This window comes from Streptomyces sp. NPDC042259 (assembly GCF_055582085.1).
Window position 1 is genome coordinate 338,452 of record NZ_JBVJDW010000001.1, and the last position, 55,787, is coordinate 394,238.

Annotated in this window: 52 protein-coding genes and 1 riboswitch (2 of these 53 only partly in view); of the genes, 29 read left to right on the plus strand and 23 right to left on the minus strand. The window is 71.2% G+C overall.

Going from position 1 to position 55,787, the window contains the following annotated elements; all coding sequences use genetic code 11:
- Together ACZ6MA_RS01550 and ACZ6MA_RS01555 are read right to left on the minus strand one after the other, a co-directional pair.
- A protein-coding gene (locus ACZ6MA_RS01550) for an NYN domain-containing protein (RefSeq protein ID WP_469430172.1) crosses the window boundary here: on the minus strand, positions 1–998 show its 5' portion. The gene continues 370 nt to the left of window position 1, outside the view; only the first 998 of its 1,368 coding nucleotides appear in the window; its start codon is at positions 996–998; its stop codon lies beyond the left edge, outside the window.
- Between the two features lie 19 nt (positions 999–1,017).
- The gene (locus ACZ6MA_RS01555) at positions 1,018–1,257 is read right to left on the minus strand and encodes a hypothetical protein (RefSeq protein ID WP_469430173.1); all 240 of its coding nucleotides are present in this window, start codon (positions 1,255–1,257) and stop codon (positions 1,018–1,020) included.
- A 180-nt stretch (positions 1,258–1,437) separates the two neighbouring features.
- On the opposite strand from ACZ6MA_RS01555, the gene ACZ6MA_RS01560 reads away from it, so the two are divergent.
- Both ACZ6MA_RS01560 and ACZ6MA_RS01565 read left to right on the plus strand, forming a co-directional pair.
- Entirely contained in the window at positions 1,438–2,235 is a 798-nt protein-coding gene (locus ACZ6MA_RS01560) for a rhomboid family intramembrane serine protease (protein ID WP_469430175.1), read from the plus strand.
- On the plus strand, positions 2,232–2,513 hold the full coding sequence (locus ACZ6MA_RS01565) for an Lrp/AsnC family transcriptional regulator (protein ID WP_130877377.1): 282 nt from the start codon (positions 2,232–2,234) through the stop codon (positions 2,511–2,513). The genes ACZ6MA_RS01560 and ACZ6MA_RS01565 overlap by 4 nt, the downstream gene beginning before the upstream one ends.
- Positions 2,514–2,624: 111 nt before the next feature.
- Here the strand turns inward: ACZ6MA_RS01565 and ACZ6MA_RS01570 are convergent, their stop codons facing one another.
- The 6 genes from ACZ6MA_RS01570 to ctaE all read right to left on the minus strand — a co-directional run bounded on the left by ACZ6MA_RS01570 (position 2,625) and on the right by ctaE (position 9,891).
- Positions 2,625–4,016 carry an aminotransferase class V-fold PLP-dependent enzyme gene (locus ACZ6MA_RS01570; protein WP_469430177.1) on the minus strand — a complete coding sequence of 464 codons (1,392 nt, stop codon included), beginning with the start codon at positions 4,014–4,016 and terminating at the stop codon, positions 2,625–2,627.
- 185 nt (positions 4,017–4,201) lie between these two features.
- A riboswitch (SAM riboswitch) is annotated at positions 4,202–4,318 on the minus strand.
- Between the two features lie 189 nt (positions 4,319–4,507).
- Positions 4,508–5,572 carry an anthranilate phosphoribosyltransferase gene (trpD, locus tag ACZ6MA_RS01575; RefSeq protein ID WP_469430179.1) on the minus strand — a complete coding sequence of 355 codons (1,065 nt, stop codon included), beginning with the start codon at positions 5,570–5,572 and terminating at the stop codon, positions 4,508–4,510.
- Between the two features lie 151 nt (positions 5,573–5,723).
- Entirely contained in the window at positions 5,724–7,349 is a 1,626-nt protein-coding gene (gene qcrB / locus ACZ6MA_RS01580) for a cytochrome bc1 complex cytochrome b subunit (protein WP_469430180.1), read from the minus strand.
- Positions 7,346–8,401, minus strand: a complete 1,056-nt coding sequence (gene qcrA, locus ACZ6MA_RS01585; RefSeq protein WP_469430181.1) for a cytochrome bc1 complex Rieske iron-sulfur subunit — start codon at positions 8,399–8,401, stop codon at positions 7,346–7,348. The genes qcrB and qcrA overlap by 4 nt, the downstream gene beginning before the upstream one ends.
- Positions 8,398–9,207 (minus strand): cytochrome bc1 complex diheme cytochrome c subunit, encoded by an 810-nt coding sequence (gene qcrC, locus ACZ6MA_RS01590; RefSeq protein ID WP_469430182.1) that lies wholly within the window; start codon positions 9,205–9,207, stop codon positions 8,398–8,400. The genes qcrA and qcrC overlap by 4 nt, the downstream gene beginning before the upstream one ends.
- 63 nt (positions 9,208–9,270) lie before the next feature.
- Positions 9,271–9,891 carry an aa3-type cytochrome oxidase subunit III gene (gene ctaE / locus ACZ6MA_RS01595; RefSeq protein WP_469430184.1) on the minus strand — a complete coding sequence of 207 codons (621 nt, stop codon included), beginning with the start codon at positions 9,889–9,891 and terminating at the stop codon, positions 9,271–9,273.
- Positions 9,892–10,210: 319 nt separating this feature from the next.
- Between ctaE and ACZ6MA_RS01600 the strand changes: the two genes are divergently transcribed.
- A complete protein-coding gene (locus tag ACZ6MA_RS01600) occupies positions 10,211–10,612 on the plus strand; it encodes a response regulator transcription factor (protein WP_469430186.1) in 402 nt (133 codons plus the stop codon).
- 100 nt (positions 10,613–10,712) lie between these two features.
- Here the strand turns inward: ACZ6MA_RS01600 and ACZ6MA_RS01605 are convergent, their stop codons facing one another.
- The 4 genes from ACZ6MA_RS01605 to ctaC all read right to left on the minus strand — a co-directional run bounded on the left by ACZ6MA_RS01605 (position 10,713) and on the right by ctaC (position 15,204).
- On the minus strand, positions 10,713–11,960 hold the full coding sequence (locus tag ACZ6MA_RS01605; protein WP_469430188.1) for a L,D-transpeptidase: 1,248 nt from the start codon (positions 11,958–11,960) through the stop codon (positions 10,713–10,715).
- Between the two features lie 150 nt (positions 11,961–12,110).
- Positions 12,111–12,509, minus strand: a complete 399-nt coding sequence (locus ACZ6MA_RS01610; protein WP_469430190.1) for a cytochrome c oxidase subunit 4 — start codon at positions 12,507–12,509, stop codon at positions 12,111–12,113.
- Positions 12,506–14,236 carry an aa3-type cytochrome oxidase subunit I gene (ctaD, locus tag ACZ6MA_RS01615; protein ID WP_469430192.1) on the minus strand — a complete coding sequence of 577 codons (1,731 nt, stop codon included), beginning with the start codon at positions 14,234–14,236 and terminating at the stop codon, positions 12,506–12,508. The genes ACZ6MA_RS01610 and ctaD overlap by 4 nt, the downstream gene beginning before the upstream one ends.
- Positions 14,233–15,204 carry an aa3-type cytochrome oxidase subunit II gene (gene ctaC, locus ACZ6MA_RS01620; protein WP_469430194.1) on the minus strand — a complete coding sequence of 324 codons (972 nt, stop codon included), beginning with the start codon at positions 15,202–15,204 and terminating at the stop codon, positions 14,233–14,235. Before ctaC ends, ctaD begins: the two co-directional genes overlap by 4 nt.
- Positions 15,205–15,703: 499 nt before the next feature.
- On the opposite strand from ctaC, the gene ACZ6MA_RS01625 reads away from it, so the two are divergent.
- Positions 15,704–17,107 carry an aminotransferase class V-fold PLP-dependent enzyme gene (locus tag ACZ6MA_RS01625; protein ID WP_469430196.1) on the plus strand — a complete coding sequence of 468 codons (1,404 nt, stop codon included), beginning with the start codon at positions 15,704–15,706 and terminating at the stop codon, positions 17,105–17,107.
- Between the two features lie 152 nt (positions 17,108–17,259).
- Here ACZ6MA_RS01625 and ACZ6MA_RS01630 read toward each other — a convergent pair whose 3' ends face one another.
- A complete protein-coding gene (locus ACZ6MA_RS01630; RefSeq protein WP_469430197.1) occupies positions 17,260–18,234 on the minus strand; it encodes a carbohydrate kinase family protein in 975 nt (324 codons plus the stop codon).
- 171 nt (positions 18,235–18,405) lie between these two features.
- Here ACZ6MA_RS01630 and ACZ6MA_RS01635 point away from each other — a divergent pair, with 171 nt between their 5' ends.
- Both ACZ6MA_RS01635 and ACZ6MA_RS01640 read left to right on the plus strand, forming a co-directional pair.
- Entirely contained in the window at positions 18,406–18,621 is a 216-nt protein-coding gene (locus tag ACZ6MA_RS01635; RefSeq protein WP_469430199.1) for a hypothetical protein, read from the plus strand.
- Positions 18,622–18,744: 123 nt separating this feature from the next.
- Positions 18,745–20,331: a hypothetical protein gene (locus ACZ6MA_RS01640; protein WP_469430201.1), complete on the plus strand. Its 1,587-nt coding sequence runs from the start codon at positions 18,745–18,747 to the stop codon at positions 20,329–20,331.
- A 164-nt stretch (positions 20,332–20,495) separates the two neighbouring features.
- Here ACZ6MA_RS01640 and ACZ6MA_RS01645 read toward each other — a convergent pair whose 3' ends face one another.
- On the minus strand, positions 20,496–20,852 hold the full coding sequence (locus ACZ6MA_RS01645) for a HesB/IscA family protein (RefSeq protein ID WP_469430203.1): 357 nt from the start codon (positions 20,850–20,852) through the stop codon (positions 20,496–20,498).
- A 245-nt stretch (positions 20,853–21,097) separates the two neighbouring features.
- Here ACZ6MA_RS01645 and nadA point away from each other — a divergent pair, with 245 nt between their 5' ends.
- Positions 21,098–22,285 carry a quinolinate synthase NadA gene (nadA, locus tag ACZ6MA_RS01650; RefSeq protein ID WP_469430204.1) on the plus strand — a complete coding sequence of 396 codons (1,188 nt, stop codon included), beginning with the start codon at positions 21,098–21,100 and terminating at the stop codon, positions 22,283–22,285.
- A 60-nt stretch (positions 22,286–22,345) separates the two neighbouring features.
- Here nadA and ACZ6MA_RS01655 read toward each other — a convergent pair whose 3' ends face one another.
- On the minus strand, positions 22,346–23,050 hold the full coding sequence (locus ACZ6MA_RS01655; protein WP_469430205.1) for a response regulator: 705 nt from the start codon (positions 23,048–23,050) through the stop codon (positions 22,346–22,348).
- A 99-nt stretch (positions 23,051–23,149) separates the two neighbouring features.
- Entirely contained in the window at positions 23,150–24,355 is a 1,206-nt protein-coding gene (locus tag ACZ6MA_RS01660; protein WP_469430206.1) for a bifunctional adenosylcobinamide kinase/adenosylcobinamide-phosphate guanylyltransferase, read from the minus strand.
- 130 nt (positions 24,356–24,485) lie between these two features.
- Here ACZ6MA_RS01660 and ACZ6MA_RS01665 point away from each other — a divergent pair, with 130 nt between their 5' ends.
- A complete protein-coding gene (locus tag ACZ6MA_RS01665; RefSeq protein WP_469430208.1) occupies positions 24,486–24,695 on the plus strand; it encodes a hypothetical protein in 210 nt (69 codons plus the stop codon).
- 367 nt (positions 24,696–25,062) lie between these two features.
- On the opposite strand, the gene ACZ6MA_RS01670 is transcribed toward ACZ6MA_RS01665, so the two are convergent.
- Together ACZ6MA_RS01670 and ACZ6MA_RS01675 are read right to left on the minus strand one after the other, a co-directional pair.
- Positions 25,063–25,815 carry a class I SAM-dependent methyltransferase gene (locus tag ACZ6MA_RS01670; protein ID WP_469431160.1) on the minus strand — a complete coding sequence of 251 codons (753 nt, stop codon included), beginning with the start codon at positions 25,813–25,815 and terminating at the stop codon, positions 25,063–25,065.
- Positions 25,816–25,856: 41 nt separating this feature from the next.
- Positions 25,857–26,453, minus strand: a complete 597-nt coding sequence (locus ACZ6MA_RS01675; protein WP_469430209.1) for a DUF3043 domain-containing protein — start codon at positions 26,451–26,453, stop codon at positions 25,857–25,859.
- A gap of 277 nt (positions 26,454–26,730) precedes the next feature.
- On the opposite strand from ACZ6MA_RS01675, the gene ACZ6MA_RS01680 reads away from it, so the two are divergent.
- From ACZ6MA_RS01680 to ACZ6MA_RS01705, 6 genes are all read left to right on the plus strand, one after another.
- Positions 26,731–27,510 (plus strand): PspA/IM30 family protein, encoded by a 780-nt coding sequence (locus ACZ6MA_RS01680; protein ID WP_469430210.1) that lies wholly within the window; start codon positions 26,731–26,733, stop codon positions 27,508–27,510.
- A gap of 39 nt (positions 27,511–27,549) precedes the next feature.
- Positions 27,550–27,828 (plus strand): PspA-associated protein PspAA, encoded by a 279-nt coding sequence (gene pspAA / locus ACZ6MA_RS01685; protein WP_469430211.1) that lies wholly within the window; start codon positions 27,550–27,552, stop codon positions 27,826–27,828.
- Between the two features lie 140 nt (positions 27,829–27,968).
- Positions 27,969–29,249, plus strand: coding sequence for a sensor histidine kinase (locus tag ACZ6MA_RS01690; RefSeq protein ID WP_469430213.1), 1,281 nt, complete (start codon positions 27,969–27,971; stop codon positions 29,247–29,249).
- A 218-nt stretch (positions 29,250–29,467) separates the two neighbouring features.
- Positions 29,468–30,514 carry a nicotinate-nucleotide--dimethylbenzimidazole phosphoribosyltransferase gene (locus tag ACZ6MA_RS01695; RefSeq protein WP_469430215.1) on the plus strand — a complete coding sequence of 349 codons (1,047 nt, stop codon included), beginning with the start codon at positions 29,468–29,470 and terminating at the stop codon, positions 30,512–30,514.
- 61 nt (positions 30,515–30,575) lie between these two features.
- Complete coding sequence (locus ACZ6MA_RS01700) at positions 30,576–32,342, plus strand: phosphatidylglycerol lysyltransferase domain-containing protein (RefSeq protein WP_469430216.1); 1,767 nt, start codon at positions 30,576–30,578, stop codon at positions 32,340–32,342.
- Entirely contained in the window at positions 32,339–33,022 is a 684-nt protein-coding gene (locus ACZ6MA_RS01705; RefSeq protein ID WP_469430218.1) for a hypothetical protein, read from the plus strand. The genes ACZ6MA_RS01700 and ACZ6MA_RS01705 overlap by 4 nt, the downstream gene beginning before the upstream one ends.
- A gap of 236 nt (positions 33,023–33,258) precedes the next feature.
- On the opposite strand, the gene ACZ6MA_RS01710 is transcribed toward ACZ6MA_RS01705, so the two are convergent.
- Entirely contained in the window at positions 33,259–33,999 is a 741-nt protein-coding gene (locus ACZ6MA_RS01710; protein WP_469430220.1) for a hypothetical protein, read from the minus strand.
- A gap of 69 nt (positions 34,000–34,068) precedes the next feature.
- On the opposite strand from ACZ6MA_RS01710, the gene ACZ6MA_RS01715 reads away from it, so the two are divergent.
- The 6 genes from ACZ6MA_RS01715 to ACZ6MA_RS01740 all read left to right on the plus strand — a co-directional run bounded on the left by ACZ6MA_RS01715 (position 34,069) and on the right by ACZ6MA_RS01740 (position 42,282).
- A complete protein-coding gene (locus ACZ6MA_RS01715) occupies positions 34,069–34,923 on the plus strand; it encodes an adenosylcobinamide-GDP ribazoletransferase (protein ID WP_469430222.1) in 855 nt (284 codons plus the stop codon).
- A gap of 298 nt (positions 34,924–35,221) precedes the next feature.
- Positions 35,222–36,766 carry a leucyl aminopeptidase gene (locus ACZ6MA_RS01720; RefSeq protein WP_469430223.1) on the plus strand — a complete coding sequence of 515 codons (1,545 nt, stop codon included), beginning with the start codon at positions 35,222–35,224 and terminating at the stop codon, positions 36,764–36,766.
- 291 nt (positions 36,767–37,057) lie between these two features.
- Positions 37,058–38,446, plus strand: a complete 1,389-nt coding sequence (gene lpdA, locus ACZ6MA_RS01725) for a dihydrolipoyl dehydrogenase (protein ID WP_469430224.1) — start codon at positions 37,058–37,060, stop codon at positions 38,444–38,446.
- A 48-nt stretch (positions 38,447–38,494) separates the two neighbouring features.
- The gene (gene sucB, locus ACZ6MA_RS01730) at positions 38,495–40,291 is read left to right on the plus strand and encodes a 2-oxoglutarate dehydrogenase, E2 component, dihydrolipoamide succinyltransferase (protein WP_469430226.1); all 1,797 of its coding nucleotides are present in this window, start codon (positions 38,495–38,497) and stop codon (positions 40,289–40,291) included.
- 174 nt (positions 40,292–40,465) lie between these two features.
- Positions 40,466–41,089, plus strand: coding sequence for a GntR family transcriptional regulator (locus ACZ6MA_RS01735; protein ID WP_469430228.1), 624 nt, complete (start codon positions 40,466–40,468; stop codon positions 41,087–41,089).
- Positions 41,090–41,316: 227 nt separating this feature from the next.
- Positions 41,317–42,282 carry a helix-turn-helix transcriptional regulator gene (locus ACZ6MA_RS01740; protein WP_469430229.1) on the plus strand — a complete coding sequence of 322 codons (966 nt, stop codon included), beginning with the start codon at positions 41,317–41,319 and terminating at the stop codon, positions 42,280–42,282.
- 214 nt (positions 42,283–42,496) lie between these two features.
- Here the strand turns inward: ACZ6MA_RS01740 and ACZ6MA_RS01745 are convergent, their stop codons facing one another.
- A complete protein-coding gene (locus ACZ6MA_RS01745; protein WP_469430231.1) occupies positions 42,497–43,432 on the minus strand; it encodes an SDR family oxidoreductase in 936 nt (311 codons plus the stop codon).
- A 173-nt stretch (positions 43,433–43,605) separates the two neighbouring features.
- On the opposite strand from ACZ6MA_RS01745, the gene ACZ6MA_RS01750 reads away from it, so the two are divergent.
- The 3 genes from ACZ6MA_RS01750 (at position 43,606) to ACZ6MA_RS01760 (ending at position 46,745) form a co-directional block, all read left to right on the plus strand.
- Positions 43,606–44,124 carry a DUF4240 domain-containing protein gene (locus ACZ6MA_RS01750; RefSeq protein WP_469431162.1) on the plus strand — a complete coding sequence of 173 codons (519 nt, stop codon included), beginning with the start codon at positions 43,606–43,608 and terminating at the stop codon, positions 44,122–44,124.
- 140 nt (positions 44,125–44,264) lie between these two features.
- Entirely contained in the window at positions 44,265–45,164 is a 900-nt protein-coding gene (locus ACZ6MA_RS01755) for a TIGR01777 family oxidoreductase (RefSeq protein ID WP_469430232.1), read from the plus strand.
- A 261-nt stretch (positions 45,165–45,425) separates the two neighbouring features.
- Positions 45,426–46,745 (plus strand): NAD(P)/FAD-dependent oxidoreductase, encoded by a 1,320-nt coding sequence (locus ACZ6MA_RS01760; protein ID WP_469430233.1) that lies wholly within the window; start codon positions 45,426–45,428, stop codon positions 46,743–46,745.
- 142 nt (positions 46,746–46,887) lie between these two features.
- On the opposite strand, the gene ACZ6MA_RS01765 is transcribed toward ACZ6MA_RS01760, so the two are convergent.
- Positions 46,888–48,333 (minus strand): regulator, encoded by a 1,446-nt coding sequence (locus ACZ6MA_RS01765; protein ID WP_469430234.1) that lies wholly within the window; start codon positions 48,331–48,333, stop codon positions 46,888–46,890.
- Between the two features lie 285 nt (positions 48,334–48,618).
- Here ACZ6MA_RS01765 and lipB point away from each other — a divergent pair, with 285 nt between their 5' ends.
- From lipB to ACZ6MA_RS01785, 4 genes are all read left to right on the plus strand, one after another.
- Positions 48,619–49,401, plus strand: a complete 783-nt coding sequence (gene lipB / locus ACZ6MA_RS01770) for a lipoyl(octanoyl) transferase LipB (protein WP_469430236.1) — start codon at positions 48,619–48,621, stop codon at positions 49,399–49,401.
- Between the two features lie 183 nt (positions 49,402–49,584).
- Positions 49,585–50,550, plus strand: coding sequence for a lipoyl synthase (gene lipA, locus ACZ6MA_RS01775; protein ID WP_469430238.1), 966 nt, complete (start codon positions 49,585–49,587; stop codon positions 50,548–50,550).
- Between the two features lie 208 nt (positions 50,551–50,758).
- Positions 50,759–51,007: an SCO2195 family GlnR-regulated protein gene (locus tag ACZ6MA_RS01780; RefSeq protein ID WP_469430239.1), complete on the plus strand. Its 249-nt coding sequence runs from the start codon at positions 50,759–50,761 to the stop codon at positions 51,005–51,007.
- Between the two features lie 10 nt (positions 51,008–51,017).
- Positions 51,018–51,698 (plus strand): DUF4191 domain-containing protein, encoded by a 681-nt coding sequence (locus tag ACZ6MA_RS01785; RefSeq protein WP_469430241.1) that lies wholly within the window; start codon positions 51,018–51,020, stop codon positions 51,696–51,698.
- A gap of 142 nt (positions 51,699–51,840) precedes the next feature.
- Here the strand turns inward: ACZ6MA_RS01785 and ACZ6MA_RS01790 are convergent, their stop codons facing one another.
- Positions 51,841–52,308, minus strand: a complete 468-nt coding sequence (locus ACZ6MA_RS01790) for an RDD family protein (protein ID WP_469430243.1) — start codon at positions 52,306–52,308, stop codon at positions 51,841–51,843.
- 234 nt (positions 52,309–52,542) lie between these two features.
- Between ACZ6MA_RS01790 and glnA the strand changes: the two genes are divergently transcribed.
- Entirely contained in the window at positions 52,543–53,952 is a 1,410-nt protein-coding gene (glnA, locus tag ACZ6MA_RS01795; RefSeq protein ID WP_130877418.1) for a type I glutamate--ammonia ligase, read from the plus strand.
- Between the two features lie 511 nt (positions 53,953–54,463).
- On the opposite strand, the gene ACZ6MA_RS01800 is transcribed toward glnA, so the two are convergent.
- Positions 54,464–54,697 (minus strand): hypothetical protein, encoded by a 234-nt coding sequence (locus ACZ6MA_RS01800; RefSeq protein ID WP_469430245.1) that lies wholly within the window; start codon positions 54,695–54,697, stop codon positions 54,464–54,466.
- Positions 54,698–55,489: 792 nt separating this feature from the next.
- On the opposite strand from ACZ6MA_RS01800, the gene ACZ6MA_RS01805 reads away from it, so the two are divergent.
- Positions 55,490–55,787, plus strand: the start of a protein-coding gene (locus tag ACZ6MA_RS01805; RefSeq protein ID WP_469430246.1) for a tetratricopeptide repeat protein. 1,787 nt of this gene lie beyond the right edge of the window; the window shows 298 of its 2,085 coding nt (coding positions 1–298); it begins with the start codon at positions 55,490–55,492; the stop codon falls past the right edge of the window.

Here is a 55,787-nt window from a genome sequence, read left to right on the forward strand (position 1 = left end):
TGCGCCTGCGGCAGCGCCAGCAGCTGGTCCAGCAACGCCGGATCGGTCTCCGACAGCGCGCGGTTGGCGATGTCCTTGGGCGTCATCCGGCCCGGCTCCACCGCGTCCACCGTGTCCGCCGGGCGCACGGACGCCGGCGGCAGGGCCAGCTCGCGCCGCAGCCCCTGCGCCGCGTCCAGGACGGTGTCGAGCAGCAGCCGCAGCCGCATGTCCTCCACGCTGCGCCCCTCGCGCACCGCACGGCGGCTCGACTCCAGCGCCGACTCGGCCTCCGCCAGCCGCGCCTTGAGCCGCCGCGCCTCGCCCAGGGCCGCCGCCTTCTCGGCCGCGGCACCCGACCGCACACTCTCCAGCTCGGCCTGCGCCTTGCGCAGCGCCGCCTCACCGCGCCGCACGTCGCTGACCGCGCTGCGCAGCTTGCGCTGCGCGGCCTCGGCCTCCTTGCGCACCGTGTCCAGCTCCGCGCGGGCCCGGTCGGCCTCCGTACGGGCCTCGGCGCGCAAGGAGGCCAGCTCCTCGCGCAGCTGCCGCAATTCGCGCTGCGCCTCCAGGCCGGCCCGCTCGGCACCGGCCCGCTGGGCCTCCTCGCCGGCCGCGGTGACCAGCTTGACCCAGCCGAGCGGCCGCAGCACATAGGCCATGGCCGCCACGTCCTCCGGGTCCGCGGCCGCCGGCGGGGACCCGGCGTCCAGCGCCTCGGCCAGCTCGGACCCGCTCTCGCGCAGCCGGGCGGAGATGCGCTGCCGGAAGACGGCGTCGTTCTCCACCGCGGCGGCCATGGCGTTGCCCGCGAACTTGGCCCGCCTGCTCGGCGTGAACCGGGCGTACTGCCGTAGCTGAGGGGGCAGTTCGGCGACCGTCAGCCCACCGAACGCCTCCGCGACGAGCCCGACGACCCGCCGCCTGATCCCCTCGGGCAACGGGCGGTCGAGCACCTCGGCGACACCGTCGGCCCCGTCGGCCTCACCGGCCGCCTCGCCGCCTGTGTGCTCCACCACCGTTCAACGCTCCCGTTCTTCAGGCGCCCGCACCCGGCCGGTCCACCAGCTCGATCTGGTCGACCGCGTTGCACCAACGGCAACGCACGGACTCGATGGTCTCACTGACCACCTCGCGCTCTTCCACGTTCGGCTCTCCCGCCAGGTCGAGGTGGACGTATTCGACGGCCTTGGTCGAACGGGTCACGTCGAACCGGGTGAGGTTGCCGCACAGCGTGCAGCGCCACCGGGTCCCGGCTGTCGGCTGGGGAACGCCCATCGTGTCGTCCGTCCTCGTCGTCTGCTGCCGCGGCCCCCGGCGGGCCGCGGCGTCGAACCGCGGGAGTGTCTTCCCCGTAACCCTACGGCCTGCCGGTCTCCCGACGCGGTGCGCAGGCCCGGGCGGCCCGCCCGGCGAGGCGCTCTGGGCAGGTTGCGTACGGTACGCAATGATCTGACCATGATCGGAAAGGTAGTACGTCCCGGGAAGCCGGCCCTCCCCGGCCCCTCGGACGGTGCCCCCGCGACCCGCGTGCCGACCCCCGTGATGACGTACGCCCTCCTCGGCATCTGCTGCGTCGTCTTCCTCCTCGGACCCGCCTCGGGCTTCAACACCACCTACGGCACCGGTGCCGAGCTGATCGCCGCGCAGACCTCCTACTTCGAGCGCTGGGGCGTGGTGCCCGAGGAGCTGTGGCTCGGCCCGCCGGTGGAGCTGTGCACCCCGTTCACCGCCCTCTTCGTGCACGGCAACTGGCTGCACCTGCTGGGGAACATGCTCTTCCTCTATGTCTTCGGCGCGATGACGGAGGAGCGGCTGGGCCGGATCGCCTTCACCCTCCTCTACCTCGCCACCGGCTATCTGGCGCTGCTCGGCTACGCGGCCGTGCACGCCCATTCCGCCCAGACGCTCGTCGGCGCGTCCGGGGCGATCTCCGGGGTGCTCGGTGCGTTCCTCTATCTCTTCCCCAAGGCCCGTGTCACCAGCCTCTTCCCGTTCCTCTTCTTTCTGCCGCTGCGGTTTCCGGCGTGGGCCGTGCTGCTCTTCTGGTTCGCGTTGCAGTGGCTCGCCGCGCGCACGGCGGGCGACCGCCCCGGGGTCGCCTATCTGGCCCACGTCATGGGCTTCTGCCTCGGCTTCCTCTGCGCGTGGGCCCGTTGCCGACCTGCGGATAGAGTGAAGACCGCAGCCAGGTCCCACGCGGAGTCGCCCGCTCCCGGGGGCGACCCCGGGACCCCCGATAGGAGCCAGCCGTGATCACTTCGATCGTGCTCATCAAGACCGACGTGGACCGGATTCCCGAGATCGCCGAGAAGATCGCCGCGCTGGAGGGCGTCAGCGAGGTCTACTCGGTCACCGGCGCGCACGACCTCATCGCCATGGTCCGGGTGGCCCGCCACGACGACCTCGCGGACGTCATCCCCGGCCGCATCAGCAAGGTCCCCGGCGTGGCCTCGACGGAGACGCACATTGCGTTCCGCACGTACTCCAGCCACGACCTGGAAGCGGCCTTCGCGATCGGCCTCGACTCGTAGCGGTTGTCCTCAATCGCCGGACGGGCTTGATATGGCCGAGCTCAGCCATATCAAGCCCGTCCGGCGATTGAGGACCGGGGTCCGGGGCGGAGCCCCGGTCAGGAGCCCCGGCTAAACGGGCACGCAGCGTCCGGCATCCGTCCGGTAGGACCACCGCGCGCCGTCCCGGACCAGTTCCCCCACCGCCGTCAGGAACCGTTCGACGTGCTCGTCCGGCGTGCCCGCGCCGAAGCTGACGCGGAGGGCGTTGAGCGAGGTGCCCTCGTCGGGGGCACCGCACTCGCCGGGCTCACCGGGCTCGTCGCCCAGCAGCGTCCGCACCAGCGGGTGGGCGCAGAAGAGGCCGTCGCGGACCCCGATGCCGTACTCGGCGGAGAGCGCCGCGGCGAAGTGTGAGCTGTTCCAGCCCTCCACGACGAAGGAGATGACGCCCACGCGCGGGGCGTCGTCGCCGAACAGCGAGAGCACCCTGACCCCGGGCACCTCCGCGAGGCCCGCCCGCACGGTCCGCACGAGCCGCTGCTCGCGCTCGACGAGCCGCTCGAAACCCGCCTCCGTGAGCGCCTTGCAGGCCGCGGCGATGGCGTAGACCCCGATGACGTTGGGCGAGCCCGCCTCGTGCCGGGCGGCACTGTCGTGCCACTCGACGTCGATCCCGCCCCCGTCGCGCCGGGCGACCTTGCGGCTCGCTCCGCCGCCCGCCAGATAGGGCTCGCCGGCCCGGAGCCAGTCCGCGCGTCCGGCCAGGACTCCTGCGCCGAACGGCGCGTACAGCTTGTGCCCGGAGAAGGCGACCCAGTCGACGTCCAGCTCCGTGATGTCCACGGGGTGGTGGGGGGCCAGTTGCGCGGCGTCCAGCACGATGCGGGCGCCGTGCGCGTGCGCCGCGGCCGCCAGCTCCCGCACCGGCCACAGCTCGCCGGTCACATTGGACGCGCCGGTCACGCAGACCAGGGCCGGGCCGTACGGTTCGCGGGCGGCGAGGGCCGCCTCCAGCGTCCGGACCGCCTGGCCCGGGGTGCGCGGCGCGTCGAGGTAGCCGACCTCGACGTCCTCGCGCCGCTCCCACGGCAGCAGCGACGCGTGGTGCTCGGTCTCGAAGACGAAGACCCGGGTGCCGGCCGGGACCACGCTCGCGAGCAGGTTCAGCGAGTCGGTGGTGGAGCGGGTGAAGACGACCTGGTCGGCCGGGCGGCAGCCGAGGAAGGCGGCGACGTCGGCGCGGCTGCTCTCGAACAGGTCGGTGGACAGCTGCGAGAGGTAACCGGCCCCGCGGTGCACGCTTCCGTAGTACGGCGCGTAGGCCGCGACGTCGTCCCACACCCGCCGCAGCGCCGGGGCGCTGGCCGCGTAGTCGAGTGCCGCGTAGGGCACTTCGCCCCCGGTGACGAGCGGCACCCGGACGTCCTCGCCGAGGACCGGCAGGGGGCCGTCGGCGAGCGAGGCGTCGGGACGGGAGGCACCGGCGAGCGAGGCGGTGGCGGTGGCAGGGCATGCGGACATGGCGAATTCTCCTGAGAACAGGGGGGTTTGCGGATACGCACGCGGGAAGACACCACCGGCGTGCGGAAAACCGAACCCGGACGCGCGACGGGGCGCGCCGAGTTCACGGGAAACGGGCCGTAGGCCCTATCGCATTCGCTGCATCACGGAAGAAGCTCCCTCGACGACCAGGATCCCTGGCGAGGGATCCGCGCTTGCCGCGGACGTCTTGTCCGCGACCCGGTCATCACCCGGGGCACCCCGCCACGGAAGGAGGGTTGCCGGACAGCGGGCCGGGGCCTATGTCGCTGTCACTCGTGACCTGGCGAAGATTATGGCACAACCGATCACCTGGCGGTATGGGTGTCCGCATGGCGGATGGGCGCACCACCGCTGCGCGGCGGTGTCCTCAATCGCCGGACGGGCTTGCTTTTCAAGCCCGTCCGGCGATTGAGGACGCGCCCGCAGGGCGCCAAGCCGCCGCAGGCGGCACAGACGGACCGCCGGCCAGGCTAGCGGTTGCTCGCCGCGACCCACCGCTCCAGCGCCCGCTTCGCCGCGCCCGAGTCGATCGACTCCGCGGCCTTCGCCAGGCCCGCCGTGATCTGTTCCGTCAGCGGGGCACCGGTCGGCTCCAGGGCGACCAGCGCCGCCGCCGAGTTGAGCAGCACCGCGTCCCGTACCGGGCCGGTCTCGCCGTCCAGCAGCCGACGGGCGACATCGGCGTTGTACGAGGCGTCCGCGCCGCGCAGCGCCTCCACGGGTACCAGGCCGATGCCCACGTCCCGCGGGTCGAAGGGCTCGCGGCGCACCGTGCCGCCGCCGACGATCCACACCTGCGAGGTCGCGGTGGTGGTCAGCTCGTCCAGTCCGTCGTCGCCGCGGAAGACGAGCGCGGAGGCGCCTCGTTCGGCGAGGACGCCGGCCAGGATCGGGGCCATCCGGGCGTCGGCGACGCCGGTCGCCTGGGCCCGCACCCGTGCGGGGTTGGTCAGCGGGCCGAGCACGTTGAAGGTGGTGCGGATGCCCAACTCGCGGCGGGCTGGCGCCACATGACGCAGCGCGGGGTGGAACTTCACCGCGAAGCAGAAGGTGATCCCGGCCTCCTCGGCGACCTCCACCACCCGGCGCGGAGTGAGGTCCAGATTGACGCCCAGCTTCTCCAGCACGTCCGAGGCGCCGCTGGCCGAGGAGGCGGCGCGGTTGCCGTGCTTGACGACCTTCGCACCGGCGCCGGCCACGACGATCGCCGACATGGTGGAGATATTGACGGTCTTGGCGCCGTCGCCGCCGGTGCCGACGATGTCCACGCTCGGGCCGGGCACCTCGATGAGGTTGGCGTGGGCGTACATGGTCCGCACGAGACCGGAGATCTCGGCGACCGTCTCGCCCTTGGCGCGCAGCGCGACGGCGAAGCCGGCGATCTGCGCGTCCGTCGCCTCGCCGCGCATGATCCGGTCCATGGCCCAGGCGGTGTCGTCCGCGCTCAGGTCCACACCGTCGAGGAGGGCGTCGAGGACACCCGGCCAGGTGCGGGCCGTCGCGCTGTCGCCGCCTGCCGGGGTCGCAACGTTCATGGTCCACGCTCCTGGTGGTCGAATCCGTGATGCCGCGGTGTTCGCGGTGTTCGCGGGTCCAGCCTATCCAGGACCGGGGACGGCGAAGAGCCCCGTCCAGCGCATGGACGGGGCTCTTGCCGTGGCGATCAGTGATCGGATCCGAGGGGGATCAGTGGTGGCCGTGGCCGCTGGTGATCTCCTCGTACTCCTCCGCGGTGGCCTTGGGGATGTGCGTCCCCTCGCCGTAGAAGCCCTTCGAGAGCTTCACCCGGAGCTTCTGCGAGGCGCTCAGCTTGCGCTTCACACCGTTCTCGTCGACCTCGGGGCCGAGCTCGAGCGGCTTGGGCTGCTCGTGCGCGGTGAGGGTGTGCAGGGCCTCCTGCGACAGCGGCTCGTGGACCTCGACGAACTCGCCGTGCGGCAGGCGCTTGATGATGCCCGACTCACGTCCGTGCAGCACCTTGTCCCGGTCGCGGCGCTGGAGACCCATGCAGATCCGTCGCGTGGCGATGAAGGTCAGGACCGGCACCACGAAGAAGCCGACCCGGACGAACCAGGTGATGGCGTTGATCGAGAGGTGGAAGTGGGTGGCCCACAGGTCGTTTCCACCACCGATCAGCAGCACGAAGTACACCGCGATCCAGGCGGCACCGAACGCGGTGCGCGTCGGGGCGTTGCGCGGCCGGTCCAGCAGGTGGTGCTCCCGCTTGTCGCCGGTCACCCAGGACTCGATGAAGGGGTAGACCGCGATGGCCACGAGGACCAGCGGGAAGATCATCAGCGGGATGAGCACACCCAGGACCAGTGTGTGGCCCCACAGGTTGATCTCCCAGCCCGGCATGACACGGATCAGGCCCTCGGAGAAGCCCATGTACCAGTCGGGCTGCGCACCGGTGGACACCTGGTCCGGCCGGTAGGGGCCGATCGCCCAGATCGGGTTGATCGTCGCGATGGCGGAGACCGCCGCGATCACACCGAAGACCAGGAAGAAGAAGCCTCCGGCCTTGGCCATGTAGACCGGCAGCAGCGGCATGCCGACCACGTTCTTGTTCGTCCGGCCGGGGCCGGGGAACTGGGTGTGCTTGTGGAAGAACACCAGGATCAGGTGCGCCACCAGCAGACCGAGCATGATGCCCGGCAGCAGCAGGACGTGGATGGAGAAGAACCGCGGCACGAAGTCCGAGCCGGGGAACTCGCCGCCGAACAGGAAGAACGAGATGTACGTACCGATGATCGGCACGGACAGGATCGCGCCCTCCATGAAGCGGACGCCGGTGCCCGAGAGCAGGTCGTCCGGCAGGGAGTAGCCGGTGAAGCCGGTGAACATGCCCAGCACGAACAGCAGGAAGCCGAACAGCCAGTTGACCTCACGCGGCTTGCGGAAGGCACCCGTGAAGAAGACGCGCATCATGTGCACGAACATCGCCGCGAGGAAGATCAGCGCGCCCCAGTGGTGGATCTGCCGGATCAGCAGACCGCCGCGGACGTCGAAGCTGATGTTGACCGTCGACTGGAACGCCTCGGACATCCGCATGCCCTGCATGGGGACGTACGAGCCGTGGTAGACGACCTCGTTCATGCTCGGGTGGAAGAACAGCGTCAGATACACACCCGTGAGGATGATGATGATGAAGCTGTAGAGCGCGACCTCACCCAGCATGAAGGACCAGTGGTCCGGGAAGATCTTGCGCATGTTGGCCTTGGCCAGGCCGTAGATGCCCAGTCGGCCATCGGCCCAGTCGGCCATCCGCTCACCGGCGGGTGCCTTGCGCTGGTTGTCAGCTGTAGTACTCATCCGCGCTCCCAGTAGGCAGGACCGACGGGCTCGGCGAAGTCGCCCATGGCCTCAAGGTAGCCCTTGTCGTTGACCTTGATCCGCAGCTGCGGAAGCGCGTGACCGGCCGGGCCGAAGATCACTCGTCCACCGTCGGCGAGGTCGAAGGTCGACTGGTGGCACGGGCAGAGCACGTGGTGCGTCTGCTGCTCGTACAGGCTGATCGGGCAGCCGACGTGCGTGCAGATCTTGGAGAACGCGACGATGCCGTCGGCCGACCAGTCGAGTTCCCGCTTGTCCTTGATGTTCTCCGGGCGGAGCCGGACGATCATCAGGGCAGCCTTGGCGATCTCCTTCTGGAAGTCGTGGTCCTCCTCCTTCATGCCCTCGGGCATGGCGAAGGTGAGGGACCCGACCTGGATGTCCTCGGGGCGCAGCGGCTGGTTCGTGTTCTGGTTGATCAGCATCTTGCCCGCGGACCAGGCGGTCTTGCGGAGCTTGGTGCCCGGCAGCGGACCGAGGTCGCGCAGCAGCATCACACCGGAGAGCGGCACCAGGGCCAGCGCGCCGAACATGGTGTTGCGGATCAGCTTGCGGCGGCCGAACGTCGACTCTTCGGCGCCCTGCTTGAAGTCGGCCAGAACCTTGGCCTTGACCTCGGGCTCGGCGGCGATGGGGTGCCGCTCGTCGGCGTGCTCGACGTCCGACATCAGGGTGCGGGCCCAGTGGACCGCGCCCGCGCCGATGCAGAACAGCGCCACGCCGAGGGTCATGCCCAGGGCGAAGTTCAGCGCGCTGATGTGACCGATCGGGAAGATGTAGACGATCTTGTCGACCGGCAGGGTCACGTACGAGGCGATGAAGCCGACGGTGGCCAGCATCGACAGGACGAACAGGAACGCGACCACGCGCTCGGAGCGCTTGGCGGCCCGCTCGTCGATGTCCTGGATGCGGTGCTCGTGCGGCGGCAGGCCCGGGTCGGCGAACGGGTCGCCCGCGACGGCTACGGCGGTGGCGTGCGCGTCGCCCTGCGTGCTCGGCAGGTTCTCTTCTGGAATGTCTTGGCTACTCATGACTTCTTGGCCTTAGCGGTGTGGGCCGCGACCCAGATGGCGACGGCGATCATCGCACCCAGACCGAAGATCCACGCGAACAGGCCCTCACTGACGGGGCCGAGCCCACCCAGTTCGAGGCCGCCCGGGCTCTCCGACTTGCTGCTGTTGACCGTGTCGAGGTACGCGATGATGTCCTTCTTGTTCTTCTCCGTCATCGTGGTGTCGGGGAAGGAAGGCATGTTCTGCGGGCCGGTCTGCATGGCCTCGTAGATGTGCTTCGGGTCGACATCGTCGAGCGGCGGGGCGAACTTGCCGTTCGAGAGAGCGCCACCCTTGCCGGTGAAGTTGTGGCACTGGGCGCAGTTCGTACGGAAGAGCTCCCCACCCTTGGCGATGTCCGCGCCGTCCGGGCTGTACTGGCTCTTGGACGGAACCGAGGGACCGGCGCCGAGCGAAGCGATGTACGCGGCGAGCTGGTCGATCTCGGCCTGCGAGTAGACCGCCTTCTTCTTGGGCGCCTGGGCGCCCTGCTGCTGCAGCGGCATACGGCCGGTGGCGACCTGGAAGTCGACAGCCGCGGCACCCACGCCGACCAGACTCGGGCCGTCGGTGGTGCCCTGACCGCCGGTGCCGTGGCAGCTTGCGCAGCCCACGGAGTAGAGCTTCTTGCCCTCCTCGATGGCAAGGGACTGGGCGGTGTCATCGGCCTTGGCCGTGTCCGCGGGCGCGAACGCGGCGTACAGCCCCCCAGTTACCGCCAGCGCGAAGAGTAGGACGACGACCGCCGCCAGCGGATGGCGTCGTCGTGCGGAGAGCTTTTTCACGGATTACCCCGGTGTCAGGATCTTCTGCGTCGATGCTGGACTGTTGGTCCGGTGCGGGACCGTTTACTTGATCAAGTAGATCGTGGCGAAGAGCCCGATCCAGACCACGTCGACGAAGTGCCAGTAGTAGGACACGACGATGGCCGCCGTCGCCTGGTGGTGGGTGAACCTCTTGGCCGCGTACGTCCTGCCCAGGACCAGCAGGAAGGCGATGAGACCGCCCGTCACATGCAGTCCGTGGAAGCCGGTCGTCAGGTAGAAGGCCGAGCCGTACGGGTCGGAGGAGAGCGAGAGCCCGTCCTTCTTGACCAGTTCGGTGTACTCGAACACCTGGCCGCCGATGAAGATGGCACCCATCACGAAGGTGACCACGAACCAGGTGCGCAACTTCTTCACGTCGCCACGCTCGGCCGCGAAGACACCGAGCTGGCAGGTGAGGGAGGAGAGCACCAGGATCGTGGTGTTGGTCGCCGAGAACGGAAGGTTCAGGCTGTCCGCCATTTCCTTCCAGTGGTCGGTGCCCATCACCGATCGCAGGGTGAAGTACATCGCGAAGAGGGCCGCGAAGAACATCAGCTCGGAACTCAGCCAGATGATGGTTCCGACGCTGGTGAGGTTCGGTCGGTTGACCGAGGGGTGCGCGTGCCCGGTATCTACTGCTGTTGCTGTCGCCACGACCGACATTATGTCGGTCGCTTATCTCGCGCTCACTCCGGGGGGTGCCGTTCGGTGTGTCAAGGGCGTATGCCCTGCTCGTACGGCCCATTGCCGGCGTCCCCCAAAGGGGGGAAGCAGACGTTCCACAGGGCTCCACGACCCCCGTCGCGACCGGTGCTGACGGCGTGTCCGGCCGATCTTCCACGATACCGACCCCTCCTCCGGCGCGGCGCTCGCGGAGTAGCATCCGCTGGGCGGCGCCCGTTCCCGTGAATCCGCCCGCACGCGTGTCCGCACTTCCGTTCACGAGCCTGTTCTCACGACTGTTCACGAGCCTGGAGGAACGATGCAGCCGACTGCCACGGTGCTGGTCTACAGCGACGACGCGGGCACCCGGGAGCAGGTGCGGCTGGCCGCCGGACGGCGTCCCGCGGCCGATGTGCCGCCGGTGGAGTACGTGGAGTGCGCGACCCTGCCGGCCGTCCTGAAGACCCTGGCGGAGCGCCGCGTCGACGTGTGCGTGCTGGACGGCGAGACGGCCCCCGCCGGCGGCATGGGCGTCTGCCGGCAGCTCAAGGACGAGATCTTCCGCTGCCCGCCCGTCCTGCTGCTCATCGGGCGGGCGCAGGACGCCTGGCTGGCCACCTGGAGCCGGGCGGACGCCGTGGTGACGCATCCGGTGGACCCGGTGGCGTTCGCCGGCGCGCTGGCCGGGCTGCTGCGCGCGAAACCGGCCGTGGAGGTCTGACGGGCGCGGGCCCGGCCGGCACGGGCCCGGCGGCGCCCCCGGGGCGCCCGGCGGGCCGTTGTGCCCGGGCGGGGGCGCCGGGGCCCGCCGGGGGGTCCGGCTACACCCTCGGTCGCAGGCGGGCCGCATCGGCGGGGCTGCTCCCGTCGCGCTTCCCGGCGACGAGGGCACTGCCCCGGCGCCATGTCTCCCAGGGCATGTTCCAGTCGCCGAAGCCGTTGTCGAACGGCGTCATGGTCTCCCCCGCGCTGCCGACGACCTTCACGATGTCGCCGACCTTGACGGTGTCGAAGAACCACTTGGCGTTGTCCGTGCTCATGCCCGTGCAGCCGTGGCTGACGTTGTCCGCCCCCTGCGAGCCCACGGACCAGGGAGCGGCGTGCACGTACTCGCCGCTCCAGGTGACCCGGGTGGCCCAGTAGACCGGCAGGTCGTAGGAGTCCGAGCTGCCCTCGGAGATGCCGATGCTGGTGCCGCGCATCCGTACGAAGGATTCCCTGCCGAGGATCACCTTGACCCCGTTGCGGGTGGCGTAGCCGGGCTTGCCGGTGGTCACCGGGATGGTCCGGATCTGCTGGCCGTTGCGCAGCACGGTCATGTAGTGCGCGCTCGCGTCCGTGACGGCCTCGACGCGGTCGCCGGTGGTGATCCGCAGGGGCGCGGAGGGGCCGCCGTAGAGGCCGCCGCCCACCTTGATGCCGTCCAGGTTGGAGCGCACGTCGATGGTGGCGTGGGCGGGCCAGTACTCGCGCGGACGGTAGTGCAGCGTCCGGTTGTCCACCCAGTGCCAGGCGCCCTCGACGGCCGGGGTGGAGTCGACGCGCAGGGTGCGCTCCACGACGGCCCGGGCGGCCGGGTCCTCGACGGGGGCGCTGAGTTCCGCGGTGATGGGCTGTCCGACGCCGTAGGTGCCCTTCTGCGGGCCGAAGGCGACGCGCAGCAGCCGGTCGGCCGCGCTGGTGTCGAAACCGAGCGTCCGGCGCCCTTGGGCCCCGTCCTCGTCCTCCACGCTGACGCGCACCGTGTAGTGCGCGCCGGCGGCCAGCGCGCCGGTGCTGTGCCAGCGGGAACCGTCGGCCGCCAGCTCGCCCTTGACGTACCGTCCGGCGGCGTCCGTCGCGGTGACGTCGGTGATTTTGTCTCCGTGCTCGGCCCGTACTTCCAGGGGCTTGCCCGGATCGGCGGGCTTGCCTTCCCGCGCGCTGGTGAGGGCCACGTTCCGGGTGGCGTCGTAGGGCTTGGCGGCCAGTGGGTTGGACGAGCCGCCGCACGCGGCGGCCCCCAGCGCCACGGGAACCACCAGCAGGGCGCGGGCGAGCACCGTGCGGCGTCGAGGTGAGTGGCTCATGGTCCCCACCGTAGGGAGGAACGCGGGGCCCGGCTCGCGGGACGGCTCCGAACGGGTGGAAAGACGGGCGAGGGGCGGCAAGGGGGAAACACGTCGGGCCCCGCACACCCGAGGGTGTGCGGGGCCCGATCGCCGACGGCCGCGGTGAACCTACTGGTTCTGGTCCGCGCCGCGGTAGAACTCGAACACCCAGCCGAAGAGACCGATCATGATGATCGGCGCTCCGAAGAACATCAGCCACCAGCCGAAGATGACGCCCATGAAGGCGATGGCGCCACCGATGGCCAGGGACAGCGGCTGCCAGCTGTGCGGGGCGAAGAAGCCCAGCTCACCGGCGTCGTCGGCGACGTCCGCGTCCTTGTCGTCCTGGGCGCCGGTGTCCACCCGGCGCGCGGTGAACGCCAGGTAGTAACCGATCATGATGCTCAGACCGAAGGACAGGAACAGTGCCGTGGTGCCGACCGGCTCCTTCGACCACACGCCATAGACGACCGCCATGGCGAGGATGAAGACGGCGAGCCAGATGAACATCCGGCCTTGGATCTTCACTTGCCGGCCTCCTTGCCACCCGCGAGGGCCTTGTCATCCGCGGAGAGGTTCTCTTCGAGCTCGAGAGCCGCGATCTCCGGGTGGTGCAGGTCGAACGCCGGGGATTCGGACCGGATCCGCGGCAGGGTGATGAAGTTGTGCCGCGGCGGCGGGCAGGACGTCGCCCACTCCAGCGAACGGCCGTAACCCCACGGGTCGTCGACCTCCACCTTCTTGCCGTACTTCGCGGTCTTCCACACGTTGTACATGAAGGGCAGCATCGACAGACCGAGCAGGAACGAGCTGATCGTCGAGATGGTGTTCAGCAGGGTGAAGCCGTCGGCCGCGAGGTAGTCCGCGTAACGACGCGGCATGCCCTCGGCACCCAGCCAGTGCTGCACCAGGAACGTGCCGTGGAAGCCCACGAACAGCGTCCAGAAGGTGATCTTGCCCAGTCGCTCGTCAAGCATCTTGCCCGTGAACTTCGGCCACCAGAAGTGGAAGCCGGAGAACATCGCGAACACCACGGTGCCGAAGATGACGTAGTGGAAGTGCGCGACCACGAAGTACGAGTCGGAGACGTGGAAGTCCATCGGGGGCGAGGCGAGGATGACGCCGGTCAGACCACCGAAGGTGAAGGTGATCAGGAAGCCGACGGCCCACAGCATCGGGGTCTCGAAGGACAGCGAGCCCTTCCACATGGTGCCGATCCAGTTGAAGAACTTCACACCGGTCGGGACCGCGATCAGGAAGGTCATGAAGGAGAAGAAGGGCAACAGCACGCCACCGGTGACGTACATGTGGTGCGCCCAGACCGTCACCGACAGACCGGCGATCGAGATCGTCGCCGCGATCAGACCGATGTAACCGAACATCGGCTTCCGGGAGAAGACCGGAATGACCTCGGAGATGATGCCGAAGAACGGCAGCGCGATGATGTAGACCTCGGGGTGACCGAAGAACCAGAAGAGGTGCTGCCAGAGCAGGACTCCGCCGTTGGCCGGACTGAAGATCTGCGCCCCGAACTTACGGTCCGCCTCCAGGGCGAACAGCGCGGCGGCGAGCACCGGGAAGGCCAGCAGGACCAGGACACCGGTCAGCAGGACGTTCCAGGTGAAGATCGGCATGCGGAACATCGTCATGCCGGGCGCGCGCATGCAGATGATCGTGGTGATGAAGTTGACCGAACCGAGGATCGTGCCGAAGCCGGAGAAGGCCAGACCCATGATCCACATGTCGGCGCCGACACCCGGCGAGTGCACCGCGTCGGACAGCGGCGCGTAGGCGAACCAGCCGAAGTCGGCCGCACCCTGCGGGGTGAGGAAGCCGCCCACCGCGATCAGCGAGCCGAAGAGGTACAGCCAGTAGGCGAACATGTTCAGCCGCGGGAACGCCACGTCGGGCGCGCCGATCTGCAGCGGCATGATCCAGTTCGCGAATCCGGCGAACAGCGGCGTCGCGAACATCAGCAGCATGATCGTGCCGTGCATCGTGAACGCCTGGTTGAACTGCTCGTTCGACATGATCTGCGTGCCGGGACGGGCGAGTTCGGCGCGCATGAGGAGCGCCATCACGCCGCCGATGCAGAAGAACGCGAACGACGTGACCAGGTACATCGTGCCGATCGTCTTGTGGTCAGTGGTGGTGAGCCACTTGATCACCTGATTACCGGGCTGCTTCTGGCGTACGGGCGGTGCTGCCGTGGCTGTCGCGGCGGCGGCACCCTGGGGTTCGTTGAGGATGCTCACTGGTTCTTGGTCTCCGCGTTCTTCGCGTGAGGGGTCTGCGCGATGCCCGCCGGCTGGTAACCGGTCTGGCCCTTCTTCGCCAGTTCCTCCAGGTGCGCCTTGTAGCGCTCCGGGGAGACGACCTTGACGTTGAAGAGCATGCGGGAGTGGTCCTGGCCGCACAGCTCGGCGCACTTGCCCAGGAAGGTGCCCTCCTTGTTCGGGGTCACCGTGAAGCTGTTGGTGTGCCCCGGGAGAACGTCCTGCTTCATCAGGAACGGCACCACCCAGAAGGAGTGGGAGACGTCCCGCGAGGTCAGGATGAACTGGACCGTCTCACCCTTGGGCAGCCACAGCGTGGGGCCCGGGTTGTGAGTCTGCGGGTTCCGGTCACCGGGGGTACCGACGTCGTTGACGCCCTCGGCGCCGGCCGGTGCCTTCGCCAGGAACCGGTCGGGGATCGCGTCCAGGTCCTTGTTCTGGCGGAGCGGCTTCGCCGGGGTGGCGGCGTTGCCGTCGACGTTCTCCATGTAGTTGAACGCCCAGCTCCACTGGAAACCGACCACGTTGATGACGTGCTTAGGCTTCGCGGGGTTGGTCAGGAGCTTGTTCTCATCGCGCGCGGTGAAGTAGAAGAGCACCGACACGATGATGATCGGGACCACGGTGTACAGCGCCTCGATGGGCATGTTGTACCGGGTCTGCGGGGGAACCTCGACCTTGCTCCGGCTGCGCCGGTGGAAGATGACGCTCCAGATGATCAGGCCCCACACCAGTACGCCGACCGCGAGGGCGGCGGCCCAGGAGCCCTGCCACAGGGAGAGGATCCGCGGCGCCTCTTCCGTGACGGGAGTGGGCATTCCGAGGCGGGGGAAGTCCTTCGATGTGCAACCGGTGGCGGTCGCAAGGACAGCGCCCGCGGCCAGCGCCTGCAGCAGCTTCCGCCGCACCGGGCGCCGCGACGAGCGGTCGGAGCCGTTGGGACTCACGTAGCGCCTTCCCGAGAGTCTCGCCCGCGCGGCCGGCTGCGGCCGTCTCGGGTCGGTCGCCGGCCCGTGCGGGCAGGGGTTTGGATGTTTATGCGGACCAAACCCTACTGGACGCTATTTGGGGTCGCGCGGGGAGGGTGCCCAACGCGCCGGGTCACACCCCGAAGGGATGGAATTAGCGGCTCCGTGGGCCATCTGGAGGACCGTCAGACGGCCGCGACCTGCGGCTGCGCCGCCGATGTGGCAGGTGGCGGAGCCTGTGCCTCCGGCGGTCGGCGACTCTCGCCTGGCCGACGTCTTCTTCGGCCTGCGGCCCGTCTTGGCCGCCTGCGGCGGCGGGCGCCTCTTGCCTGGGCGGCGGCTCCTTCGACCTGCGGCCCGCCTCGCCGCCTGCGGCGGCACGGCGCCCTGCGGGCGCGTCCTCAATCGCCGGACGGGCTCGAATTGAGCCCGTCCGGCGATTGAGGACAGAGCACAGCTGGGCGTTAGCGTTCCACACGTGCCCTACTTCGATACCGCGTCCGCCGCTCCGTTGCATCCCGTCGCCCGTCAGGCGCTGCTCGCCGCCCTCGACGAGGGCTGGGCCGATCCGGCGCGCCTCTACCGCGAGGGCCGCCGGGCCCGGCTGTTGCTGGACGCCGCGCGCGAGGCCGCGGCGGAGGCCGTGGGGTGCCGGGCCGACGAACTCGTCTTCACCCCATCGGGTACCCGCGCATTGCACGACGGGATCGCCGGCGCGCTCGCGGGCCGTCGGCGCGTCGGCCGGCATCTGGCGGTGTCCGCCGTCGAACACTCCGCCGTCCTGCAGAGCGCGGCGGCCCTCCGGTCGGCGGGCGGTGCCGTCACCGAGGTCCCGGTGGACCGTACCGGCCGCGTCGAGCCCGGCGCGTTCGCGGCGGCCCTGCGCCCCGACACCGCACTGGCCGCCTTGCAGTCGGCCAACCACGAAGTGGGCACCGAGCAGCCGGTGGCCGCGGTGGCCGAGGCCTGCCGGGAGGCACGAGTGCCGCTGCTCGTGGATGCCGCCCAGTCGCTCGGCTGGGGGCCGGTCGCCGAAGGCTGGTCGCTGCTGACGGCGAGCGCGCACAAGTGGGGCGGCCCGTCGGGGGTGGGTCTGCTGGCCGTGCGCAAGGGCGTGCGGTTCGCCGCCCGGGGCCCGGAGGACGAGCGGGAGTCGGGCCGGGCCCCCGGTTTCCCGAACCTGCCCGCCATCGTGGCGGCGGCCGCGTCGCTACGGGCCGTACGGCAGGAGGCGGCGGCCGAAGGGGCCCGGCTGCGGGGGCTGGTGGACCGGATCCGGGAGCGGGTGCCGCACCTCGTACCGGATGTGGAGGTGGTCGGCGACCCGGTGCGCCGACTGCCGCATCTGGTCACCTTCTCGTGTCTGTATGTCGACGGTGAGGCCCTGCTGCACGCTCTGGACCGGTCCGGGTTCTCCGTCTCCTCCGGCTCCTCCTGCACCTCCAGCACCCTGGTGCCGAGCCATGTGCTGAGGGCGATGGGAGTGCTGTCGGAGGGCAACATCCGGGTGTCGCTGCCGACGGGCACGACGGACGAGGACGTCGAACGCTTCCTGGCGGTGCTGCCCCGGGCGGTGTCGTCCGTACGGGAGCAGCTGGGGGCACCGACGGGCGGCACGGCGGCCCCGGCCACCACGGCGGCCCCGGCCGGCGGCGAGGCGGAGCTGATGCTCGACGCGCTCGGCAAGCGGTGCCCGATCCCGGTGATCGAGCTGGCGAAGGTCATCGGCGAGGTGCCGGTGGGCGGCCTGGTGACGGTGCTGTCCGACGACGAGGCGGCCCGGCTGGACATCCCGGCGTGGTGCGAGATGCGGGGCCAGGAGTATGTGGGCGAGCGTCCGGCTGAGCGGGGGGCGGCTTACGCCGTCCGTAGGCGGGTTTAGGGCGCGTTCGACGCTCTTCGGCCGCGGGCCGTCGTTGCCGCCTGCGGCGGCGAGCGCCCTGCGGGCGCGTCCTCAATCGCCGGACGGGCTGGTTTCGGCTGACCTCAGCCAATAGCAGCCCGTCCGGCGATTGAGGACACCGCCGGTCGGACCTAGGCCAGGCGAGCCTTGACCTCGGCGGCGGCAGCCTCACCGTACGCCTTGGCGAAGCGGTCCATGAAGTGGCCGCGGCGCAGCTCGTACTCCTGGGTGCCGAGGGTCTCGATGACGAGCGTCGCGAGCATGCAGCCCAGCTGCGCGGCGCGTTCGAGGGAGAGTTCCCAGGTCACACCGGCGAGGAAGCCCGCGCGGAAGGCGTCGCCGACGCCCGTGGGGTCGACCTTGGCCTCTTCCTGCGCGCAGCCGACCTCGATGGCCGGCTCGCCGGCGCGCTCGATCCGGACGCCGCGCGCGCCGAGGGTGGTGACCCGGGTGCCGACCTTGGCGAGGATCTCGTTGTCCGTCCAGCCCGTCTTGGACTCGATCAGGGCCTTCTCGTACTCGTTGGTGAACAGGTACGTGGCGCCCTCGATCAGCAGGCGGATGTCCTCGCCCTCCAGCCGGGCGAGCTGCTGGGAGGGGTCGGCCGCGAAGGGGATGGCACGGGTACGGCACTCCTCGGTGTGGCGCAGCATCGCCTCGGGGTCGTCGGCGCCGATCAGGACGAGGTCGAGCCCGCCGACCCGCTCGGCGACCGGGTGCAGCTCGATCTGGCGGGCCTCGCTCATCGCGCCGGTGTAGAACGACGCGATCTGGTTGTGGTCGGTGTCCGTGGTGCAGACGAAGCGGGCCGTGTGCAGGACCTCGGAGATCCGCACCGACGCGGTGTCGACGCCGTGCCGGTCGAGCCACGCGCGGTACTCGGCGAAGTCCTGGCCGGCGGCGCCGACCAGCACCGGGCGCAGACCGAGCACGCCCATGCCGAAGCAGATGTTGGGGCCGACGCCGCCCCGGCGGACGTCGAGTTCGTCGACGAGGAAGGAGAGCGAGACGGTGTGCAGCTGGTCCGCCACGAGCTGATCGGCGAAGCGGCCGGGGAACGTCATCAGGTGGTCGGTGGCGATGGAGCCGGTGACTGCGATACGCACGGCTGGTCTGCTCCCTGCGGGGCGAGGTGACATAAGGAGAAAAACAAGAAGAGCCACACCACGCTACCGGGTCCGGATAGCGTCGCCGCGCTCGTTTCAAGCCACTGAACGGCCAAAATTACCAAATAGTAGGCCTTTCTCCGCGTGCCGCCTGGTGCTTACGGTGCGGGTATGCCGAACCCTGTGAAGGACGTCACTCTCACTTCCGCCGACGACCCCGAGTCGCTGGACGAGCTGCGCGGCTGCTGCGCGGCGATGGCGGCGCACTGGACCGTCTCCGCTCCGGCCCCGGTGGCCACGCCCGTACCGCCCTCGCGCATCCACGGCGTCTCGGTCCCCGTGGCCTCCGCGCGGCTGATCGACGGCATGTCGGACTACGGCGACTGACGGCCCCCGAAGCTCCCTCGAAGGGGCTCGTGGAACCGCTCGCTCCTGTGTTCCGTCCAAGCGGCGTCCCCCTCACGGGGGATGGCGCAGTACACACATTGAGCGGAGCGAAGGAGCGATGTGGTGAGCACCGAAGGCGGCACCCCCGACAGCAAGCGCCAACGGAGGCATTCGCCGTTGGCGGTCGTATCGGTGGCGGCGGCGGTGCTGCTGGCCGGTGGCGGGGGCGCGTACTGGGCCACCACCGCGGCCGACGGCAAGGACACGAGCCCGTCCGGCGGGAACGGCGCTCCGGCGCCGCTCGCCCTGGACGGCTACGGCCGGGCGGGCGGGAGCGGCGGCCCCTCCCGGGGCATCGCGGTGGGTGAGCCGGACCCGAACGGTGCCCGGTACCGGGCCGAGGGGAAGCTGCCCGACGGGCCGCGGACGGCGCCCGTCTACCTGCCGGGGCGCGAGGTCGGCCGGAGCGAGGTGGCGGCCCTGGCGAAGGCGTTGAAGGTGCCGGGCACGCCCACGCTCGACAAGGACGTGTGGCAGGTGGGCGGCGCCCCGGACGCGGCCGGGCCGACCCTCCAGGTGCAGCGGTCCGGGCCGGGCAATTGGTCGTTCTCGCGGTACGGAGTCCCGGGCGGCAAGCCCTGTGTACCGCCGTCGGGCGGCGGGCCGGAGAAGACCGTGGAGCTGTCCGGTGCCGATCCCTCGGGGACGCCGGCGTCGAAGCCGTGCCCGTCCTTCCGGGACGGCGCCCCGGCGCCGTCGGACGATGGTGCGGGGCCGGTGTCCAAGGAGCGGGCCGAGGAAGCCGCCGCCCCCGTGCTGAAGGCGCTGGGGCAGGACGACGCGAAGCTCGACGCGAGCGTGCTCTTCGGGGCCGTGCGGACCGTCACGGCGGAGCCGGTGCTCGGCGGCACGCCCACCTACGGCTGGCAGACCAGCCTGAAGGTCGGTGCCGACGCGCAGCTCGTGGGCGGCAGCGGAACGCTGCAGACCCCGAAGAAGGGCGCCACCTACCCGCTGATCACGGCCGCGGCGGCGCTCAAGGAGCTGAACAAGGGCGGCGGCACCGGCCGGGGCGTCATCGGCGGCTGCGCGTCGGCGGTCCCGCACGGCACGGACCAAACGAACGAGCCGGACGGGAACCGCGCCGGGGAGCCGTCCCCGCCGTGCTCGGAGAAGAGCCTCGGACAGAAGGGGCAGGCGGAGCCCGCGCTCGTGCGCGGGGCGTCGTTCGCGCTGGCCTCGCACGCGGTGAACGGCCGGCAGGCGCTGGTGCCGTCGTGGCTCTTCCGGGTTCAGCAGCCCGGCACGGACAAGGCGGACAAGAAGGGCACCATCATCATCGCCCAGCCGGCGGTGGACCCGAAGTTCATCGCCAAGCCGGCTCCGGCGCCCACGGCGCCCTCCGCTAAGCCGTCCTCCTCGGTGCCGCCGAAGTCCGGGCCGCTGGCGGTGGAGTCCTACACCGTGGACGGCGACAAGCTCACCCTGCGCTTCTGGGGCGGGGTCTGCAGTGACTTCTCCGCCTCCGCCGAGGAGTCCTCGGACGAGGTGAAGGTGAAGGTCACGGGCGCGGAGAAGGAACCGGGCAAGGTCTGCGTGATGATGGCGAAGTCGTTCGAGAAGACGGTGACGCTGGACGAGCCGCTGGACGACCGGAAGGTCGTGGACACCAAGAGCGGCGACGCCCTGGCGGAGAAGCCGGCGAAGTGACACCGGCCGGCCGATATGCGTGAAGGCGGCGCCCCCCGGTCTCGGAGGGCGCCGCCTTCACGCATACAGCCAGGATCATGGCCGCGGACCTGCATCAAGCCCCTCGGGGTACCTCCCAGCGGTAGCTGGGGGAGCTTGAGGACGCGCCCGTCAGCCGACAGGCCCTAGTTGAACGAGTCACCACAGGCGCAGGAGCCCGTGGCGTTCGGGTTGTCGATGGTGAAGCCCTGCTTCTCGATCGTGTCGACGAAGTCGATGGAGGCGCCGCCCAGGTACGGGGCGCTCATCCGGTCGGTGACGACCTTGACGCCGTCGAAGTCCTTGACCACGTCACCGTCGAGCGAACGCTCGTCGAAGAAGAGCTGGTAGCGCAGGCCGGAGCAGCCGCCGGGCTGAACGGCGACGCGCAGCGCGAGGTCGTCGCGGCCTTCCTGCTCCAGCAGGCCCTTGACCTTGGCGGCGGCGGCGTCGGACAGGAGGATGCCGTCGCTCACAGTGGTCTTCTCGTCCTGAACGGACATCTGCTTCACTCCCGGGTTTGGTGCGGACTGCTTGCCGTCGGCTGCAACCGGCGAGGCCGCGGATTCATTCCGGGCCTGGACTTGTGACTTCCGTCTTTCATGCTCGCACACAGCCCACCGGATCGGGAATGCGTCACATCGACACGATCGTCATCGTCAAACTGACGTGAAGCAGTTATGATAGATAGCGTCAACTTGACGACAAGGCCGGATCGGCCGTCCGCAGAACAGAAAGGGTGCGTGTCGTGACCACCGCCCAGCCCTTGGATGTCCAGGCTCCTTCTCTTTCCCCCCTCGCCCTCCTGCTCCTCGGACGCGAGTCCGACCCCCGGAGCGAGCGCGGTGTGGAGTGCCCCGGCGACCTGCCGGCGGCGTCCGACCCGGACCTGGTGGAACGCGCCCGCGCGGCCAAGGCGAAGCTCGGCAGCAAGGTCTTCGTGCTCGGCCACCACTACCAGCGTGACGAGGTCATCGAGTTCGCGGACGTGACCGGGGACTCCTTCAAGCTCGCGCGCGACGCGGCCGCCCGGCCCGACGCCGAGTACATCGTCTTCTGCGGTGTGCACTTCATGGCCGAGTCCGCGGACATCCTGACCACGGCCGACCAGCAGGTCGTCCTGCCGGACCTGGCCGCGGGCTGCTCGATGGCCGACATGGCCACCGCCGAGCAGGTCGCCGAGTGCTGGGACGTGCTCGCCGAGGCCGGCATAGCGGACGTGACCGTCCCCGTCTCGTACATGAACTCCTCCGCCGACATCAAGGCCTTCACCGGCAAGCACGGCGGCACGATCTGCACCTCCTCCAACGCCGAGCGGGCCCTGAACTGGGCGTTCGAGCAGGGGGAGAAGGTCCTCTTCCTGCCGGACCAGCACCTGGGCCGCAACACGGCCGTCCGCGACATGGGAATGTCCCTGGACGACTGCGTCCTGTACAACCCGCACAAGCCGAACGGCGGTCTGACCGTCGAGGAGCTGCGCGCGGCGAAGATGATCCTCTGGCGCGGCCACTGCTCGGTGCACGGCCGCTTCTCGCTGGACTCCGTCAACGACGTGCGCGAGCGCATCCCGGGCGTCAACGTCCTGGTGCACCCCGAGTGCCGGCACGAGGTCGTGGCCGCGGCGGACTACGTCGGCTCGACGGAGTACATCATCAAGACCCTGGAGGCCGCCCCGGCCGGGTCGAAGTGGGCCATCGGCACCGAACTCAACCTGGTCCGCCGGCTCGCGAACCGTTTCGCCGACCAGGGCAAGGAGATCGTCTTCCTCGACAAGACGGTCTGCTTCTGCTCGACCATGAACCGGATCGACCTTCCGCACCTCGTGTGGGCGCTGGAGTCGCTGGCGGACGGCAAGGTCGTGAACCGGATCGAGGTCGACCCCGAGGTCGCGAGCTTCTCCAAGCTGGCCCTGGAGCGGATGCTGGCGCTGCCGTAACGGTCTCGTGGGCCCGCACCACCGCTGCGCGGCGGTGGTGCGGGCCCGGAGCACGGCCCTTCAGTCGCCCCTCGGGCGCACCAGCCCGGTCTCGTAGGCGATCACCACCAGCTGGGCCCGGTCGCGGGCGCCGAGCTTGGCCATCGCACGGTTGACGTGCGTCTTGACCGTCAGCGGGCTGACCGCCAGCCGCTCGCCGATCTCGTCGTTGGACAGCCCGCCCGCCACCTGGACCAGCACCTCGCGCTCCCGCCCGGTGAGCACGTCCAGCCGCACGGCGGGACCGGCCGAGTCCTCGTGCGCCCCGCCCTGCGCCAGGAACTTCGCGATCAGTCCCTTCGTCGCGGCGGGTGACAGCAGTGCCTCCCCCGCCGCCGCGATCCTGATCGCCGCCAGCAGCTCCTCCGGCTCCGCGCCCTTGCCGAGGAACCCCGAGGCACCCGCGCGCAGCGACCGCACCACGTACTCGTCGACCTCGAAGGTCGTCAGCATCACCACCCGCACCTCCGCGAGCCGGGGGTCGGAGCAGATGGCGCGGGTCGCGGCGAGGCCGTCGGTGCCGGGCATCCGGATGTCCATCAGGACCACGTCGGGCGCCTGGGCGCGGGCGAGTTCGAGCGCCTGGGCCCCGTCCGCGGCCTCCCCCACCACCTCCATGTCCGGCTCCGAGTCCACCAGCACCCGGAACGCGCTGCGCAGCAGTGCCTGGTCGTCGGCGAGAAGGACGCGGATGGGGTCGGGCCGCTCTCCGCTGGGCACAGTCATGCGCACAGCGTACGCAGCGGCGAAGCCGTCAGTTGCCCGGTCGCCGGGCGGAGTTGGGCGGAGCCGGGGGAAGCGAGGATGGTCGAGGGGGGCGAGGGCTCAGCCGCGCAGCGGCAGCGCCTGGCCCGCCACCACCAGCAGGACGTGTTCGCACTCCGCCGCCACCGCCGTGTTCAGCCGGCCGAGTTCGTCGCGGAAACGCCGGCCGGAAGCGGTGGCCGGGACGACGCCGGAGCCGGCCTCGTTGCTCACCAGGACGACCGTGCGCGAGGTGGCGCGGACGGCCGCCGCCAGCTCCGCGACGCGCTTGGCCAGGGCCCGCGCGCCGCCGTTGGCCCAGACGGCGTCGTCCCAGGCCCCCACGGAGTCCATCGCGTCGGTCAGCCACAGCCCGAGACAGTCGATCAGCAGCGCCGGGCCGTCCTGCGCCAGCAGCGGCACCAGGTCGCAGGTCTCGGCGGTCCGCCAGGAGCCCGGCCGGCGTTCGCGGTGCAGGGCGATGCGGGCCGCCCACTCCCGGTCGCCCTCGCGGGTGCCGCCGGTGGCGACGTAGACCACGTCGGGAAGGCCCTCCAGCCGCCGTTCGGCCTCCACCGACTTGCCCGACCGGGCTCCGCCCAGCACCAGCGTCCGCCGGGGCAGGTCCGGCACCGCGTGGTAGTCGCCCACCACGAGCGTCGTGCCGTCCGGCACGGTCCGCGCCCCCAGCGCCGCCAGCCTGCGGTGCAGCTCGCGGCCCGGCGGTACGTCGTGGTCGAGGTGGACGGCGAGCACGTCCGTCGTCGCGCCGACCGACCCCGTCTCCCGCAGCCGGGCCAGGGCGTCCGGCCGGCCCAGGACGTCGAGCAGCACCATGTCGTAGGGGCCCGGGGCGCCGGGTGCCGCGAGCCCGGCCGGGGAGGCGCCCGGCGGCAGATAGAGCAGCCGCTCGCCCTCCGGACCGGTCACCTCGTATCCGGTGCCCGGCGCGTCCACGGCCATCGCCCGCACCCGGTGCCCGCTGATCACCGCCAGCTCCCGCCCGTCCGGCACCCGCCCCGGCGCGGGCAGCCCGGCGGGGAACTCCACGGCGGGCCCGTCGTGCGGGTGCGAGAGCAGCACCTGCCGCACCCCCGCGATCGACCGCCCCGCCCGGGCCGCGGCGAAGGCGGGCCCCGGGGTGAGGTCCAGGAGCAGCGCGCCGTCGACGAGGACCGCGGTCGCGGCACGCGCCTCGTCGCCGACGGCGGTGGCGCAGGAGGCGCAGGGGCAGCCGGGGCGCGGCAGCCCGTCGGGGGCTCCGGTGCCGAGCAGAGTCAGTTCCACAGCACGATCGTCTCGCGTCCCCGCGCGCCGGGCGCGCGGGGCTCACCCTTTCACGTCCTTCACAGACCGTTAGGCTGCGCTGCACAGCACGTGGCACTTGAGGTACGCAGGCAGAACTCAGGAGGCGGACATGGTGTGGTCATGGCGGTTCGAGAAGTCCGACGGGACGGAGACGACGCCCGCGGTGGAGCCGGAGGAGTTCACCACGCAAGGGGACGCGGAGTCCTGGATCGGCGAGGTCTGGAAGGAACTGCTCGACGGCGGCGCGGAGCGCGTCACTCTCTTCGAGGACGACACGAAGATCTACGAAATGAGCCTGCGCGCGGCCACGGAGGCCTGACCGGCTGCCACCGGGTGCCGTGGGCTACGGGTCGAGCCAACGGCACCCTTGCGCTGCGCGCGCGGCGGGGTCCTCGCCGGACGGGCTGGTGACGTGGCTGCTGTTCCTGTGTCCTCAATCGCCGGACGGGCTTGGTGTGCGGTGTCCTCAAACGCCGGACGGGCTTGATTGGCTGAGGCCGCCGCCATCAGCTCGTCCGGGCTGATGGCGGCTGAGGCCGACCAAATCAAGCCCGTCCGGCGATTGAGGACGCGCCCGCAGGGCGCCTGCCGCCGCAGGCGGCCAAGACGGCCCGCAGCCGACAAACCGCCGGCCAGGCGAGAGGCGCCCGCCGCCGCAGGCGGCAACGCAGACGAAGTCGCGACGACTACCCCCGCACCCCGCACAGATGCAGCAGCGCCGCCACCCGCCGGTACGGATCCGTGCGGCCGGCGCGGTCCTCCGCGGTCAGGATCCGGGCGAGTTCCCCCGCGGAAGGCGGCCGGCGATCGTCCGGCGCCTGGTCGGTGAAGACGCGCACGCCGTACCAGGTGTGCAGCGGTGCGCCGATCCCGGCCAGGGTCGCCGTCAGGGTCTCCAGCCGGTCGGCGCGGGCGGACAGACCGATCCGGTTGGTGTAGGCGGGCGAGTCGAAGGCCGCCAGGCAGCTTTCCCAGTCCCCGCTCAGCCCCGGGCGCAGCGCGAGCGCGTCCGCGTTGCGCACGACCAGCGAGAGCAGGCCGTCCGGCGCGAGGACCCGGGCGAGCCCGGCGAGCATGGGGTCCGGTTCCGGTACGTACATCAGGACGCCGTGGCAGAGCACGACGTCGAAGGTCCCGGGAAGGAAGTGCGCGCCGGTGTTCCGGCCGTCGCCCTCGATGAGCCGGACCCGGGCGCGGATGCCCTCGGGTTCGGCCGCCAGGGCGGTGCGGACCGCGGCCACCATGCGCGGGTCGGACTCCAGGCCCGTGACCTCATGGCCGGCGCGGGCCAGCCGCAGGGCCTGCGTGCCCTGGCCGAGGCCGACGTCGAGCACGCGCAGCCGTCGCCCGACCGGGAACCGGGCCGCTATCTGTTCGTCCAGCTGCCGGGCGACCAGCTCTTGGCGGACGGTGTTCCGTAACCCGCCGAGACCGCTCAGCCAGCCGGGCGCACCGCCACCGAAGCCCGACGCCAGGGCGCTCAGGGCCGCTCCCCGCGCTTGACCTTCGGCTTCGGCAGCCGCAGTCGGCGCATCTGGAGCGTACGCATCAGGGCGTACGGCACCGCGCCGCGCAGGTTCTCGTCGGGGAAGCGCCGCTTGAGGGCGCGCTTGAGGCCGATGGCCGTGATCACGGAATTGATCACGATCAGCAGGATCACGACGAGCCACAGCAGCAGCACGAGCGACTGGAAGTCACCCTTGTTGATCATGCTCAGGATCAGGATCAGCACGGCGAGCGGCAGGAAGAACTCCGCCACGGAGTACCGCGAGTCCACGAAGTCGCGCGCGAAACGGCGGATCGGGCCCTTGTCGCGGGCGGGCAGGAAGCGCTCGTCCCCGCTGGCGAGGGCCTCGCGCTGCTTGGCCAGGTCCACGCGCCGGGCCTCGCGCTGACGCTTGGCGGCGTCCTTGCGGTTGACCGGCGTACCGGCCAGGCTGCGGCGCTGCGACGTGGCCTCGCTGCGCTTGGGGGTGGGGCGGCCCTTGGGGGCCTGCGGGTCACGGGGCTGCTGGGGCTGGTCCGCGGTCACCTTGGCGGCGGCGGCCTGCTCATCCTTCGAACGGCTTCGGAACACAAAACCCAAGGGTACGGGTATCCCGGTGGGTACCCCAGCCCCCATGGGAACGATCCGGCAACGGCGGGCCCCGCGCCGGACGGCCCCGGCCGCTTCCCGGGGGCACGTCTACTCCTTGCGCCGGAGGCCGGCGACCTTGTGATCGTCCTGGAGGAGGAGCGCATCCGGGCCCGAACAGTGCGGTAATGGAAGCAGGGCCCGTACTGTGGGTTCCGAGAGATGTGCTGGAGCCGAAAAGTCCGTCAGAAGGGGGCGCGCGAGGCCCATGAGCGGTGTCATGAAGCGTATGGGGATGATTTTCCGCGCGAAGGCCAACAAGGCCCTGGACCGGGCCGAGGATCCGCGCGAGACCCTTGACTACTCGTACCAGAAGCAGCTGGAACTGCTGCAGAAGGTGCGCCGCGGGGTCGCCGACGTGGCGACGTCCCGCAAGCGTCTGGAACTCCAGCTGAACCAGCTGCAGGGCCAGTCGTCCAAGCTGGAGGACCAGGGCCGCAAGGCGCTGGCGCTCGGCCGTGAGGACCTGGCGCGGGAAGCGCTGTCCCGGCGGGCCGCGCTGCAGCAGCAGGTCAGCGATCTGGAGACGCAGCACCAGACCCTCCAGGGCGAGGAGGAGAAGCTCACCCTCGCCGCGCAGCGTCTGCAGGCCAAGGTCGACGCCTTCCGCACGAAGAAGGAGACCATCAAGGCCACCTACACCGCCGCCCAGGCCCAGACCCGCATCGGTGAGGCCTTCTCGGGCATCTCCGAGGAGATGGGCGACGTCGGCATGGCCATCCAGCGTGCCGAGGACAAGACGCAGCAGATGCAGGCGCGTGCCGGTGCCATCGACGAGCTGCTCGCCTCGGGCGCCCTCGACGACCCGACGGGCACGGCCAAGGACGACATCACCGCCGAGCTGGACCGTCTCTCGGGCGGCTCGGACGTGGAGCTGGAGCTCCAGCGCATGAAGGCGGAGCTGGCGGGCGGCAGCGGCGCCGGGCAGCAGGCCATCGAGGGCGGCGCGGCCGGCCGCCCCCAGACGACCCAGGACCAGCCGCGGTTCGACAAGCAGTAGGCACCCGGTAAGCACCGCACCCGACCGAGGGAGACCGTCATGATCGTACGGATCATGGGGGAAGGGCAGCTGAGGCTGGCCGACAGTCACTTCGCCGAGCTGAACAAGCTCGACGACGAGCTGCTCGAGGAGATGGAGGGCGGTGACGAGGAGGGCTTCCGCCGCACGCTCGGCACCCTGCTCGACGCCGTGCGCCGACTGGGCGAGCCGCTGCCCGACGACGCCCTCGAACCCTCCGAGCTGATCCTGCCCGCGCCCGACGCCGCCCTGTCGGAGGTGCGCGCCATGCTCGGCGACGACGGTCTCATCCCCGGCTGACCGCCCGGCTCCCCGGTCGGCCCCGGCACACTCCAGCACCGCCGCGCCCCCGTCCCCTTCCCGGGGACGGGGGCGCGGCGGGCTCGGGCCGGGAACACCCGACGGCGGTGCCGGCCGCGCCCGGCACCAGGCATCTCCCGATGGGACCTTCGATGACCGCCCTCGCCACCACAGGTCTCGCCCGCCCGCACCGCTGGCTGCGCGGGCACCCCTTCGCCGCCGACACGGCCCTGGCCACCGCCGTTCTCGCGATCGTCCTCCTCGGCGCGTACGTCGGCCCGCACGCCGCGGCGCACCGGCCGGGGCCCTGGTTCGTCCTGATGTCGCTGTGTGCCTGCGCCGGCCTCGTCCTGCGCCGGCCGATGCCGCGTGCCGTGCTCGCCTTCACCAGTGCGCTCACCCTCCTGGAGACCGTCACCAGCGGCGACGACCCGCCGCACACCCAGATCGCGCTGACGGCCGCGGTGGCCCTCTACACCGTCGCGGCCCGCACCGACCGGCCCACCGCGTGGCGGATCGCCGCCGTGACCGTCGCCGTGCTCACCGGCACCGTCATGCTCTTCGGTGTCCGCCCCTGGTACGCGCAGGAGAACCTCGGCCTGTTCGCCTGGACCGGCATGGCGGCCGCCGCGGGCGACGCCGTCCGCAGCCGGCGGGCCTTCGTCGCGGCGATCGAGGAGCGGGCCGAGCGGGCCGAGCGCACCCGCGAGGAGGAGGCCCGCCGCCGGGTGGCCGAGGAGCGGCTGCGCATCGCCCGGGAGCTGCACGACGTCGTCGCCCATCACATCGCGCTGGTCAATGTGCAGGCCGGGGTCGCCGCGCACATCATGGACAGCCGCCCCGAGCAGGCGAAGGAGGCCCTCGCGCACGTCCGCGAGGCCAGCCGCTCGGCCCTGGGGGAACTGCGCGCCACCGTGGGTCTGCTGCGCCAGTACGGCGACCCGGAGGCTCCCACCGAGCCGGCCCCCGGCCTGGGCGTCCTGGACCAGCTCGTCGACGGGTTCGCCCGGGTGGGGCTGCGCGTCGAGATCGTGGCGGCCTCCACCCTGCCCGACGGCCCGGGCGCCGCCACCGGGGCGGCCGGGGCGGCGGACGTCGTCGGGCCGCTGCCCGCCGCCGTGGACCTGGCCGCCTACCGGGTGCTCCAGGAAGCCCTGACCAACGTCCGCAAACACGCGGGCCCCGGCGCCCGCGCCGAGGTCGCCCTGCTGCGGGCCCCGGACTGCCTCCAGCTGACCGTCCTCGACGACGGCGCCGGCCGCACCGGCGCGGACCCGGACACCGGGGGCCACGGCCTGATCGGCATGCGCGAGCGCGCGGCCGCCCTCGGCGGCACCTGCGAGGCGGGCCCCCGCGCCGGCGGTACCCCTGGCTTCCGGGTCAGAGCGTCCCTCCCGGTACGGCCGGCGGCGGGGGTCTAGGCCGTGTCCGGCCGGCCTTGCCGCCTGCGGCGGCTGAGCGCCCTGCGGGCGCGTCCTCAATCGCCGGACGGGCTTGATTCAAGCCCGTCCGGCGATTGAGGACACAAGCACAGCAGCCCGTCCGGCGATTGAGGACACCACCACAGGACACCCGCCGCGCAGCGAAGGGGCACCCGCCACGGCCCGCAGAGCCAAAGGCGACCGGTAGTGTTCGACGGATGAGCGGTCTGAATCTGGATGACTTCGCCACGCTGATCGAGCGGCCCGACTCCGGCGTGCGGCGGGACGCCGAGGAACGACGGGAGCGGACCGGCCCGCGGCCGGGGTCGCTGGGGCGGCTGGACGAGCTGGGCGAGTGGCTCGCCGCCGCGCAGGGGGCCGTGCCCGTCAAGCCTGTCGAGCGGGCCAGGCTGCTGGTCTTCGCCGGTGACCACGGGGTCGCCGCGCTGGGGGTGTCCGGCGGCCCGGCGGACGGTGCCGTCGGTCTCGTGCGGGCCGCCCTGGCCGGCGAGAGCAGCGCCGCGATCCTGGCCCGGCGGCTGGGCGCGGGGCTGCGGGTGATCGACATGTCGCTCGACTGCGACCCGGCCGAGCTGCCCGAGGACGTGACCCGCCACCGGGTGCGGCGCGGCTCGGGCCGGATCGACATCGAGGACGCGCTGACCGCCGAGGAGGCGGAGGCCGCGTTCCGTGCCGGGACGGCGATCGCCGACGAGGAGGCCGACTCCGGCACCGACCTCGTCGTGCTGGGCGACCTGAGCGTCGGCGGCACCACGGCCGCCGGCACCCTGATCGCCGCGCTGTGCGGCACCGACGCCTCCGTGGTCACCGGCCGCGGCGGCGCGGGCATCGACGACCTGGCGTGGATGCGCAAGTGCGCCGCGATCCGGGACGCGCTGCGCCGGGCCCGGCCGGTCCTCGGCGACCAGCTGGAGCTGCTGGCCGCGAGCGGCGGCGCGGACCTCGCGGCGATCACCGGCTTCCTGCTGCAGAGCGCCGTGCGGCGCACCCCGGTCATCCTCGACGGAGTCGTCTCCGCGGCGTGTGCCCTGGTCGCCCAGCGGGTGGCCTTCCGGGCCCCCGACTGGTGGCTGGCGGGGCAGGCGAGCGGCGATCCGGCCCAGGCGAAGGCACTGGACCGGATGGCGCTCAACCCTTTGCTGGATCACGGCGTCAGTGTGGGCGAGGGGACAGGGGCGCTGCTCGCTCTGCCATTGGTGCAGGCGGCCGCGGCCCTGGCGGCGGAATTTCCCGAGCGCACTTGACCGACCTCGTCGTCGCGCTTCGGACTTCCCCGTAGAAGGTGCCCCCATATGCTCACTTTTCATGGGAGAAGTCCGCGTGACTCCGGAGGAAGGCGCCCTCAACAGGGCCTGGTCACGACGCGCCGCCGCGTTCGCGGTCTGGTACCTGCGTGCCGTGACGTTCGTCAATCTGCTCAGCGCGGTCTGGGTGTCGTTCGGCGCGGACATCCGCCGGCACAACGTCGAGGAGTTCTTCACTCCCTATCTGCTGACGGCGGGCTTCGCGTCGGCGCTGTGGTCGTTCGTCATGGCGGTCACCCTGCGTCGGCGCAAGCGCGCCTCGTGGATCCTGAACCTCGTGCTGTCCGGGCTGCTGCTGGTGATCCTGGCGTTCGCCATGTTCTTCCGGGAGTTCAACCGGCACCCGCTGAACTGGTTCTCGCTGGTGGCGACCGCGTTGTTCGTCGTGGCGCTGCTGGTGGGCCGCCGCGAGTTCTACGCCAAGGGCGACCGGGCCAACCCCAAGCTCGCCTCGGCCGTCGCGGCCGGCGGGCTGCTGGTCACCTCGCTGGTCGCCGCGCTGCTGGTCACCGCCACCAACCAGGCGACCGACGACTACCGCTCGACCTTCCTCGACCGCTGGCACTACGGCATCATGCGGCTGGTGTCGCTGGCCGCCGACGACACCCGGTACCGGGGCATCTCCATCCCCGGCTGGGTCGACGTCTTCATCAACGTGATGAGCATGGTCCTGCTGCTCCTCGTGGTCTTCGCGGCCTTCCGCGCCCGCCGCGCCACCGACCCGCTCACCCCCGAGGACGAGGCGCGGCTGCGCGCCCTGCTCGACAGGCACGGTGACCGCGACTCGCTGGGCTACTTCGCGCTGCGCCGCGAGAAGAGCGTCATCTGGTCCCCCACCGGCAAGGCCGCCGTCACCTACCGCGTCGTAGGCGGGGTGTCCCTGGCCTCCGGCGACCCGATCGGCGACCCCGAGGCCTGGCCCGGCGCCATCGAGCCGTGGCTGACCGAGGCCCGGGAGCACGGCTGGATCCCGGCCGTGATGGGCGCGAGCGAGGAGGCCGGCACGATCTACGCCCGGCACGGTCTGGACGCCCTGGAGATCGGTGACGAGGCCATCGTGGAGACCGCCGAGTTCACCCTCGACGGGAGGGCGATGCGCACGGTCCGCCAGGCGTTCAACCGCGTCAAGCGCGCCGGTTACACCGTCCGGATCCGGCGGCACGAGGACATCCCCGAGGCGGAGATGGCCGAGCTGCTGGCCCGCGCCGACGACTGGCGCGACGGGGAGACCGAGCGCGGCTTCTCCATGGCCCTGGGCCGGCTCGGCGACCCCGACGACGGGCGCTGCGTGATGCTGGAGTGCCACGACGGCGACGGTGCGCTGCGCGCGGTGCTCAGCTTCGTGCCGTGGGGGCCCAAGGGCCTGTCGCTCGATCTCATGCGGCGTGACCGGGACTCCGAGAACGGCCTGATGGAGTTCATGGTCATCGAGCTGCTCCAGCAGGCCGAGGAGCTGGGCATCGCCCAGGTGTCGCTGAACTTCGCGATGTTCCGCTCGGTCTTCGAGCGCGGCTCGAAGCTCGGGGCGGGCCCGGTGCTGCGGGCGTGGCGCTCGCTGCTCAGCTTCTTCTCCCGCTGGTGGCAGATCGAGTCGCTCTACCGAGCAAATGCGAAGTACCGCCCCATCTGGGAACCTCGGTTCATGCTGTTCGAGAAGAGCAGTGACTTGCTGCGGATCGGTGTCTCCAGTGCCCGCGCCGAGGGCTTCCTGGAGGCTCCCGGCCTCCCGAAGTGGCTCAACCGCAAGCATTTGGAGAGCCGGCGATGAACCGCGCGGCGCTGCGTCGCGCCGCGCGCACCGAGTGGGGCCCGCTGGCCGGCACCGTGTGGCACGCGGTCACGGCCAAGCGGCTCGGGGCCGTCCCCATGACCTTGGCGGCCGTGGCCCTCACCGCCCTCTTCCAGATCGTCCAGAACCAGCCCTGGGGCTTCGAGCCGGTGCAGAAGCTCGGCTCGGTGCAGGCGCGGCTGCCGTGGTGGCTGGCGCTGCTGCGCACGCCCCTGTCGCTGTTCGTCCCGGCACTGGACCTGCCGGTGTGGGGGGCGCTGGCCCAGGTGCTGCTCGTGTTCGGCATCGCCGAGATCGCCCTCGGCAAGTGGCGGACGCTGGCCGTCGCGTACGTGGCCACCCTGGCCGGCACGATGTACGCCCGGCTGGCCATCCACATCGGCCCCGACTCCGTCCTCGGTCTGCCGCCGGAGGCGGCCAAGGTCATCGACACCGGCCCGTCGGCGGCGGTCGTCGGGCTCGCGGTGTACGTCACCTGGCGCTACCGCGCCTGGGTCAGCTGTGCGCTGGTGGTGCTCGCCATGGTGGGCGAGGCCGTCCTCAAGCCCAACCTGGCGGGCAAGGAGCATGTGGCGGCCATGGCCGCGATGCTGGCGCTGTGCCTCACGGAAGCGGCGCTGCGGCGCCGCAAGCCGCGCCGGGACCGCTACCGGGGTTAGGTCACGGCCGCATGTGCCGCCTGCGGCGGCGAGCGCCTCTCGCCTGGCCGGCGATTCTCGGCTACGGCCGCATGTGCCGCCTGCGGCGGCAGAGCGCCCTGCGGGCGCGTCCTCAATCGCCGGACGGGCTTAATTTAAGCCCGTCCGGCGATTGAGGACACAGCGCAGCAGCCCGTCCGGCGGCGGAGGTGCGCACGCCACGGGCCGCAGCGCCCGCCGGCAAGGCCAAGGCCCGCTCAACGGTCCGGGGCGCCCGCCACCAGGTCGTGCAGGCGGTTGCGCACCGCTTCCCAGCGGGCGTCGTGCCGCATGGCGCGGGCGCGGGCCCTGGCCCGGGCCCGGCGGCGGTGGCGGTAGCAGTGCCGGGCCCACGGTGAGCCCGGCCGGGCCAGCCGCACCGCGCCGACGATCGCGACGAACGGCACCAGCACCCCGATCAGGGCGATCCGCGGTTTGCCCTTGACCAGGGCGAACAGGGAGATCAGGAAGTTGACGCCGACGGTGGTCCCCACGATGCCGCGGTTGTGCAGCTCGTCCGGGGTCAGCTCGTTCACCCCGAACGGTGAGGAACCGGCGAGTACCAGCCCCACCAGGGCCGCCGTCAGCACCACGAGTTCGACGCTCTTGCGGCCCTGTTCCGTCCAGTACACGTCGTCCAGGTGCAGGATCAGCGCGAACTCGTCCAGCACCAGCCCGGCGCCGGAGCCGAAGAGCACGGCGCACAGCGCCGCCGCGAAGCCGTGCCGGCCGGTGCCGACCGCGCCGAAGCCGCCGACGACCATCATGACGACGCCCGGCACGACGTGGTGGACGTGCAGACCGCTGCCGGCGCTGACGTTGCGGAAGGGGCCCTTGCCGGCCCGGATCAGCCGGGTGATGACACGGGTGACCAGGAAGGTCAGCACGAACGCGGTGAGCGCCAGCAGCAGCGGCAGCTTGCCCGGTTCGACGATGTTGCGACCCAACCAGTGACCCATGATTCCCGCTCCCGATCCGTGCCCTCCGGGCAACCTACTGCCCGGGGCCCTCGGGATACCCTGCCCGCGATGACCGACACGAGACCTGACCCCGGCCCGGCACAGCCGGCCCCCGCGACACCCGGCGACGCCCTCCGCTTCGCCTTCGGGACGCTCACCGTGCTGCCCGTGCGCGTCACCCGCTGGGACCGCCCGGCGGCCCGTGGCGGAATGCTGGCGGCACCCCTGGCGGGCCTGGTCGTGGGCGGTTTCGCGGCCCTGACCGGGGCCGCGGCGCTGCTGCTGGGCGCGGGGCCGATGCTCGCCGCGGTGGCCACGGTGGCGGTCCCGGCGGTGCTCACCCGCGGACTCCACTTGGACGGTCTCGCCGATGTCGCGGACGGGCTGGGCAGCGGGAAGCCCGCCGCCGACGCGCTACGGATCATGAAGCAGTCGGACATCGGCCCCTTCGGCGTCGTCACCCTGCTGCTGACCCTGCTCGGCCAGGTCGCCGCCCTCCACGAGCTGTACACCGGGGGCTGGGCGCGCGGCGCCGTCGCGGCACTGGTCGCCGCCCTGGCCGCGCGCTGCGCCCTGACCCTCGCCTCGCGGGCGGGCGTGCCCCCGGCCCGGCCGGAGGGGCTGGGGGCCGCCGTGGCGGGGGTGGTGTCCCCCCGCTCGGCGCTGGCGGTCGCCGCGCTGACCGTCTGCGCGGGCGCCGTCGCGGGCGCGCTCCTGGGCGCGTACGAGGACGGGTACCCAGCGGCGGCCGCCCTCGGCTGCGAGGCGGCGCGGGCGGCGGCCGCGGTGGTGGCCGCCCTGGCCGGTGGCGAACTGCTGCTGCGGCACTGCACGCGCCGCTTCGGCGGTGTCACCGGCGATGTCTTCGGCGCCCTGGCCGAGACGTCCGCGACGGTCGCGCTGCTCGCGCTGACGCTCGGCTGACGCACCGCGCGGGCCACCGGGACCGGCCCCACCGCGGCGCCCGCCGGAACAGGCCCGCCGCCACCCTCGCCACCTCCGTTGCCGCCTCCCCCGTCCGGCGTGTGCCGGCCCCGGCGGCCGGCGGGCCCGGCACATCGGTGCGGTCACGGGCGAACCCCGCGCGGCCCGGCGGGGATACGCTCGCGCGTGCCCGGCTGGCCCGGACCCCGGCGCCGCGGGCGTGCCGCATACGATGCGCAGGGGGCGGCCGCCCACCCATCGGCCGTGAATACTCAACGGAAGTAGGGACCCAACCACCGTGACTGCTCTGACTCTCAGCACTTCCAGTGCGGCGACGCTGCGCGCGGACGCCGTCGTCGTCGGTGTGGCGAAGGGCCCGAAGGGCCCCGTCGTCGCGCCCGGCGCCGAAGCCGTCGACAAGGCGTTCGACGGGAAGCTGGCCGCCGTCCTGGAGACCCTCGGCGCCGCCGGCGGCGAGGGCGAAGTGACCAAGCTCCCCGCCCCGTCCGGCCTCAAGGCCCCGGTCGTGCTGGCGGTCGGCCTCGGCGACGTGCCCGCGAAGGGCGACGGCTACGACGAGGAGGCGCTGCGCCGCGCCGCCGGTGTGGCGGCCCGCGCGCTGTCCGGCACGAAGAAGGCCGCGTTCGTCCTGCCGGTCGAGGACGCGGAGGCCGTCGCGGCCGTCGCGGAGGGCGCGCTGCTCGGCGCCTATGCCTTCAACGCCTACCGCACGAACGGCACCGGTTCCGCCAAGAAGGGCGACGCCAAGGCCGCCGACAAGAGCGCGCCGCTCGCCGAGGTGACGGTCCTGGGGGCCAAGCCGCGTGACAAGGCGGCCAAGGCCGCCGCCGAGCGCGCCGTCGCCGTGGCCGAGGAGGTCAACCGCGCCCGCGACCTGGTGAACATGGCGCCCAACGACCTGAACCCGAAGTCCTTCGCCGCGGCCGTCCAGGCCGCCGCCAAGGAGCATGGCCTCAAGGTCGAGGTCCTGGACGAGAAGGCGCTGCTCAAGGGCGGTTACGGCGGCCTGATGGGCGTCGGCCAGGGTTCCTTGAACCCGCCCCGTCTGGTGCGGGTCGCCTACACCAGCGCCAAGGCGAAGAAGACCATCGCCCTGGTCGGCAAGGGCATCACCTACGACTCGGGCGGCATCTCCCTGAAGCCGGCCGGCCACAACGAGACCATGAAGTGCGACATGGCCGGCGCCGCCGCCGTCTTCGCCACGGTCGTGGCCGCCGCGAAGCTCGGGGTGGAGGTCAACGTCACCGGCTGGCTGGCCCTCGCCGAGAACATGCCGTCCGGCAACGCCACCCGCCCGGGTGATGTGCTGAAGATGTACAGCGGTAAGACCGTCGAGGTACTCAACACCGACGCCGAGGGCCGGCTGGTCCTGGCCGACGCCCTGACCCGGGCCTCGGAGGAGAACCCCGACGCGATCGTGGACGTCGCCACCCTCACGGGTGCCATGGTCCTCGCGCTCGGCAACCGCACGTTCGGCGTCATGGCCAACGACGACGCGTTCCGCACGTCGCTGTACGAGATCGCCGAGGAGGTCGGCGAGCAGGCGTGGCCGATGCCGCTCCCCCCCGAGCTGCGCAAGGGCATGGACACTCCCGTCGCCGACATCGCCAACATGGGTGAGCGGATGGGCGGCGGCCTGGTGGCGGGCCTGTTCCTGCAGGAGTTCGTGGGCGAGGGCATCGCCTGGGCCCACCTGGACATCGCGGGCCCCGCCTACCACGAGAGCGCCCCGTACGGCTACACCCCCAAGGGCGGCACCGGATCCGCGGTGCGCACCCTGGTCCGGCTCGCGGAGCGCACCGCCGCAGGCGACCTCGGCTGAGCCTTTCGCACATGCGTGCGACCCCGGGCGGGTTCCGCTCGGGGTCGCACGGCGTTCGTTCGCCCTTAACGAAATCCACACACTCGTACGCGCCAGTAACCCGTGAAGGTGACGCATCCGTCGCCCCACAGCCCGGCCCGGCGTCCCGCCGTCCGTCAACAAGTGCGAAGATGTTGTCTCGGCAGGACAGGGCCCCATTGACCCAGGGCCGAAGCAAAAGCGGCCGAACAACAGCCGCCGCCCGGTCATCGACGACCGGCTCCGGCGTATTCCATGCATGGAGGACGTGACGTGGCGAACGACGCCAGCACCGTTTTCGACCTAGTGATCCTCGGAGGCGGTAGCGGCGGTTACGCCGCTGCCCTGCGCGGAGCGCAGCTGGGTCTGGACGTCGCCCTGATCGAGAAGAACAAGCTTGGTGGCACCTGCCTGCACAACGGCTGCATCCCCACCAAGGCGCTGCTGCACGCCGGTGAGATCGCCGACCAGGCTCGCGAAGCCGCGCAGTTCGGTGTCAAGGCCACCTTCGAGGGCATCGACATCGCGGGCGTCCACAAGTACAAGGACGACGTGATCGCCGGCCTGTACAAGGGCCTGCAGGGCCTGGTCGCCTCCCGCAAGGTGACCTACATCGAGGGCGAGGGCCGTCTGTCCTCCCCGACCTCCGTCGACGTCAACGGCCAGCGTGTCCAGGGCCGCCACGTCCTGCTGGCGACCGGCTCCACGCCGAAGTCGCTGCCGGGCCTGGAGATCGACGGCAACCGCATCATCTCCTCGGACCACGCCCTGGTCCTGGACCGCGTGCCGAAGTCCGCGATCGTGCTGGGCGGCGGCGTCATCGGCGTCGAGTTCGCCTCCGCGTGGAAGTCCTTCGGCACCGACGTGACCATCGTCGAGGGCCTCAAGCACCTCGTCCCGGTCGAGGACGAGAACAGCTCCAAGCTGCTCGAGCGCGCGTTCCGCAAGCGCGGCATCAACTTCTCGCTCGGCGCCTTCTTCGAGAAGGCCGAGTACACCGCCGACGGCGTCAAGGTCACTCTGGCCAACGGCAAGGAGTTCGAGGCCGAGATCCTGCTCGTCGCCATCGGCCGCGGCCCGGTCTCGCAGGGCCTGGGCTACGAGGAGCAGGGCGTCGCGATGGACCGCGGCTACGTCCTGGTCGACGAGTACATGCAGACCAACGTGCCGACCATCTCGGCCGTCGGTGACCTCGTCCCGACGCTCCAGCTCGCGCACGTCGGCTTCGCCGAGGGCATTCTGGTAGCGGAGCGACTGGCTGGTCTCAAGACCGTGCCGATCGACTACGACGGCGTGCCCCGGGTGACGTACTGCCACCCCGAGGTCGCCTCCGTGGGTATCACCGAGGCCAAGGCCAAGGAGATCTACGGCGCGGACAAGGTCGTCGCCCTGAAGTACAACCTCGCGGGCAACGGCAAGAGCAAGATCCTCAAGACCGCGGGCGAGATCAAGCTCGTCCAGGTCAAGGACGGTGCCGTCGTCGGCGTCCACATGGTCGGCGACCGTATGGGTGAGCAGGTCGGCGAAGCCCAGCTGATCTACAACTGGGAGGCGCTGCCGGCCGAGGTCGCGCAGCTCATCCACGCGCACCCGACGCAGAACGAGGCCCTTGGCGAGGCCCACCTGGCCCTGGCCGGCAAGCCGCTGCACTCGCACGACTAAGTCCGGGCGCTAGACCATCCGCACTATTCGTAAGGAGCAACCGCAACCATGGCGGTTTCCGTAACCCTGCCGGCGCTCGGCGAGAGCGTGTCCGAGGGCACCGTCACCCGTTGGCTCAAGGCCGAGGGTGAGCGAGTGGAGGTCGACGAGCCGCTGCTCGAGGTCTCCACCGACAAGGTCGACACCGAGATCCCGGCCCCCGCGTCCGGCATCCTGGCCTCCATCAAGGTCGCCGAGGACGAGACGGTCGAGGTCGGCGCCGAGCTGGCCGTCATCGATGACGGTTCCGGCGCCCCGGCCGAGGCTCCGGCCCCGGCCGCCGCCGAGGCCCCGGCCGCGCAGCCCGAGCCGGCCCCGGCGCCCGCCGCCGAGGCCCCGGCCCCGGCCGCCGCCCCCGCCGCGGAGGCGCCGGCTCCGGCCGCCGCCGGTGCCGCCGAGGGCACCCCGGTCGTGCTCCCCGCACTGGGCGAGTCCGTCACCGAGGGCACCGTCACCCGGTGGCTCAAGGAGGTCGGCGACAGCGTCGAGGTCGACGAGCCGCTGCTCGAGGTCTCCACCGACAAGGTCGACACCGAGATCCCGGCCCCGGTCGCGGGCACCCTGCTCGAGATCGTCGTCGGTGAGGACGAGACCGCCGAGGTCGGCGCCAAGCTCGCCGTCATCGGTGCCGCGGGTGCCGCTCCGGCCGCCGCTGCCGCCCCGGCCCCGGCCGCTCCGGCCGAGGCTCCGGCCCCGGCCGCGCAGCCCGAGCCGACCCCGGCTCCGGCCGCCCCGGCCCCGGCTCCCGTCCAGGCCGCCCCCGCCGCCGCTCCGGCGCCGGCTCCGGTCCAGGCCGCCGCGCCCGTCGCCGCCCCGGCGCCGGCCGCTCCCGCCGCCCCGGTCACCCCGGCCGCCCCGGCGTCCGGTGCCGAGGCCGACGGCGCGTACGTCACGCCGCTGGTGCGCAAGCTCGCCGCCGAGAACGGTGTCAACCTGGCGACGGTCCAGGGCACCGGCGTCGGTGGCCGCATCCGCAAGCAGGACGTCGTCGCCGCCGCCGAGGCCGCCAAGCAGGCCGCCGCCCCGGCGCCGGCCGCCGCTGCCGCCCCCGCGCCGAAGGCCGCCGCCGTCGAGGCGTCGCCGCTGCGCGGACAGACGGTCAAGATGACCCGCATGCGCAAGGTCATCGGCGAGAACATGATGAAGGCGCTGCACGGTCAGGCTCAGCTGACCACCGTGGTCGAGGTGGACATCACCAAGATCATGCGGATGCGCAACAAGGCCAAGGACGCCTTCGCCGCCCGTGAGGGCGTCAAGCTGTCCCCGATGCCGTTCTTCGTCAAGGCCGCCGTCCAGGCGCTGAAGGCCCACCCGGTCGTCAACGCCCGGATCAACGACGACGAGGGCACGATCACCTACCACGACGTCGAGAACGTCGGCATCGCGGTGGACGCCGAGAAGGGCCTGATGACCCCGGTCATCAAGGGTGCCGGCGACCTCAACATCGCGGGTATCGCCCGGAAGACGGCGGAGCTGGCCGGCAAGGTCCGCACCAACAAGATCAGCCCGGACGACATGTCGGGCGCGACCTTCACGATCAGCAACACCGGCTCGCGCGGTGCGCTGTTCGACACCGTCATCGTGCCCCCGAACCAGGTCGGCATCCTGGGTATCGGTGCGACCGTCAAGCGCCCGGTGGTCATCAACCACCCGGAGCTGGGCGAGACCATCGCGATCCGCGACATGACGTACCTGGCGCTCTCCTACGACCACCGTCTGGTGGACGGCGCCGACGCCGCCCGCTACCTGACCACGGTCAAGCAGCTCCTGGAGGCCGCCGAGTTCGAGGCCGAGATCGGTCTCTGAGTCTGGTGAGGCGTCTGCCCTGAGGGCGCGGCCCCGGTCTTCGTATCCGTACGAGCCGGGGCCGCGCCCTTCGCCATGCGCCCGCCCGGCTTCCCCCAGCCCGCCACCTGCCCGTACCCGCCGCGATAATGGGGCTACGAGCCACCGCTCGCCCGCCCGAGGAGCACGTCACCCATGGCCCCACCCGTCGTCCATTCGCTGCGCGACCAGATCCGCGAGCACATCCTCGAGGGGATCGTCAGCGGGCGCTGGCAGCCGGGCGAGCGGATCGTGGAGCGCCGGATCGCGGCGGAGCTGCTGGTGAGCCAGACGCCGGTGCGGGAGGCGCTGCGCGAGCTGGAGTCGCTGCGGCTGATCGAGTCGGCGCCCAACAAGGGCGTCCGGGTCCGCGATCTGACCGCCGCCGACCTGCGGGAGAGCTACCCGGTCCGGGCGGGCCTGGAGCAGGTGGCCGCCGAACTGGCCGCCCCCGTCCTGGCCGCGGACGTCTCGGCCCTGGAGCCGGAGGTGGCCGCGCTGTACGAGGCGGACCGGGCCGGCGACGGCGAGGCGCAGGTGCGGCACACGGTGGCCTTCCACCGCGAGATCGTCAAGGCCGCGGGGAACTCCGTCCTGCTGCACACCTGGGAGTCGCTCGGCATCGAGGTGTGGACCACGCTCTCGATCCGCTGGCTGAGCCCGGAGCCGCGCACGCACGCGGAGGAGCACGCGGAGATCGTGGCGGCGTTCCGGCGGCGCGATCCCCGGATCGGGGAGCTGCTGCGGAACCACGTACTGAACTGCGCGCCCCGGGTCTGAACGGGCGTCCCCAAACTTTCTTGCATCCGGCATTGATCGATCATCGATCAAAGGCGTATGGTCTCCGCGGGACGTAAACCCCACCCTTGAACTGAGCCGCGCCATGACGCCCTGTCCTGTGACACGGCGCGGCTCAAGGGTGAGGACAGGACCTGTACGTCATCCGTTGCCCTGGCCGGCGCACGGGTCCTGTCCTCACTGTTCGCACGGCCCGCCATGATGTCCTCATGCGAGCGGCCCGGCTGATCAAGATGGTGTTGCTGCTCCAGTCCCGGCCCTCGATGACGGGTGCCGAGCTGGCGCGGCGGTTGGAGGTCTCCGAGCGGACGGTCGCGCGGGATGTGTCGGCGCTGTCGGAGGCCGGTGTCCCGGTCTACGCCGACCGTGGCCGCACCGGCGGCTACCGGCTCATCGGCGGCTACCGCACCAGCCTCACCGGCCTCGGACGCACCGAAGCCGAAGCGCTGTTCCTCTCCGGGGTGCCGTCCGCGCTGCGCGAGATGGGCCTGGCGGACGCCGCCTCGGCCGCCCGCCTCAAGGTCTCGGCGGCCCTGCTGCCGGAGCTGAGCGACGCCCCCACGAGCGCGGCACAGCGTTTCCACCTCGACGCCCCCGGCTGGTGGCAGCCCGCCGAACCCCCCGAGCTGCTGCCCGCGATCGCGGACGCCGTATGGGACGACCGGTGGATCACGGCCCGCTACCGGCGTTCGGACACCGAGGTGGAACGGGAGCTGGAACCGTACGGTCTCGTCCTGAAGGCGGGCGTCTGGTACCTGGCGGCCCGGACGGAGGGCCACCACCGCGTCTACCGGGTGGACCGCTTCACGGCGGTCGCCGTCGGCGAGAACCGTTTCCCGCGCGCGGACGACTTCGACCTGCCGGCCTTCTGGGACGAACGGGCGGCGCAGTTCAGCCGGTCGCTGCTGCGCGAACGGGTGGAACTGCGCCTGACACCCGACGGCGCCCGACGACTGCCGTACGTGACGGACCGGGGGGCCGCGAGCGAGGCACTCTCGGGGGCCGGCGCCCCGGACGGGCAGGAGCGGGTCACCGTTTCCCTGCCGGTCGAGAGCCTCGACGTCGCGTACGAACAGCTGCTCGCCCTCGGCCCGGAGGCGGAGATCCTGGGACCGCCGGCCTTGCGCGCGCGGTTCGCACGAGCGGCGGAGCGGGGGGCGGCGCTGTACGGGTGAGTCTGCGACGGCTTCCGACCCGTCTCGCCGCCCGTGGCGTCCGCACCTCCGCCGCACGGCGGTGTCCTCAATCGCCGGACGGGCTGCTGTGCTGTGTCCTCAATCGCCGGACGGGCTGAAATTCAGCCCGTCCGGCGATTGAGGACGCGTCCGCAGGGCGCCCGCCGCCGCAGGCGGCCACGACGACCGGTAGCCGAAGAGCCGCCGGCCACGGCTAGCGATACTCGTCCGCACTCGCCTCCTTCCCCCCGAAGACGACGTCCGCGAAGTACGCGAAACAGTCCGGACGAGAGCCATCCGTGTCGGTGAAGCCGTAGTCCTTGGCCAGCTCGCCGCTGGAGAGGGAGCGGCCGTTCCAGCGGGCTTTGTCCGGGTCCGCGGCGAGCGCGGCGACCCCGCGGCCGATGAACGCCGGGGACTCCGCGATGGCGAAGTGCGGGCTCTTCCCGATGGCGTCCCGCCAGGTCGCCTCGGTGACGCCGAAGTGGTCGAGCATCTGTTCCGAGCGCAGGAAGCCCGGAGTGATCGAGACGGCGGTGCCCCCGTACTCCGTCAGCTCCTGCGCGAGGCCGTACGCCATCCGGATCGGGGCGTTCTTGGCCAGGTCGTAGAAGAGGTTGCCGCGGTAGGTCTTGTTGAACTCGGCCGTCCCGTCCGTCACCTCGATCACCAGTCCCCCGGGCCGGCGGATCAGCAGCGGCAGCGCGTAGTGGCTGGTGACGGCGTGCGTCTCGACGGAGAGCCGCAGCATCCGCAGTCCCTTGTCCAGATCCACGTCCCACGCCTTGGTGTCGAACTCGATCAGGTGCTCGCCACCCCATACGTCGTTGACCAGCACATCGAGCCGGCCCTGCTCCGCGTCGATCCGCTCGACGAGCGCCCGGACCGCCTCGCGCTCCAGATGGTCGGTCGGTACGGCGATGCCGGTGCCGCCCGCCGCGGTCACCAGCTCGGCGGTGTCCTCGATGGTCTCCGGACGGTCCACCTCGCTGCGCCCTCCCCGGGTGCTGCGTCCCGTCACATAGACGGTGGCCCCCGCCCTGCCCAGCTCCACGGCCATCGCCCGGCCCGCTCCCCGCGTGGCGCCCGCGACGAGCGCGATCTTGCCCGTCAGCTCTCCGGCCTGCGCACTGTGCGACTGCACGTCCATCGGTCCTCTCGTTCCGCCGTTCTCCGTCAGGACAACTCTGACGGCTAAACCCGACATCTTCCGTCCTGATTTACCGCCGTCTTCTCCCGCGTACGAGCCGGACGTAACGACACGGCCGCATCCGCTCCGCTCCGCGTGCGCCGCCAGGTGCCAGGCCCGATGCTGGTGGCGTGATGGACGAGACGGAGTTCTGGGAGCTGGTCGACAGCGCGCGCGAGGCCGCCGACGGTGACGCCGAGGATCAGGCCGACCTGTTGGTCGAGCGGCTGGTGCAGCTCGACCCCGACCGTGTGGTGGACTTCGCCCGGCACTTCGAGGCGCGCTACAACCGTGCGTACCTCTGGGATCTGTGGGGCGCGGCCGCCGTGCTGCTGAACGGTGCGAGCGATGACGCGTTCGACTATTTCCGCTGCTGGCTCATCGGCCAGGGCCGCGAGGTCTTCGAGGGCGCGGTGCACGATCCGGACAATCTCGCCGACCTCCTCGACGACTTCGACGACGAGGTGGACGGTGACGCCGAGGACCTGGGGTACGCGGCGGACGAGGCGTACGAGCAGTTGACGGGGACCGAACCCCCGGACCTGGGCCTGCCGGACCCCCCGGCCGAGCCGCTGGGCTCGCCGTTCGACCTGGAGGACGAGTCGGTCCTGGAGGAACGGTTCCCCCGACTGTGGGACCGGTTCAGGGCCTAGCCCGTGTCCGGCGGATCTTCGGCTACCGCCCGGCTGTGCCGCCCGGCTGTGCCGCCCGGCGCCCTGCGGGCGCGTCCTCCATCTCCCCCAGCTACCGCGGGGAGGTACCCGGCCCGACAACAACAGGCAAGGTGGGCGTCATGCGGATCGCCATCACCGGTTCGACCGGGCTCATCGGCACGGCGCTCGTGCGCTCCCTGGAGGCCGACGGCCATCACGTCGTGCGGCTCGTAAGACGACCGCCACAGCGGGAGGGTGAGATCGGCTGGGATCCGAAGGGCGGCCGGGTCGACACCGACGGTCTCGCCGGGTGCGAGGCCGTGGTGCATCTGGCGGGTGCCGGCATCGGGGACCACCGCTGGACGGGTGCCTACAAGCGGGAGCTGCGCGACAGCCGGGTGCTGGGCACCGCCACGCTCGCCAAGGCCGTCGCCGCCCTCCCCAACCCGCCGCGCGTGCTGATCAGCGGCAGCGCGGTCGGTATCTACGGCGACACCGGGGACCGGGCCGTCGACGAGAGCGCGGCCCTGGGACACGGTTTTCTCGCGGACCTCTGCCGGGAGTGGGAGGCGGCGGCCGGCCCGGCCGCGGCGGCGGGCGTGCGGACGGTGTTCGCCCGCACCGGACTCGTCGTGTCGCGGGACGGCGGCGCGTGGGGGCGGCTCTTCCCGCTCTTCAAGCTGGGCCTCGGCGGACGGCTGGGGAGCGGCCGGCAGTACTGGAGCTTTATCGCCCTGCGGGACCACGTCGCCGCGCTGCGCCACCTTCTGGACACCCCCGGGCTGTCGGGGCCCGTCAATCTCACCGCGCCGACCCCGGTCACCAACCGCGAGGTGACGGCGGCCATGAGCCGGGTCCTGCGCCGCCCGACCCCGTTCGCCGTGCCCGCCGCCGCGCTCAAGCTGGCGCTGGGCGAGATGTCCTCGGATGTGCTGTCCAGTCAGCGGGTGCTGCCCCGGCGGCTGTCGGACTCCGGCTTCGACTTCGCCTTCCCCGGCATCGAGGGGGCGCTACGGGCGGCGCTGACGGCTCCCCGCTGACACCCCTGACCGGCCGACGGAGCCGGTACCTGGTGGAACACCGGCGCGGACCACCGGTGTGAGCCCGGGCGCGCCACGGCGTCCCGGCCACCGGGCCGGGCGGCGATCTGTGCACCGTGCGACCGCTGTGCGACCGTGCCCTGTTTGTGCGCGACTGTTATTGACCGAATTTCTCTCTACGGTCGAGGCAAACTCGCGCTTCCCCGCCGCCCGTTGAGGGCATCAGGCCCCCGAGTGAGCGGACCGATCCCGGGAGGGCACGTGCTCAGCAGCGCACGCGACACCGCACAGCACGCTGACGTCGTCATCGTGGGAGCCGGCCTCGCCGGGCTCTCGGCGGCGCATCAGCTCACCAGCGCCGGGGTGGCCGTCACGGTCCTGGAGGCCGCTCCTTATGTGGGCGGCCGGATGACGACCGATACCGTCGACGGCTTCCGGCTCGACCGCACGGGCCAGTTACTCAACACCTCCTTCCCCGAATTGCTGGCACCAGGCCTCGGCGCGCTCGCCCTGCGCCCCTTCACCCCCGGTGTGCTCGTCCACTCCGGAGGCCGCATCCAGCGCACCGGCGAACCCCGTGGCGCGCGGCGCGCGTTCACCACCGCGCGGGCCTTCGCGACGGCCGCCCGGGCGCCGCGCGGCGGCGGTCTCGACCAGGCCCGCCTCGGCGCGGCACTGGCCCGGCTCGCCACCTTGTCCACCAACCGGATGCTCGCCCGCCCCGACCGGCCCACCGCCGACACCCTCACCACCCGCGGCCTGCCGACCCGTACGGTCGAGGGCTTCCTGCGCCCCCTGCTCACCTCCCTGTTGTGCGACCCGGATCTGACGACCTCCAGCCGCTGCGCCGACCTCGTCCTGCGCGGCTACGCGCGGGGGCGGCTGTGTCTGCCGGCGGGCGGGGCGGACACCGTCCCGGCGCTGCTGGCGGCGGCGCTGCCGCCCGGCACGGTCCGCACGGGCATCCACGCCAAGGCCGCCTGCACCACGTCCGTCAGCACGGGCGGGCACGGGGAGATCGGCTGCCGCTCGGTGATCGTGGCCACCGGGGCCCGTGCCGCCGCCGAGCTGATCCCGGGCCTGCGGCTGCCCGGCTTCCACCCCGTGACGGTGCTGCACCACACGGCCGACGAACCGCCGCTGCGCGACGCGTCGCTCATCCTCACCACCGGCCGCGGCCCGGTCGCCCACACCATGGTCGCCAGCGAGGTGGACCCCTCCCGGGCCCCCGACGGCCGGCCGCTGATCACCTCGACCGTGCTCGGCGCGGCAGCCGGGCTGCCCACCGCCGAACTGGACCGGCGGGCCCGTGCCCAGCTGGCCCGCGTCTACGGCACGTCCACCGCGGGCTGGCGGCTGCTGGCCGCCCACCACGACCCCGACGCGGTCCCGGCCATGCCCGCACCCCACGACGTACGCCGCCCGGTGCGGATCCTGGACGGCCTGTACGTCTGCGGCGACCACCGCGACACGAGCACCGTCCAGGGCGCCCTGCACTCCGGCCGCCGTGCCGCGCATGCGGTACTGCGCGACTTCGGTATCCGCACGGACCTCGATGTCCACACCTTGCAGGTGGCGTAGCCCTAGGTTTGGCCGTCTTGCTAGGACGGGAGCGCCCTGCGGGCGCGTCCTCAAGCGCCGGACGGGCTGAAATGCAGCCCGTCCGGCGCTTGAGGACACCGCCGCGCAGCGGAGGTGAACCCACCACGGCGCGGGGGGAGACTCAGAGAGCCGCCACCTTCTCCCGATACGCCCGAGCCGGAGCGGCATCGCGATACGGCTCCAGGCGCCGTTCGAAGTCGCGGATGTACTCCAGGGCACGGACCGAGCGCATTTCGGCGCCCTGCTGGGCCGCCTCCACACCGAGCGCGCACGCTTGCTCCAGCTCCCCCAGCCCCAGCCGGGCCGAGGCCAGCACCACCTTGCAGAAGAGCCGGCTGCGGGCGTAGGACGTGCTGCGCAGCTGGAGCGAGCGCTCCGCGTGCTGCGCCGCCGCACGGTACTGCTGGAGATCGCGGTGGCTGTGGGCGAACTCGTCCGCCAGCTGCGCCTCGTCGAAGAACCGCGCCCAGTACGGCACGTCGTCGCCCGGCCGGGACGTCTCCAGCGCCCGTTCGGCCCGCGCGAGCGACGCCGAGCACGCCCGCACCTCACCGAGCACGCCGTGCCCGCGTGCCTCGACGGCGTGCAGCAGCGACTGGACGACCGGTGGCGCGCCCGAGCCCACACCCTGCTGCGCCACCCGCGCGAGCTGCACCGCCTCGCGCCCGTGCCCCAGGTACACGGCCTGCCGGCTCATGGTGACCAGCACATAGCTGCCGTAGGCCCGGTCGCCCGCCGCCTGGGCCAGCCGCAGTGCCTGGACGAAGTACCGCTGCGCCAGCCCGTGCGCCGCGATGTCGTACGACGTCCATCCCGCGAGCCGGGTGAGGTCCGCGGCCGCCGCGAACAGCCGCCGGCCGATGGCCTCCCCGTAGGTGCCCCGGAGCATGGGCTCGGCCTCGTGCTCCAGGTAGCGCACCAGGGCCTGCCGGGCGTGGCCGCCGCCATAGGCGTGGTCAAGGGTGCGGAACAGCTCGCCCACCGACCGCAGGGCCGCGATGTCGCCCATCGAGACCCGGCCGCCCGGGCCCCGCTCGGCGCTTCGCCGGACGGGCGGGGCACCCCGCGCCTGGAGCGGCACCCGGCCGGTCTCCGCCGCGGGCGGCGGGCCGCCGCGCGCCACGCGCTCGTCCGCCCGGCCGATCAGCCAGTCCCGGCTGGGCACCACCAGCCCGGCCGGGGTGAACGCGATCTTCCGTAGCTCGGTGTGGCTGCCGGAGTCCTTGCGCCAAAGCCCGCTGACGATGTCAATGGCCTCTTCGGGGGACGCGGCGAATTCAAGACCGGCGTACACCGGCGCACACGCGTCGAGCCCGAGATCCTGTGCGGACAGCCGTCGCCCGAGCCGCCGGGTGAAGACCTCGGCGATCAGCGCCGGGGTCGTACCGCGCGGCTGCTGTCCGCGTAGCCACCGGGTGACGGACGTCTTGTCGTAGCGCAGGTCAAGGCCGTGCTCCAGCCCTAACTGATCGACACGACGAGCGAGCCCCGCGTTGGAGAAGCCGGCCTCCGCGATGAGCGCGGCGAGCTGACGGTTGGGGATGCGCTGTGGGGGTCGTTCCGTCATCAGCCTGCCGGTCTCCCTGATCGCCCTTTGGAACGGCGTGAATTTAGCGTCGTCCGCCGCCCCGATCGCCACCTTCGCCCCGCATTCATCCGATCGTGTGAGGACAGATCAAATACGCCCGCAGGGCCGTCCGGGTTGATCTTTCCGGCGCTCCGGCCGCCCCTCGGAGTCGGCCGCCCGCCGGCTCGCCGGACGGTCGCCGTACAGTTGCGGGGGCGCGGGAAACGGCGCGGGAACACCGAGACAGACCACGCAAGGTTCGAAATGGTTCGAAGAGGAGCTGCCGTGAGTGAGCTGCGCTTTGTCCACCTGGGCTTCGGAGCGGACGCCGTCGAGTACCAGGAGGCCTGGCAGGAGCAGCGACGGGTGCACGCGGCCCGGTTCGCGGACGAGCTCCCGGACACCTGCCTGCTGCTGGAGCACCCGGCGGTCTACACCGCGGGACGGCGCACGGAGGACAGCGAGCGCCCCCTGGATGGCACCCCCGTGATCGATGTCGATCGTGGCGGAAAAATCACTTGGCACGGCCCCGGGCAGCTCGTCGGCTACCCGATCCTGAAGCTGCCCCGCCCGGTGGATGTCATCGCACACGTCCGGCGCCTGGAGGAGGCGCTGATCCGCACCTGTGCCGACTTCGGGCTGGAGACCACCCGGATCGAGGGCCGCAGCGGGGTGTGGGTGCTGGGTGACCCGGTGGCCGACCGGCCGGCCCTCGGCGGCCTCAGCCTGGACTTCGACCCGCGGCTGACGGACGAGGAGTTCGACCCCCGGCTGAACGGCCCGGAGTACGCCCCCTCCAACGCCGGCCAGCGCCGCGAGGACCGCAAGCTCGCCGCGATCGGCATCCGCATCGCCAAGGGTGTGACGATGCACGGCTTCTCGCTGAACTGTGACCCCGACAACACCTGGTTCGACCGGATCGTGCCCTGCGGCATCCGCGACGCGGGCGTGACCTCGCTCTCCAACGAGCTGGGCCGGCCGGTGCCGGTCACCGAGGTCCTGCCGGTGGTGGAGAAGCACCTGCGGGAGATCCTGGAGTCGGCGGAACCCCTGCCGCGGGCCGTGTGAGGACGGGGGGCGGGCCCCCTCGACGACCGCCCGGAGCGGCGGTCGGTGAACCCGCTGGGATCAGTCCGGGGAATGGTCCCCGGTCTCCCCGGGTTGCTCCGGACGTAAAGCCGCACAATTAACGGGCGTACCCTGGTGTCCGCCGAAGAATCGAACGCGCGTTAGCAGAAAGGGGCGCCGGACGTGTCCGCTGTCGCACCCGACGGACGCAAGATGCTGCGCCTGGAGGTCCGGAACAGCCAGACCCCCATCGAGCGCAAGCCCGAGTGGATCAAGACCCGGGCGAAGATGGGCCCCGAGTACACCAAGATGCAGAACCTCGTGAAGAGCGAGGGACTGCACACCGTGTGCCAGGAGGCCGGCTGTCCGAACATCTACGAATGCTGGGAGGACCGCGAGGCCACCTTCCTCATCGGCGGTGACCAGTGCACCCGGCGCTGTGACTTCTGCCAGATCGACACGGGCAAGCCGCAGGCCCTGGACCTGGACGAGCCCCGCCGCGTGGGCGAGTCCGTCGTCACCATGGACCTGAACTACGCCACCATCACCGGCGTCGCGCGCGACGACCTGGCGGACGGCGGAGCCTGGCTGTACGCGGAGACCGTGCGGCAGATCCACGCGATGACGGCGGAGCGCGAGGGCGGCCACACCAAGGTCGAGCTGCTCATCCCCGACTTCAACGCGGTGCCCGAGCAGCTCGCCGAGGTCTTCTCCGCGCGCCCCGAGGTGCTCGCCCACAACGTCGAGACGGTGCCGCGGATCTTCAAGCGCATCCGCCCCGGCTTCCGCTACGAGCGTTCGCTGGAGGTCATCACCAAGGCCCGCGAGGCGGGCCTGGTGACCAAGTCCAACCTGATCCTGGGCATGGGCGAGACCCGTGAGGAGGTCAGCGAGGCGCTGCGCGATCTGCACGAGGCGGGCTGCGAGCTGATCACCATCACCCAGTACCTGCGCCCCTCCCCCCGGCACCACCCCGTCGAGCGCTGGGTGAAGCCGCAGGAGTTCGTGGAGCTGAAGGACGAGGCCGACGCGATCGGCTACTCCGGTGTGATGTCCGGGCCGCTGGTCCGTTCCTCCTACCGCGCCGGCCGGCTCTTCCAGCAGGCCGTCGAGCGCCGCGCGGTCGTGGCGACGACGCAGGCCGGCTGACCGCCGGCCGGTCCCCGGCAGTGCCGTACAACGCGGCCCGCATCCCCCGCAAGAGCGCGGGGCGGTGCGGGCCGCGTCAACGTTTCATAGGCGTTTGACCAACAGGTCATCCGTTGGTAACACCGTTCGGTAACGATAGAAGCACATACAGCAGCACCCAGCCCCCCGCGCCTCATTCCTCACTTCCGCTCCCGAGGGGACTTCGCCGATGCAGGCCGCGACCGTACGCGCCGCTTCCGTACCGACCACCGCTCTTCCCAGCACGCTCCTGGCAGGGCCTCCGTCCGTCACCGGCGCCCTGCGCGCCCTGGAAGGGCTGCTGCTGCGCGGGGGCCAGCGCACCGCCCGCAGGAACGCCTGGACCGCGGTGCTCGAGGACCGCCGCCGGGCCAAGGACCGGCGGGAGGCTCAGCACGTCCTGGAGGCCGTGGCCGCCCCGGGTCCGCAAGCCACGTAAACTTCGCTACATGGCGAGGAAGGAAACATCCGAGAACCCTGGGCGACTGAAGCAGATCGCCCTGACCTACAAGATGACCAAGAAGGTCGACTCGAAGGTCGGTCTTGTCGTCGCGGCTGTGGGAATTGTCACCTTCGGTGTACTCCTCGCCATCGGCTTCTTGATCGACCACCCGGTCTACCTCGGCATCCTGGGCTTCCTGCTTGCCTTCCTCGCGATGGCGATCGTCTTCGGGCGACGGGCCGAGCGTGCTGCCTTCGGGCAGATGGAGGGCCAGCCGGGAGCGGCGGCGGCAGTGCTGGAGAACATCGGCCGCGGTTGGTCGACGACTCCGGCGGTGGCGATGAACCGCAACCAGGACGTCGTCCACCGTGCCGTCGGCAAGGCGGGCATCGTGCTCGTCGGCGAGGGCAACCCGAACCGGGTCAAGAGCCTGCTGGCGGCCGAGAAGAAGCGCATGGCGCGCATCGTCGCGGACACGCCGGTGCACGACGTGGTCGTGGGCGACGGCGAGGGCCAGGTGCCGCTCAAGAAGCTGCGCACCACGCTGCTCAAGCTGCCGCGAGTACTGCCGGGCGCGCAGGTGACGGTCGTGAACGACCGCCTCCGGGCGCTGGGCGATTTGATGAGCAACATGCCCATCCCCAAGGGTCCGATGCCCAAGGGCATGCGGATGCCGAAGGGCCGCTGAGGGTCCTAGGGCTTTACGCGAAGGGGCGGGGCGGAACCGAGAGGTTCCGCCCCGCCCCTTCGCGCTGTCTGCTGTTCCGGTCTTCTGCCCGGTCTTCTGCCCGGTCTTCTGCCCGGTCTTCTGTCCGGTCTTCTGTCCGGGATCAGATCCGCACCTGGACGGAACGGGCGAGCCGGTCGTGCAGCCCACGCGTGTCACGGTCCCAGATGACCGCCGGGACTACGATGGCAAGGAGGACGCTGCGCAGCAGCACCCGGGGCAGACCGAGCCGCCCGCCGTCCTCCGCGACGACCCGCAGGCCCAGCAGACGCTTCCCGGGAGTGCAGCCGACCGTCCCGACGGTGAGGAGGCTGAGCAGGAAGAAGATGAGCAGAGCCCAGTTGCCCGCCCGCTGGGGATCGCCGTTCGCGAGGAACGCGTAGGCGATGAGCATGCACAGTGCCCAGTCGATGAAGAGGGCCCCGAAACGCCGCCCGAGCGGGGCGACGGACCCGGATCCCTTCTCCGGCAGCCCGAGGCCCTCGCCCCGGTAGCCGAATTCGACGCCCATTTCCTCCGCGGCGGCGCGGGGACCCGAGAGCCACGAGCCGATTGCTTGCCTGTTGTCCACCCGTCCACGGTACTGCGACCGCATACGTTCCTTTCGGCCCGGGTCGCCCGTCAGCCTGTCCCCGCAGTGCGTCCCCGCAGTGAGAGGGCGTCGCTCCGGTTAACCTCGGCGAAACAAATGGGTCATGCTTGGGAAATCCCGTCTCTCTAGGGTCGGCCCCAGCGCGTCACCCGCACATGGACTGCGCCACCGAAGCAACCCCCGACCGCTCTCGGCCGGGCTAGGAGGAGTTGGATGTTCCAGAACGGCGACGACGCCAAGAAGTTCATCGCGGACGAGGACGTCAAGTTCGTCGACGTCCGCTTCTGCGACCTGCCCGGCGTGATGCAGCACTTCACGATCCCGGCGAAGGCGTTCGACCCGGCCGAGGAGCTGGCGTTCGACGGCTCGTCGATCCGCGGTTTCCAGGCCATCCACGAGTCCGACATGGCGCTTCGCGCGGACCTGTCGACCGCACGCCTCGACCCGTTCCGCAAGGACAAGACGCTCAACATCAACTTCTTCATCCACGACCCGATCACCGGCGAGCAGTACAGCCGTGACCCGCGGAACGTGGCGAAGAAGGCCGAGGCCTACCTCGCCTCCACCGGCATCGCCGACACGGCGTACTTCGGCCCCGAGGCCGAGTTCTACGTGTTCGACAACGTGCGCTTCGAGACCAGCGCGAACCAGTCCTTCTACCACATCGACTCCGAGGCCGGCGCCTGGAACACCGGTGCGGTGGAGAACAACCGCGGCTACAAGGTCCGCTACAAGGGCGGCTACTTCCCGGCCCCGCCGGTCGACCACTTCGCCGACCTGCGCGCCGAGATCTCCCTCGAGCTGGACGCGGCCGGCCTGCAGGTCGAGCGCCAGCACCACGAAGTCGGCACGGCCGGCCAGGCGGAGATCAACTACAAGTTCAACACGCTGCTCGCCGCGGCCGACGACCTGATGCTCTTCAAGTACATCGTGAAGAACGTCGCCTGGCGCAACGGCAAGACCGCGACCTTCATGCCGAAGCCGATCTTCGGCGACAACGGCTCGGGCATGCACGTCCACCAGTCGCTGTGGACCGGCGGCGAGCCGCTCTTCTACGACGAGCAGGGCTACGCGGGCCTCTCGGACACCGCCCGCTACTACATCGGCGGCATCCTCAAGCACGCCCCGTCGCTGCTGGCCTTCACCAACCCGACGGTGAACTCCTACCACCGCCTGGTCCCCGGCTTCGAGGCCCCGGTCAACATGGTCTACTCCCAGCGCAACCGCTCGGCCGCCATGCGCATCCCGATCACGGGCTCGAACCCGAAGGCCAAGCGCGTCGAGTTCCGCGCCCCGGACCCGTCCTCGAACCCCTACCTCGCCTTCTCGGCCCTGCTGCTCGCGGGCCTCGACGGCGTCAAGAACAAGATCGAGCCGGCCGAGCCGATCGACAAGGACCTCTACGAGCTCGCCCCCGACGAGCACGCGAGCGTCCCCCAGGTCCCGACCTCCCTCCCGGCGGTCCTCGAGGCCCTCGAGGCCGACAACGAGTACCTCCAGGCGGGCGGTGTCTTCACGTCCGACCTGATCGAGACGTGGATCGACTACAAGCGCACGAACGAAATCGCGCCGATGCAGCTGCGGCCGCACCCGCACGAGTTCGAGCTGTACTTCGACATCTAGGAGACGGGTCGGGTGCCCTGGGCGGGAGCGCTGTAAACAGGCTGTGACCTGCGGAAACTCTTTTCAGGAGTTCTCACTGTCACCGCTTGCTTTCCGCCCCCTTGTGCACCCGGTGCGCACCGCCCGGCCAAACCCCTGACCTGGCGTCAGACGTGACAGCGAGGGCCGCTACCCCACAGTCGGGGTAGCGGCCCTCGCTGCTTGGCCAGACTCTGGATGCGACGGCGGCCCTACTCCTAGTCATGGGTCGGTTTGGCGACCTGCAGCGATGGGCGCTGCAAGTCGCCGATCTGGCGATTACTGGCAAGGGGTACGACGGTCTTGATCGGGTGGCTGCGGACTGTGTGCGGACTGCGCGGCTGGCACTCATGCCGTCGGGAAAACCCGGTGCCGGTCTGGGAGCAGACGCATGGCGATGCGGTCCGTGCCTCGGCTGTCGCCTGGAGCAGCTACGGGTCCGGCCTGAGCTGCCAACTGAATCAGCCGACCGCCCGACCTGAGCGTGGGGATCTCACTGCCCGGGGAACTGGCGGCGGATAGCGCGGAGCGTCTGGTACGTGTGCCGAAGCATCAGATCAAGCATGCGGCTGGCTGCGCTGCGACGGTAGGGGTGCTGCGACCAAACAGCAGGCAGGACCACTCCCGCATAGAGCAGCAAGAACATGATGAGGAAGATCGTGCCGACCGGAGTGAATGTATCGATCACGAAGCCGATGCTCCGGCGTGTGGCGTCAATGAAGCGCATGCAGAGTCCTAGGCGAATCAGAACGTCTTGTCGGATGTGGCGGTCCGAACGCTCCCTGTCCAGTGCGGTGTTCAGCAGCCATGTCTGGCCAGTTGGACACAGCCGAGGTGATGGGGCTGGTCAGAGGCGTAGGCTCGTGGTGCATCAGGGGTGTGCGCTGGATAGACTGGACGGCAGGGGGGATGGATGGTCGTCACTGCAGGTTCCCCGTGTGGGGAGGATGCCTTCTTCGCAGACCTACGCCGACTAGGTGGTCTGTACCGCACCCGCCTTGCGCCATATCTACCTTTGAGAGCGTTGGCGCGGGCAGCCGGCATGCGCTCGCAGTCGACCGTGAGCGAATGGTTGCGTGGCAGCCGCTTTCCGCAGAACGTGGAAGCATTCACTGCAGCGGTAGCATCGCTACAAAGCACGGCTTCACGAGCGGGAATCGAGGTTCCCGCAGAGGACCGACCGCTGCTGGATCCAGGTGCATGGCGTGTTCGGTATCAAGAGGTCGCTGAGCGTAGAGCACAGACCGTGAGTATCGGGGTCAGGCGTGAACGTGCCGTGACCGCCTTGGCAGGTCATGACGCTATGGCGCGTATCGCAGCGCTGGCTGACCCTCCACGGGCTGTGATGCAGTGGCGTCCTCAGCAGCTTGGAGTCCACCCCGCGATCTCTGGGCCGACAGGCATTTCGGGCTCGTTGAGCCCATCCGACGGCGGCTTCGTTCTGCCGTCATACGTGGAGCGTCGACATGACCAGGCATTGCGTGCCTGTCTGGATAAGACTGCTAGTGGCCAAGATGCGATGTTCGTCGTGGTGCGTGGCGAGTCATGTACGGGAAAGACTCGTACGGCCTATGAAGCAGTACGCGCTTGCCTGTCCGACTGGGAATTGGTATTCCCGAAGGACTCTGAAAGCCTGTTGGAGATCCTGGCTGCTGACGCCCTGGGCGCGCAGACGATCGTTTGGTTGAACGAGGCTCAGGAATTCTTGTCGGGCCCGTTGGGTGAATCGGCAGCTGTGACTTTGAGGCGGCAGCTTGAACAAGATGTCCCTGTGGTGATCATTGCGACCCTCTGGCCAGCGCACTACCGCGCTTTGA

Bases quoted from the DNA above. Each gene is read 5' to 3' on its own strand.
- ACZ6MA_RS01665 (WP_469430208.1), top strand. From the start codon at position 24,486: ATGGTGTGGTCATGGCGGTTCGAGAAGTCCGACGGGACGGAGACGACG.
- sucB (WP_469430226.1), top strand. From the start codon at position 38,495: ATGGCGGTTTCCGTAACCCTGCCGGCGCTCGGCGAGAGCGTGTCCGAG.
- ACZ6MA_RS01635 (WP_469430199.1), top strand. From the start codon at position 18,406: ATGCCGAACCCTGTGAAGGACGTCACTCTCACTTCCGCCGACGACCCC.
- ACZ6MA_RS01655 (WP_469430205.1), bottom strand. From the start codon at position 23,050: ATGACTGTGCCCAGCGGAGAGCGGCCCGACCCCATCCGCGTCCTTCTC.
- ACZ6MA_RS01570 (WP_469430177.1), bottom strand. From the start codon at position 4,016: ATGTCCGCATGCCCTGCCACCGCCACCGCCTCGCTCGCCGGTGCCTCC.
- pspAA (WP_469430211.1), top strand. From the start codon at position 27,550: ATGATCGTACGGATCATGGGGGAAGGGCAGCTGAGGCTGGCCGACAGT.
- trpD (WP_469430179.1), bottom strand. From the start codon at position 5,572: ATGAACGTTGCGACCCCGGCAGGCGGCGACAGCGCGACGGCCCGCACC.
- ACZ6MA_RS01705 (WP_469430218.1), top strand. From the start codon at position 32,339: ATGAACCGCGCGGCGCTGCGTCGCGCCGCGCGCACCGAGTGGGGCCCG.
- ACZ6MA_RS01680 (WP_469430210.1), top strand. From the start codon at position 26,731: ATGAAGCGTATGGGGATGATTTTCCGCGCGAAGGCCAACAAGGCCCTG.
- ACZ6MA_RS01735 (WP_469430228.1), top strand. From the start codon at position 40,466: ATGGCCCCACCCGTCGTCCATTCGCTGCGCGACCAGATCCGCGAGCAC.
- ACZ6MA_RS01700 (WP_469430216.1), top strand. From the start codon at position 30,576: ATGGGAGAAGTCCGCGTGACTCCGGAGGAAGGCGCCCTCAACAGGGCC.
- ctaE (WP_469430184.1), bottom strand. From the start codon at position 9,891: ATGTCGGTCGTGGCGACAGCAACAGCAGTAGATACCGGGCACGCGCAC.
- qcrA (WP_469430181.1), bottom strand. From the start codon at position 8,401: ATGAGTAGCCAAGACATTCCAGAAGAGAACCTGCCGAGCACGCAGGGC.
- qcrB (WP_469430180.1), bottom strand. From the start codon at position 7,349: ATGAGTACTACAGCTGACAACCAGCGCAAGGCACCCGCCGGTGAGCGG.
- ACZ6MA_RS01605 (WP_469430188.1), bottom strand. From the start codon at position 11,960: ATGAGCCACTCACCTCGACGCCGCACGGTGCTCGCCCGCGCCCTGCTG.
- ACZ6MA_RS01745 (WP_469430231.1), bottom strand. From the start codon at position 43,432: ATGGACGTGCAGTCGCACAGTGCGCAGGCCGGAGAGCTGACGGGCAAG.
- ACZ6MA_RS01765 (WP_469430234.1), bottom strand. From the start codon at position 48,333: ATGACGGAACGACCCCCACAGCGCATCCCCAACCGTCAGCTCGCCGCG.
- ACZ6MA_RS01710 (WP_469430220.1), bottom strand. From the start codon at position 33,999: ATGGGTCACTGGTTGGGTCGCAACATCGTCGAACCGGGCAAGCTGCCG.
- ACZ6MA_RS01740 (WP_469430229.1), top strand. From the start codon at position 41,317: ATGCGAGCGGCCCGGCTGATCAAGATGGTGTTGCTGCTCCAGTCCCGG.
- ACZ6MA_RS01695 (WP_469430215.1), top strand. From the start codon at position 29,468: ATGAGCGGTCTGAATCTGGATGACTTCGCCACGCTGATCGAGCGGCCC.
- ACZ6MA_RS01645 (WP_469430203.1), bottom strand. From the start codon at position 20,852: ATGTCCGTTCAGGACGAGAAGACCACTGTGAGCGACGGCATCCTCCTG.
- ACZ6MA_RS01800 (WP_469430245.1), bottom strand. From the start codon at position 54,697: ATGCGCTTCATTGACGCCACACGCCGGAGCATCGGCTTCGTGATCGAT.
- ACZ6MA_RS01560 (WP_469430175.1), top strand. From the start codon at position 1,438: ATGATCGGAAAGGTAGTACGTCCCGGGAAGCCGGCCCTCCCCGGCCCC.
- ACZ6MA_RS01785 (WP_469430241.1), top strand. From the start codon at position 51,018: ATGGCGAGGAAGGAAACATCCGAGAACCCTGGGCGACTGAAGCAGATC.
- ACZ6MA_RS01690 (WP_469430213.1), top strand. From the start codon at position 27,969: ATGGGACCTTCGATGACCGCCCTCGCCACCACAGGTCTCGCCCGCCCG.
- glnA (WP_130877418.1), top strand. From the start codon at position 52,543: ATGTTCCAGAACGGCGACGACGCCAAGAAGTTCATCGCGGACGAGGAC.
- ACZ6MA_RS01715 (WP_469430222.1), top strand. From the start codon at position 34,069: ATGACCGACACGAGACCTGACCCCGGCCCGGCACAGCCGGCCCCCGCG.
- ACZ6MA_RS01600 (WP_469430186.1), top strand. From the start codon at position 10,211: ATGCAGCCGACTGCCACGGTGCTGGTCTACAGCGACGACGCGGGCACC.
- ACZ6MA_RS01555 (WP_469430173.1), bottom strand. From the start codon at position 1,257: ATGGGCGTTCCCCAGCCGACAGCCGGGACCCGGTGGCGCTGCACGCTG.
- ACZ6MA_RS01780 (WP_469430239.1), top strand. From the start codon at position 50,759: ATGCAGGCCGCGACCGTACGCGCCGCTTCCGTACCGACCACCGCTCTT.
- ACZ6MA_RS01750 (WP_469431162.1), top strand. From the start codon at position 43,606: ATGGACGAGACGGAGTTCTGGGAGCTGGTCGACAGCGCGCGCGAGGCC.
- ACZ6MA_RS01755 (WP_469430232.1), top strand. From the start codon at position 44,265: ATGCGGATCGCCATCACCGGTTCGACCGGGCTCATCGGCACGGCGCTC.